This is a genomic window from Kitasatospora sp. NPDC051170, from assembly GCF_044455705.1.
In the GTDB taxonomy this organism is placed as follows: Bacteria; Actinomycetota; Actinomycetes; order Streptomycetales; family Streptomycetaceae; genus Kitasatospora.
On the sequence record NZ_JBITFA010000005.1, the window covers coordinates 170648 to 228318 of the forward strand.

Genomic DNA, 57671 nt, shown 5'->3' on the forward strand with positions numbered 1-57671 from the left:
GCCGACGGGATAGTCGGCCCCCAGACCGGCAATGTCATCGTGTACAGCATCGACGGGACCTGGGGTGGCCAGTCCGGCTACTGCTGGAAGTACATCCCCACCGGCTGGTGATGCGCTCCCTGGTCTCGGTCGTCGATGGCGACGACCGAGATCAGGGGAACTCGGAGCTGTAGCTCGACTTCTGCGAGTTGAGAGCTGTCGCAGAGCTTCCTCTCGGGTTCGCTTCTCGAAGCGATCGATCTCCCAACCGCCGATGAAGCCGAGCGCCTCTACCGGGGCCTCGGCTTCCTCCCTGACACCCGGGCGATGTTCTCCGCAGAGCACTGAGCTCGTCGGCCGTGTTCGGGCCCGCCGCGAGCCGTCGCGGCGGGCCCGGAATTCATGCTGTCAGGTGGGCGAACTCGCCTGCTGTCGCGCCATGCAGGATGAGGCGAAGCATGTCGGGCGTGGTGGTGATGACGTTGGTGTCACCACTGGTCCAGCATCGACTGGGCGTCCTCGGTACTGGTCCAGAACGGGCGGTCCGTGACATCGGCGAGTGCCCGTGCCAGCGCGGGGCTGTAGATGCCCCGGATCCGGGGATTCTCCAGGAAGTCTCTGCGCATCACGACGGCGATGTACCGGTTGAAGCGGCCGCGGTGACGCCCCACCACGTACAGCCGGTCGCTCCAGTCCCAGTGCGGGGGCACCACCCAGACCTTGGCGCCGGGGGAGAAGTGCTTCGTCCCGCGACGGACTTCGAGCCCGCCGTGGCCCTGCACGGTCGTCCGGACGATGTTGGCCGCAAGGCCGATGCCCAGAAGCGCCGGGTCGGGGTTGGCTGCGAGTTCCTCGGTCATCCGAGCATGATGGCCCGGCCACTGCGCGGGTCGCAGCCGGTTTCCAGCGGGCGACGGCTCACGGCGGAGGAGGGGGATGGAGGCTGGCTCTTTGGGCGTGCCGCGAACGTGCGCGGCACGCCGAAAGGATGCGAGGGAAGAGGCTTACATGGCCAGGTGGTCGAACTCTCCTGCCTTGGCGGCGCATAGGAGACTCTGGAGTATGCCGGGCGCGGTGGTGATGACGATGTCGGGGTCGTCGCTCTCGCGGACCTTGATGCGGCGGTCGGGAGTCGCGGCGATATAGATGCAGTTGATCGACTCGGAACTGTAGCTGGACTTTTGCCAGTTGAGAGCGGACATGGGGCTTCCTCTCAGGAGTCCTTCTCGATACGGGCAATGAGATCACGTGACTCCGCAGGACTGAGGGCGGTGGCTTCCATTCGGTCCAGGACCTTCTGGTATTTCACCAGTTGAGCGTGGGCGTCAAGGAACTCGGAGCCGTGATAGGCATCGAGCAGTACGGTGTCGAGTTGAGGTACTCCCGCGGAGCAGTACGTGATCGACTGCCCGGAGCCGGGAAGCGTGCCAGCCCCGAAGGGGATCACGAGGACTGAGATGTTCTCGCGAGTACTTGCCTCAATGAGGTGTTTGTACTGGGCTCGAGCTACGACAGGTCCGCCGAAACCCATTCGTAGTGCGGCCTCGTGAATGATCGCGGTGAGTGGGATCGGCCGTTCGCCGTAGAGCACAACCTGCCGCTTGAGCCGGTAGGACACCCGATGCTCCACCTCGTGGGGAGCCAGAGGCGGTACGGAGCCCTGGGCGAGCGCACGCACCTGATCGGCGGTCTGTAGCAGGCCGGGGATGTGGATCACGGTGCCGATGCGAATGGCCGTCGCGTGGTGCTCTGTTTCGGCGAGGTCGAGCGCGTCCGGGAGCATGATGTCGCGGTACTCCTCCCACCATCCCCGGATCCGCCGTCCCGTCATACCGGCGAGAGCATCGATCAGGTTCTGGTCCGTACACATGTACGCGCGGGCGAACGCGCGGACCCGGTCGGCGCTCACCGCGTAGCGGCCCGCTTCGATGCGGCTCATGTGGGCTTGGCCCACACCCAGCCGAGCAGCGGCGGCAGTTGAGGTGAGTCCGGCGCTCTCACGGAGCTTGCGCAGCTCGAATCCAAGGCGCTGTTGCCGCAAGGTCGGTGCGTCGCTCGATGACATCGCGATCCTCTCGTTCACTACCAGGAGTGAATTGGCAAGTCTTCAGCAGACTGCATAGAAAGTATGCCATGACGACGCTACCGTATGAGATGGGTCAGTCACTAAAGGTGCTGGTCTTGGCTCAACTATGCCTTGAGGTAGGAGACTTCCATGAGTGTCGTGCCCTCGCCGAACTTCCGTCAGGCCACGTCCCAGGCGCCGGCCAGCAGTCCCTTTGAGCAAGAGTTGTGCGGTCTCGTGATCGACGCCGCACCCCGGCTGTTCGCTGTTGTCCAGGTGTGTGGCGAGGGCCCTTTGGGCGCCGACGGGTGGGTTGTGGCCTGGGGGCTCGCGGAGGAGAGCGGGGCCGCGCATGTGACGGGCGTTGACGGGCGGACACGGATGACCCTCGCGTCGCCAGAGCGTGTCCTTCGGTTCTTCGCAGGGCCGCCGGGGGTCTCTGCGCGACTGGTCTGGCTCGCGCAGCCGGGTGCTGCCGTGCTGGATGAGGCGGAAGCCGCCTAATACAGCACTCTCTCGGGGCGCCATCGTTTCGCTATTGGTCCTTTCTCCCCCTCTCCAATAGGCCCCGGATAGGTGGCCCGGCCATCGTGTGTCCTGCGGAGGGAACCAGCACATGGCGAGAGGGAGGGCACGTCCGATGGGCTACGCGACGGTGGAGATCGACGAGCGCGACTGTCTCGTCGCTTTCGGCGACGCGGATCTGGTGGCACTCGCTTCCGAGGCGCTGCGACGCAGTGTCCTGGGAGCTGAGAGTCCGGATCTGCGGCGGGGGAGCACCCTTACGGCAGCAGCGAGCCCGGATCGGGTGATGCTGCAGGACGAGCGCGTGGGTGGGGTCTGCGTGTTGCCTCGCTCCATCCTGCGGTCATTGGCGGTGGCGGCGCTCACCGCGCTCGCGGCGCGGGAGTTGCTGGCGGCCCGGGTGGCTACGGCGACGATCATCGGGTCCGGCGCTCCGGTGGCTGGGGTGCTGACCGCACTGGTGAACCACGTGGTCAACCTCGGGGAGGTGGCCCTCTGGCCCGGGGAGGGCGAGCAGGGCTGGCCGACGCCGAAGTTGGCGGCGCACGCTGCCGAGCGGGGGCTTATGTTGTCGCGGCCGGTGGAGCTGGACCGGGCCTTGCTCGGGACCGATCTCGTGGTGCTGGCCCCGGGGGTGGATGAGGCCGTGCACCGGCAGGTCGATCTGGGGATGTTGGCGCGCGGCGCCGTCGTGGTGAACGCCAGCGGGCAGGCGCCGACGGAGGAGCTGACACGGACGGTCGGTCGGGTGATCACGGACGTTCCACGTCCCGTCGCTGTCGCCGAGCCCGTGCGGCTCGGTCGGGCCTCGCGGCCCGCACCGGAGCCGGTGCCGCTCGGTGAGCTGCTGCGGCAGCCGCGTGCCGGGTGGGAGTTCGCGGGGGAGAGCGTGTTGGTGGACCTCCAGGGTGTGCCCGGGCTGGAAGTGGCGCTCGCCAGCCGGCTGTACGAGATCGCGTTGGTCCGTGGCCTCGGTGTCGTCCGGCACGGGCTGCTCGGCTCGGAAGGGGGACAGCTGTGCGCACCGAAGTAACCACGTGTGTGGCGGTCGGTTGCGGCCGCGACCCGGAGGGCGGCGAGGCGCAGCCCCGTCCCGCTGACCCGGGTTCGCTGCTCTGCCGTCCCTGCCGGAACGGGGTGCATCACCGCCTTGGCCGGCTGCCCCAGTTGTACCGGGCCAGTGACGGTCTGCTGAACGCGCAGTCGAAGCAGGTGGAGCGGGTTTCCGGCGGGCGCAACATCGGAATTCCGCTCAATAGTAGTGCGGTCGAAGCCCGGGCCAATGTCCGGGGTTTCCTGGCGGCCTGGTCGCAATTGGTCGTCGACGAGCGGGACGTTTCCGCGCCGGACCGCACGGTGCCCGCGATGGCCGAATTCCTGCTGCGTCACCGGAACTGGATCGACCGGCATCCTGCGGTCGGTGAATTCGCCAATGAACTGTTCCGTGCATTCTCCCGGATGCAGCGCCTGGAAACCGCCGTACCGATCCGCCGCATCACCGTCTCGCGCTGTCCCGAGGACGGCTGCCCGGGTGAGCTCGAAGCCGTGCTGCGTCCGCAGGACGCCCGCGCCGGCTCGCTGATCCGCTGCACTCACACCAAGGAGCACACATGGCCCACGGAACGATGGAGCAGCTTGCGCCCGCAGAGGAGGGCTTCCGCGTCGCTGACATCGTGACGCTCTGGAAGGTCCCCAGCGGCACCGTCTACTGGCTCGCGAACAAGCACTCCTGGCGCCGCTACAAGGTCTGCGGGCGCGTCCACTACCACCCGCAGGATGTTCTCGACACTCTCGGGTGAAACAAGCGAAAAGCTCTGGCCGGTCGTTTCCGAAGGAATTCGGAGATGACTGGCTAGAGGTGTTTCCAGGAATGTCAAAAAGTCGCCACGAAATCTGGGCTTGACAAATTCTCGCTGAGCCAAGAAGCTGTTTCCAGGGTTGGTGAAGTGTGCCCAACCGGGGCTCCGGAACTTCTTTTCGAGCCGAGCGATCCGCTTCCGCGTCGATCGCACCTTTAGCTTCCTTGTCCAAGGAGTGGCATGACCGTCTTCATGTTCCCCGGCCTCGGTGACCATTACCTCGACATGGGCCGGGACCTCTACCGCGACCACCCGGTGTTCCGTGCCGAGCTGGACCGCTGTGCCGACCTGCTGGAGCCCGAGCTCGGGCTCGACCTGCGGACCGTCCTCTTCAGCGAGGAGGCCCCCGAGCAGCAAGCTCCCGAGCTCGACCTGCGCCGCATGCTCGGCCGCGACGCGCGGCCCGAGGAGAGCGAGCAGGAGCGCCGGCTGAACCGTACGGAGGTGGCGCAGCCCGCGCTGTTCGCCGTCGAGTACGCCCTGGCGAAGCTGTGGGCCTCCTGGGGTGTCGAGCCCGAGGCGATGATCGGGTACAGCCTCGGCGAGTACGTGGCGGCCTGTCTGGCCGGGGTGCTGTCCCTGGAGGACTCGCTGACGCTGGTCGCTCGCCGCGCGAAGCTGATCGAGGCCGCGCCGACGGGCCGGATGCTCGCCGTGATGCTGTCGGAGGAGGCGCTGGGCGGCCTGCTCGGCGAGAGCCTGTCGCTGTCGGCCGTCAACGGCCCGGAGTTCTGCGTGGTCGCAGGGCCCGCCGAGGACGTCCAGGAGCTGGAGGAGCGCCTGCGCGGCGAGGGTGTCGTCGTACGCGCCGTCCGCTCGACCCACGCGTTCCACTCGGCGATGATGCGCCCGCTGGTCGAGCAGGTCACCGCGCTGGCGGAGGGCGTGACGCTCAACGCGCCGCGCATCCCGTACGTCTCCAACGTGACCGGCACCTGGATCACCGACGCCCAGGCCACCGACCCCGGCTACTGGGCGCAGCACCTCGTCAGCCCGGTCCGGTTCGCGGACGGGCTGCGCGAGCTCGGCGCGGAGAAGACCCTGCTGGAGGCCGGCCCGGGCCAGACGCTCAGCAGCCTGGCCACTGGCGCCCGGGGCACCGGCGCCGGCGTGGTGGCGTCGATGCGGCACCCGCTGGAGCGCCGGGACGACACCGAGGTGCTGCGCGAGGCGCTGGCGAAGCTGAACGGGACGGAGAACAGGAACAGCGACGCCGAGCTCAGCGACACCGAGCGTGCGCTGGCCGAGCTGTGGGTGAAGCTGCTGCCCGTCGACGAGATCCCCGTCGACGTGAGCTTCTTCGAGATCGGCGGCAACTCGCTGCTCGCCACCCGTCTGATGCTGCGCGTCTCGCGCGCGTTCGGCGTGGAGCTCACGCTGCGGCAGGTGTACGAGACCCCGACCGTCGCCAAGATGGCCGCCGTCATCGACGCGCTGCGCAGCGGCAGCGAGCTGAGCACCGAGCAGGCGACCTCCGAGACCGGCAGCGCCGAGCGCCCGCGCTTCCAGCTGCCGAACGGCCTCTGGGTCACCCACCAGAACGAGGCGGAGACGAAGCACTTCTACGAGGACATCTTCGACCACCGCACCTACGCCAAGCACGGCATCACCATCGAGGACGGCGCGACCGTCGTCGACGTGGGCGGCAACATCGGCCTGTTCACGCTGTTCGCGCACTACGAGGCCAAGGACGTGAAGGTCTTCACCTTCGAGCCGGCCCCGCCGATGTTCGAGCTGCTGAGCCGCAACGTGGCCGACCACGGCGTGAACGCGACCCTGATCCACGCGGGCGCCTCCGACGCCGAGGGGACGGCGGAGTTCACGTTCTACCCGCGCTCCTCGGGGATGTCCTCCTTCCACCCGGACGAGGCGGAGGAGAAGCACAACCTGCGCACGATCATCGCCAACCAGCGCGAGGCGGGCGACGGGTCGGACGCCGAGGAGTTCGAGGAGCTGGCCGCGCACGCCGAGGAGTTGATGGACGTCCGCTTCGAGGCGATCCCGTTCACGGCGACGCTGCGCCCGCTGAGCGCGGTGATCCGGGAGCAGGGCATCGAGCGGATCGACCTGATCAAGATCGACGTGCAGAAGAGCGAGCAGCAGGTCATCGACGGCATCGCCGACGAGGACTGGCCGAAGATCCGGCAGATGGTGCTGGAGGCGCACGACGGTGACGGCCGGGTGGAGCGGCTGACCGAGTTGCTGCGCGGCCACGGCTTCACGGTGCTGGCGGAGCAGGACGAGCTGTACCGCGGCACGGACATCTTCAACATCTACGCCACGCGTGGCGAATCCAAGTAGGGGAGCAGGCATGGAATTCGCAACGATCGGCGTGGTCGGCGCCGGAGTCATGGGCGTCGGCGTCGCGCAGAACCTCGCGCAGACCGGCCACCGGGTGATCCTGGTGGACGTCTCCGAGGACGTCCTCACGCAGGCGCAGCGCGAACTGCGCACCAGCCTCAGGTCGTTCAGGCTGCTCAACCGGGGCAGCACGATCGACCCGGCGGAGGTGATGGGCCGGATCGAGTTCACGCTCGACTACGAGCGGCTGGTGGACGCGGACTTCGTGGTGGAGAACACCACCGAGGACTGGGGGATCAAGGAGGAGGTCTACCGCCGCCTGGACGCGATCTGCCGTCCGGAGGTGGTGTTCGCGGTGAACACCTCGGCGATCTCCATCACCCGGGTCGGGTCGGTCACGGGCCGCCCGCAGCAGGTCGTGGGCATGCACTTCATGAACCCGGTGCCGATGAAGCCGATGGTCGAGGTGATCCGCGGCTACCACACCACGCCGGAGACCATCGAGGCCGCGAGCCGCTTCCTGGCCGGCATGGGCAAGGAGTGCATCGTCGTCGAGGACGTGCCGGGCTTCGTCTCCAACCGCGTGCTGATGCTGACGATCAACGAGGCCGTCTTCCTCGTCCAGGACGGTGTGGCGAACGCCGAGGACATCGACCGGATCTTCCGCACCTGCTTCGACCACAAGATGGGCCCGCTGGCCACCGCGGACCTGATCGGCCTGGACACGATCCTCAAGTCCGTCGAGGTGCTCTACGAGAGCTTCAACGACGACAAGTACCGGCCTGCGCCGCTGCTCAAGAAGATGGTCGCCGCGGGCCTGCTCGGCCGTAAGAGCGGCCAGGGCTTCCACAGCTACCACTGACCCCTCCACGAGAAGACAGGATCCCGCAACCATGGCCAACGACCCCAAGGCCCGGATCGCCCACTACCTCTCCGGCTTCTTCCCGGTGACGGACCTCAAGGACGACGACGACCTCTTCAAGCTGGGCTTCGTCAGCTCGATGTTCGCGATGCAGCTGGTCACCTTCGTCGAGCACGAGTTCGGCGTGACCGTCGAGAACGAGGACCTGGAGCTGGACAACTTCCGCTCGATCGGCGCCCTGGAGGCGTTCGTCGGCCGCAAGCTGGCCGCCGCCCCCGCCGCCTCGTGAACAGCGCGGGATATCTGACGGGGCGACAGGAGAAGGCCCTGGAGGAGTTCCGGGCCTTCGCGGACGCCGAAGTCGCCCCCCACGCCGACGAGTTCCACCGCGAGCAGTACACCCCGCCCGCGGTGATCAAGGCGCTGGCCGACACCGGGTGGATGGGCCTGGCGATCCCCGTCGAGTACGGGGGCCTGGGCCGCGACGCCGTCCAACTCGGCCTGCTGGCGGGTGAACTGGGCCGCGCCTGCTCCTCCGTGCGCAGCCTGCTCACCGTCCACACCATGGTGGCCCACGCCATCGGCCGCTGGGGCAGCCGGGAGCAGCGCGAGCGCTGGCTGCCCCGGCTTGCCACCGGCGAGGTGACGGCCGCGCTGGCGGTATCCGAGCCGGGGGCGGGCAGCGACGCGGCGGCCGTCACCACCGCGCTGACCCGTACGGAGAGTGGCCGGCGCCTGGACGGGCACAAGCGGTGGATCACGTACGGCGAGACGGCCGACCTCTTCCTGGTGGTCGGCCGCACCGCCGAGGGCCCCACCGCCGTGCTCGTCGAGCGCGGCACCCCGGGGCTGCGGACGGGCCTGATCACCGGGCTGATCGGCATCCGCGCCTCGATGACCGCCGACGTGTGGTTCGACGGCTGCGAGGTGCCGGAGGAGAACCTGCTGGGCCGCCCGGGGCTGGGCGTCTCGCACGTGGCCGGCGCGGCCCTGGACCTCGGGCGCTACACCGTCGCCTGGGGCTCGGTCGGCATCCTGGACGCCGCGCTCGCCGCGAGCGTGGACTACGCGGGGACGCGGGAGACCTTCGGGGCACCGATCAGGGACCACCAGCTGGTCCGCCGCATGATCAGCGCGATGTACGCGGACCGGCAGGCGGCCAGGCTGCTCTGCCTGGAGGCCGGACGGCTGCGCGACGCCCGCGACCCGGGGGCGCTGGCGGCCGCCTCCACGGCCAAGTACTTCGCCGCCACCGCCGCCGTGCGGGCCGCCTCCGACGCGGTGCAGATCCACGGCGCCAACGGCTGCGGCCCGGACTACCCCGTCCAGCGGCTGCTCGGCGACGCCAGGGTCATGGAGGTCATCGAGGGCAGCACCCAGCTCCACCAGGTGGGCCTGGCCGAGTACGCGTTCCAGGAGTCCGCCCGGGCCCGCCGCCCGGTGCGGGCCGCCTGACACCCCCCGGCAAAGCGACGAGCGACGAGTGAGGAGAGACCGATGACGGTGAAATGCGTGGTGTGGGACCTCGACGACACCCTGTGGGACGGGGTGCTGCTGGAGGACGGCGAGGTCGGGCTGCGCCCGGCCGTGCTGGACGCGATCCGCACCCTCGACGAGCGCGGCATCCTGCACTCGGTCGCCAGCCGCAACGACCACGACACCGCGATGGCCAAGCTGGCCGAACTCGGCGTCGCCGACTACTTCCTGCACCCGCAGATCGGCTGGGGCCGCAAGTCCGAGGCGGTGGCGGAGATCGCCCGCCGCCTCAACATCGGCATCGACACCCTGGCCTTCGTCGACGACCAGCCCTTCGAGCGGGACGAGGTCGCCTTCGCCCACCCGGAGGTGCTCTGCGTGGACGCCGCCGAGGCCGCGTCGATCACCGAACTGCCCCGGATGAACCCCCGGTTCGTCACCGCCGACTCCCGCGCCCGGCGCGAGCTGTACCGGGCCGACGAGCAGCGCAAGCAGGCCGAGGAGGGCCACCAGGGCACCTCGGAGGAGTTCCTCGCCCGGCTCGCCATGCGCTTCACCATCGCGCCGGCCCGGGAGGAGGACCTCCAGCGGGCCGAGGAGCTGACGGTTCGCACCAACCAGCTCAACGCCACCGGATACACCTACTCCTACGAGGAGTTGGACGCCTTCCGCACCTCGGACGGCCACGAGCTGCTGGTCGCCGAGCTGGAGGACGTCTACGGCGGCTACGGCACCATCGGCCTCGCCCTGGTGGAGCGCGGCGAGGCGGTCTGGACGGTCAAGCTACTGCTGATGTCCTGCCGGGTGATGGCCCGCGGCGTCGGGTCCGTCCTGCTCAACCATCTGATCCGGAAGGCGAGTTCGGCCGGGGTTCGGCTGCGCGCCGAGTTCGTCCCGACCGACCGCAACCGGACGATGTACATCACCTACAAGTTCTCCGGGTTCCGCGAGCTGGAACAGCGCGACGGCGTGTCCGTGCTGGAGAACGACTTCTCGCGGGTCCAGGACGACCCGCCGTACATGACGGTCCTGGTCAAGGACTGACACCGGCCCGCAGGACGCGCCCCACGCGCACGCGCTCGGCTTGGGAGACGAGACGGATGGCTCAGAGATGAACGAGAACGCGAACGAGGACCGGCTCCGCCGCGCCATGGCGGCCGTCCTGCAACTTCAGCAGCGCAACCAGGAGTTGGAGCACAGCCGGACCGAGCCGATCGCGATCGTCTCGATGGCCTGCCGGCTCCCCGGCGGCGCCGCCACCCCCGAGCGGTACTGGGAGGTGCTGGCCGCCGGGGAGGACCTGATCGGCCCGCTGCCCGAGCGCTGGGCGCACCTGGACCTGTTCGACCCGGACCCGGAGGCGGCCGGCAAGAGCTACGCCGACCAGGGCGGATTCCTGGACGGCATCGAGGAGTTCGACGCCGAGCTGTTCGGCGTCTCCCCGCGCGAGGCCCTCGCCATGGAGCCGCAGCAGCGCCTCGCCCTGGAGACGGCCTGGGAGGCCCTGGAGCGGGCCGGGCAGCGCCCCGGCCCGCTGGGCACCAGCCGCACCGGCGTCTACCTGGGCGCGATGCGCTCGGACTACGCCACCACCCAGGCCACCCTGGAGAGCCTCGACGGCTACCAGGGCACCGGCATCTCCAGCAGCGTCATCTCCGGCCGCGTCTCGTACACCCTGGGCCTCCAGGGCCCGGCCGTCACCGTCGACACCGCCTGCTCCTCCTCGCTGGTGGCCATCCACCTGGCCTGCGCCGCGCTGCGCAGCGGCGAGTGCGACCAGGCGCTGGCCGGCGGCGTCACCGTGATGAACACCCCCGTGCTGTTCGTCGAGTCCAGCCGCCTGCGCGCGATGTCCCCGGACGGGCGCAGCAAGAGCTTCTCCGCCGACGCGGACGGCGGCGGCTGGGCCGAGGGCTGCGGCATGGTGCTGCTCAAGACCCTCTCCGCCGCCCGCCGCGACGGCGACCGCGTGCTCGCCCTCATCCGCGGCTCCGCGACCAACCAGGACGGCCGCAGCCAGGGCCTCACCGCCCCCAACGGGCCCGCCCAGCAGCGCGTCATCCGCGAGGCGCTGGCCGCCGCCCGCCTCACCCCCGCCGACATCGACGCCATCGAGGCGCACGGCACCGGCACCCGCCTGGGCGACCCGATCGAGGCCGGGGCGCTGGCCGAGGTGTTCGGCCCCGGCCGGGCCGCCGGGCAGCCGTTGCGCCTGGGCTCCGGCAAGTCCAACATCGGCCACTCCCAGGCCGCGGCCGGGGTGCTCGGCGTGATCAAGATGGTCCTCGCCCTCCAGCACGAGCGGTTGCCGCAGACCCTGCACGTCGAGCAGCCCAGCCCGCACATCGCCTGGGACGGCAGCGGCATCGAGCTGCTCGCCGAGGCCGCCGACTGGCCGCGCGGCGAGCGTCCGCGCCGGGCCGGGGTCTCCTCCTTCGGGATCAGCGGCACCAACGCCCACCTGGTGCTGGAGGAGGCGCCGGTCGTCCGGGACCAGGAGGAGGAGCAGGAGGAGGAGCAGCCGCAGGCCGTCCCCGCGGACGGCTACCCGGTGCTGCTCTCCGCCCAGACCCCGAAGGCCCTGCGCGCCCAGGCCGCCCGCTGGGCCGACTGGCTGGACGCCCACCCCGGCGCGGGCCTGCTCGACCTGGCCCGCACCGCCGCGCTGCACCGCACCCACCTGGAGCACCGCGCCGCCGTCACCGCCGCCTCCACCGCCGAGGCGGCGCTGGGCCTGCGCGCCCTCGCCGAGGGCGCCGCCCCGCGCGAGCTCGTCCAGGGCCGGTCGGCCCCGCGCGGGCAGGCCGTGTTCGTCTTCCCCGGCCAGGGCAGCCAGTGGCCCGAGATGGGCCGGGCCCTGCTCGCCGAGTCCGCCGTCTTCCGGGCCGCGATCGAGGAGTGCGACGCCGCGCTGCTCCCGCACACCGGCTGGTCGGTGCGCGCGCTGCTGGCCGGCGAGGGCGGGCACGAGGGTGGGGACCTGCCCGACTTCGAGCGGATCGACGTCCTGCAGCCCGCCCTGTTCGCCGTGATGATCGGCCTGGCCGCCGTCTGGCGCTCGCTGGGCGTGGAGCCCGCCGCCGTGGTCGGCAGCAGCCAGGGCGAGGTGCCCGCCGCCGTCGTCGCCGGGGCGCTGTCGCTGCGCGACGGCGCCAAGCTGGTCGCCCTGCGCAGCCGGGCGCTGCTGCGCGAGTGCAGCGGCAAGGGCGGCATGGCGCTGGTCGAGCTGCCCGCCGAGCAGGTGGCCGCGCTGATCGCGCCGTACGAGGGCGCGCTGTCCGTCGCCGTCATCAACACCGAGACCTCCACCGTGGTCTCCGGCGACGCCGAGGCGATCGAGGACCTGCTCGCCGCGATGGCCGACGGCGAGGTGTACTGCCGCCGCATCCCCTCCGACGCGGCCGGCCACAGCCGCCACATGGACCCGATCCTGCCGGGCCTGGCCGCTTCGCTCGCCGACCTGGCCCCGCGCGCCGCCGAGGTGCCGTTCCACTCGACCGTCACCGGCACGGTGCTGGCCGGGGAGAGCCTGGACGCCGCGTACTGGTGCCGCAACCTGCGCGAGACCGTCCGCCTGGACCTCGCCCTGCGCTCGCTGACGGCCGCAGGCTTCGGCGTGTTCGTCGAGGTCAGCCCGCACCCGGTGCTCGGCATCCCGCTGACCGGCGCCACCGCCGCCAACAACGGCGTGGTCGTCGGCACCCTCCAGCGCGGGCGCGGCGGCACGGCCCAGCTGCTCCAGCAGCTCGCCGCCCTGCACGGCCACGGCCACCCGGTGGACTGGGCCCGGGTGCTCGGCCACCGCCCGGCCGGCCAGGCCCTCGAACTGCCCACCTACGCCTTCCAGCGCCGCCGCTACTGGGTGGACGCCCAGGCCCCGGCCGCCGGACCGATCAGCTCGGCCCCGGCGGTGGAGCAGGCCGTCGTCGAGCCGGACGGGCTGCGCGCCCGGCTGGCCGCGCTGCCCGCCGAGGAGCGGGCCGGGCTGCTGGAGGAGACGGTGCGCCGCGAGGTGGCCGCCCTCCTCGGTACCGACGAGCCCGTGGACGCCGACCGCCGCTTCCGCGACCTCGGCATGGACTCGCTGATGGCGCTGCGGATGCGCAACCGCCTGACCGAGCTCACCGGCGCCACCCTGCCCGCCAACCTGACCCTGCACCACCCCACCGCCCGGGCCGTCACCGGCTACCTGCTGGAGCACGCCCTCGGCGAGCTGCCCGCCGCCCCGGTGGGCGCCCGGCTGGAGCGCGCCCCTCGCCGTGACCTCCACCCGGCCACCGAGGGCCAGCGCCGCCTCTGGTTCCTGGAGCAGCTGCACCCCGGCACCGCCCAGTACCACGTGGCGCTGAAGCTGAGCGTCGAGAGCCCGCTGGACCGGACGGCCTTCGGCCGGGCGCTCGCCCACCTGGCCGCGCGGCACGAGGCGCTGCGCACCGGGCTCGCCCTGCGCGAGGGCGAACTCGTGCAGGTGGTGGGGGAGTCGGCCACGATCCCGCTGGAGTGGGCCGAGGCCGAGGACCTGGCCGTCGCCGCCCGGGCCGAGGAGCTGACCCCCTTCGACCTCGGCGGCCCCTCGCTCGCCCGCTGCACGGTGCTGACCGCGCCCGGCGGCGAGCAGCTGATCTGCCTCACCCTGCACCACGCCGTCGTCGACGGCTGGTCGCTGACCCTGCTGCTGCACGAACTCCACGCCGCCTACCGGGCGTTCGCCACCGGTGGTGCGCCCGAGGCGGCTCCCGTCGAGCACCACCTGGGCGACCTCGCCGCCTGGGAGCGGGCCGCCGTCCTGGAGGGCCGCTTCGAGGAGGGGCTGCGCCACTTCACCGCCGAGCTGGCCGGTGCGCCCCGGCTTGAGTTCCCGGCCGGGCCCGAGCAGGCGCAGGCGCAGGAGAACGGCGGGGACGAGCAGAACGGCGGGGACGAGCAGAACGGCGGGGACACCCACTACTTCACCCTCCCGGCCGCCCTGCGCGCCGAGGTCGAGGCGCTGGCCGCCCGTACCGCCGTCACCCCGTACACCGTGCTGGTCAGCGCCTTCGCCGTGCTGCTCGCCCGCACCTGCGACCAGACCGACTTCACCCTCGGCACCGTTTGGGCCAACCGCCAACTGCCGGGCTCCGAAGGCGTGGTGGGCTTCCTGGTCAACACCCTGCCGCTGCGCTGCGACCTGACCGGCGAGCCCACCGTCAGCGGCCTGCTGGCCGCCATGGGCGAGAAGGTCAACGCCGTCGCCGAGCACCAGGGCGTGCCGCTGAGCAGGCTCGTCCAGGCCGCCGGCGTCGAGCGCAACGGCGAGGAGAACCCGCTGTTCCGCGCGGTGTTCAACTACGGCAGCGCCGAACTCCCCACCGTGGGCGAGGGATCGCACGCCTGGCGGCTTCCGGTCACCGGCAGCCCGGCGGGCAATGTGCGCGGGGCCTCCAAGTTCGAGCTGGGCCTGACCCTCGCGCCCAGCGGGGACGCGCTGCGCGCCGAACTGGAGTACCTGCCACAGGTGCTGGACGCGGAGGGCGCCGAGCGCCTCGCGGCCGGCTTCGAGCGGCTGCTCACCGAGTTCGTCCGCCGTCCCGAGGCGGCGCTGACGGATCTCGACGTGCTGGGTGCGGCGGAGCTGGCCTGGCTGGAGGAGCGGGCCGGCACCGTCGAGCCCAGCGACGTGGACCGGCCGACCGCGTACGAGCTGATCCTGGCGCAGGCCGCCCGCACCCCGGAGGCCGTCGCGGTCACGGACGGCGAGGTGGAGCTGAGCTACGCCGAACTGCTCGACCGGGCAGGCGGGCTGGCGGCGAAGCTGCGCGCCGCGGGCGTCGGCCCGGGCACCCCGGTCGGGGTGCACCTGCCGCGCGGCACCGACCTGGTCGTCGCCGTGCTGGCCGTCTGGACGGCCGGCGGGGCGTACCTGTCGCTCGACCCCAACTACCCGGCCGCGCACCTGGACCACATGGTGCAGGACAGCGGGCTGAGCGTCGTGATCTCCGGCACCGCCGTGGAGCGCTGGGGCCATCTGGCCGTCATCGCACCCGAAAGCACCGAGGACGAACAGTACTTCGACGTCCCCGCCCCCGAGGACCTCGCCTACCTGATCTACACCTCCGGCTCCACCGGCCGCCCCAAGGGCGTCCGGATCGAGCACTCCCAGTTCGCCAACTTCTGCCGCGCCATGGACGCCCGGATCGGCGGCGGCCCCGGCGACACCTGGCTGGCCGTCACCAGTCTCTCCTTCGACATCTCCACCCTCGAACTGCTGTGGACCCTCACCCGGGGCTACCGCGTGGTGGTCGCCGCCGGCACCACCGCCGACTGGGCCGCCCACCGGCGCCTGGACCCCACCCACCTGCAGTGCACCCCCTCCTACGCCCGGATGCTGCTCGCCGACGCCGAGGGCCGCGCCCTCATCGGCGGGCTGCGCCGGATGCTCGTCGGCGGTGAGGCCCTCGACCGGGGCCTGGCCCGCAAGTTGGCCGCGCTCTGCCCGGGCGAGGTCCTCAACATGTACGGCCCGACCGAGACCACCGTCTGGTCCGCGACCTGGACGCTGGAGGCGGGCGCCCTGGAGCGCGGCGAGGTCTCGCTGGGCACGCCCGTCCTCAACACCCTGTTCCACGTGCTCGACCGGCACGGCCGCCGGGTGCCGCGCGGCACCCGGGGCGAGCTGTGGATCGGGGGCCTCGGCGTCGCCCGCGGCTACCACGAGCGGCCCGAGCTGACCGCCGAGCGCTTCACCGAGGACCCGTACGCCGGCCACGAGGACGCGCGGATGTACCGCACCGGTGACCTGGTCCGCTACCGCGCCGACGGCAGCCTGGAGTTCTGCGGCCGCATCGACGCCCAGGTCAAGCTGCGCGGCCACCGGATCGAGCTCGGCGAGGTCGACACCGTCGCCGGGGAGCACCCGGCCGTGGTCGAGTGCAGCGCCGTGGTGCGCGAGGACACCGAGAACGACCCGCGGCTCACCCTCTACTGGGTGCCCGCGCCCCAGGCCGAGGAGGCGGCGCTCGCCGCGCACCTGGCCGAGCGGCTGCCCGCCCACGCGGTGCCCGGCCGGCTCGTCCGGATGCCGGAGCTGCCGCACACCCCCAACGGCAAGGTGGACCGGAACGCCCTGCTGCGCCTGCCCGCGCCCTCGGCCGCCGTCCCTGCGCGGGAAGAGGCCGCCCAGGACGTCCAGGCGCTGGTCGCCGCCGCCTGGGCCCGGGCGCTGAACGCGGCCGAGGTGGACCCCGACCGGGGCTTCTTCGAGCTCGGCGGCACCTCCATGACCGCCCTCCAGGCCCACCGCGAGCTGTGTGCGGAGCTCGGCCGGGAGTTCCCGCTGTCCACCGTCTTCCAGCACCCGACGGTGCGCCGCCTCGCCGCCCACCTGAGCGGCGAGGGGACGCGGACCACCCGGGCGGCCCGCGCCACCGTCCGCCCGGAGGAGGACGCGATCGCCGTCGTCGGCCTGTCCTGCCGGCTGCCCGGCGCCCCCGACCTGGCCGCCTTCTGGGCCAACCTGCGCGGCGGCGTCGAGTCGATCAGCCACTTCACCGAGCAGGAGCTGCGCGAGGCCGGCGTCCCCGAGGCGCTGCTCGCCCGCCCCGACTACGTCCGCGCCAAGGGCCACGTCGCCGACGCCGACCTGTTCGACGCCGGGTTCTTCGACTGCTCCCCGGCCGAGGCCGAGGCGATGGACCCGCAGCACCGGCTGTTCCTGGAGTGCGCCTGGGAGGCGCTGGAGCACGCGGGCCTGGTGCCGCGCGGCTTCGACGGCCGCATCGCCGTCTTCGGCGGCTCCGGCTACGGCGGATACCAGGGCGCCGACCCGGAGGACATGTCCGCCTTCTACCGGGCGATGATCGGCGGCAAGAACGACTACCTGGCCACCCGCGTCGCCCACAAGCTGGACCTGCGCGGCCCGGCCCTGACCGTGCAGACCGCCTGCTCCACGGGCCTGGTCGCCGCCCACCTGGCGCGCGAGAGCCTGCTGCGCGGCGAGTCCGACGCCGCCCTGGTCGGCGCCGCCTCGCTGACCTTCCCGCTGAAGTCCGGCTACCTCTACCAGCCGGGCCTGGTCGCCTCCCCGGACGGCGCCTGCCGCGCCTTCGACGCCGAGGGCGGCGGCACCGTCCCCGGCAACGGCGTCGGCGTGCTGGTGCTGCGCCGCCTCGCCGACGCCGTCGCCGACGGGGACACCGTGTACGCGGTGATCCGCGGCAGCGCCGTCAACAACGACGGCGCCGACAAGGTCGGCTTCACCGCCCCCAGCGTCGCCGGCCAGGCGTCCGTCATCGCCGAGGCCCAGGCGGCCGCCGGAGTCACCCCGGACACCATCGGCTACGTCGAGGCGCACGGCACCGCCACCGCCCTCGGCGACCCGATCGAGGTGCAGGCGCTCCAGCAGGTCTTCGCCGCCGCCGGGCGCACCGAGCCGTGCGCCCTCGGATCGGTCAAGAGCAACATCGGCCACGCCGACGCCACGGCGGGCATCGCGGGCCTGATCAAGGCCGTGCTGATGCTCCACCACGGCGAGCTGGTGCCGAGCCTGCACTACACCCGGCCCAACCCCGAACTCGGCCTGGACACCAGCCTGTTCGAGGTCGCCACCGAGCTTCGGCCGTGGCCGGGAGCGGGCCCGCGCCGCGCCGGGGTCTCCTCCTTCGGCATCGGCGGCACCAACGCCCATCTCGTGCTGGAGCAGGGCCCCGCCGGGCCCGCCGCCCCCGCCGAGGGCGTACGGCCGGTCGTCCTCTCCGCGCGGGACGAGACCGCGCTGCGCGCCCAGGCCCGCCGCTGGGCCGCCCACCTGGCCGAGCGCCCGCAGCTCACCCCCGCTGCCGTGGCCGGCCCCGCCGCCACCCGCCGGACCCACTTCGCCGCCCGCGCCGCCGTGCTGGCCGGGACGAACGCCGAACTCGTGGACGGGCTCACGGCGTTGGCCGAGGGCCGTCCGCACCGGCTGCTCAGCCAGGGCGAGGCCCGCAGGCTCGGGAAGGCCGTGTTCGTCTTCCCCGGCCAGGGCAGCCAGTGGCCCGCCATGGGCCGCGCCCTGCTCGACGAGAGCCCGGCCTTCCGGGCCGCCGTCGCCGACTGCGACCGGGCGTTCGCGCCGTACCTGGACTGGACGGTCTCCGAGCTGCTCGCCGGCTCCGGTTCCACGGCCGAGCTGCCGCTGGACCGGCTCGACGTGGTGCAGCCCGCGATGTTCGCGATGTACCTGGGCCTGGCCGCCGCCTGGCGGGAGCGGGGCCTGGAGCCCGCCGCCGTCGTCGGCCACAGCCAGGGCGAGGTCGCCGCGGCCGTGGTCGCCGGGGCGCTCACCGTCGAGGAGGGCGCCAGGATCGTCGCGCTGCGCAGCCGGGCCCTGCTGGGCTGCGCCGGGCGCGGGGAGATGGCCGTCGTCGAACTGCCCGTGGGCGAGGTGCTCGGCCACCTCGCCCGCTACGGGGGCCGGGTCTCGCTGGCCGCCGTCAACACGGCCGGGTCGACGGCCGTCTCCGGAGACGTCGACGCCATCAACGACCTGCTCTTCGACCTCGACGACCAGGACGTGATCTGCGGCAAGCTCAACGCCGCCGTCGCCTCGCACAGCGCCCAGATGGACGCCATCCTGCCGGGCCTCGCCGCCGAGCTGGCCGACCTGGCGCCGCGGCCCGCCGCCGTGCCGTTCTACTCCACCGTCACCGGCGCGCTGCTGGACGGCCGGGAGCTGGACGCCGCGTACTGGTGCCGCAACCTGCGCGAGCCCGTCCGGCTCGACCTCGCCCAGCGCGAACTGCTGCGCACCGGGCACCAGGTGTTCGTCGAGGTCAGCCCGCACCCGGTGCTGGCCGGGCCGCTCACCGACAACGGGATCGCCGAGGGCGCCGTCGTCGTCGACACCCTGCGCCGCCGCCACGGGGGCCTCGACCAGCTGCACCGCACCCTGGGCGTGCTGCACGTCCAGGGCCACGTCGTGGACTGGGCGGCCGCGCTCGGCGGCGCCGGCCCGCAGGTCGAGCTGCCCGGGTACGCCTTCCAGCGCTCCCGGCACTGGGCCGAGCCCAAGGCACCCCAGCCCGCATCGAGCGCGGTGGACGGCGAGTTCTGGCAGGCCGTCGCCGACGGTGAGAGCGGGAAGATGGCCGAACTCCTCGACGCCCCCGAGCAGTTGAGGGATGGCCTGGAGGAGCTGCTGCCCCTGCTCGCCGCCTGGCACGAGGGCCGGCAGGCCGACGCGAACACGGCCGACTGGCTGTACACCGAGCGCCGCGAGCCGGTCGGGACGACCGGTCCGGCGGCCCTGAGCGGCCACTGGGCGCTGGCCGGGCCGGAGGAGGGCCTCACCGAGGCGCTCACCGCCGCCGGGGCCACCGTCCACCCGCTGCCGGCGAGCGAGGACCGCGTCGCCCTCGCGGCCGCCCTCGGCGCCCTGCCGCCGCTCACGGGCCTGCTCGCCGCCCCCGGCGAGGGGGCCGCCGAGCGTGGCTTCCACCGGCTGCTCGCCCTCGTCCAGGCGGTCGGCGACACCGGCCGCCCGGCCCCCGTCTGGGCCGTCACCCGGGGCGCCACCGCCCTCGAGGGTGAGGGTGTCCCGAACCACGCCCAGGCGCTGGTCACCGGCCTCGGCCGGGTCCTCACCCTGGAGGCCCCCGACCGCTGGGGCGGCACGATCGACCTGCCCGCCGAGCCGTACGAGGGCTGGCAGAACGCCGTCGTCGGGGCGCTGGCCGCCGGGGACGGCGAGGACGAGGTGACGCTGCGGCCCCAGGGCCGGTACGCGCGCCGCCTCCACCGCGCCCGCCCCACCGCCCGCCCCACCGCGGGCGCCGCCTGGCGGACCACCGGCACCGCGCTGATCACCGGCGGCACCGGAGCCCTGGGCCGCCACCTCGCCCGCTGGCTGGCCGAACGCGGCACCCGCCGCGTCGTCCTCGCCACCCGCACCGCCCGCCCCGCCCCCGAGCTGGACGCCCTGCGCGAGGACCTCGCCGCCCTCGGCGCGAGCCTCGACCTCGCGGTCTGCGACCTCGCCGACCGCGCGGCCGCCGGACGGCTGCTCGCCGCGCTCGACACCCACGCCGAGCCGCTGCGCGTCGTCGCCCACCTCGCCGGCGTCTCCCGGATGACCGCCGTCGACGACCTCACCCCCGAGGCCGCCGACGAGGAACTCGCCGGAAAGGCCCACGGCGCCCGCCACCTGCACGACCTGCTCGCCGACCGCCCCCTGGACGCCTTCCTGCTGTACGGCAGCGGGGCGAGCCTGTGGGGCGGAGCGGGCCAGGCCGCGTACGGCGCCGCCAACACCGCCCTGGACGCCCTCGCCCGCCACCGGCACGCCCGGGGCCTGGCCGCCACGGTGGTGCACTGGGGCGGCTGGGCCGGCGGCGGCATGATGAGCGCCGAGGCCGAGCGGACGTACCGCTCGCGCGGCCACCGGCCGATCGCCGCCGACCGCGCCCTGCACGCCCTCGGCCAGGTGCTGGCCGCGGGCCTGCCCTCGGCGGGCGTCGCGGACATCGACTGGACGGTCTTCGCCCCGCTCTACGCCGCCGCCCGCCCGCGCCCGCTGGTCGACACCGTCCCCGAGGCCCGCGCGGCCCTCGCGCCCGCCGAGCCCGCCGCCGACGACACCGCCGGACGCGACCTGCGCCGACGGCTCGCCGACGGCGGCCGGGAGCGGGCCCTGGCCCTGCTCACCGAGCTGGTCACCGCCGAGACGGCCCCCGTCCTCGGCCTCGCCCCGCAGGCCGTCCCCGCCGAACAGCCGCTCCAGCAGCTCGGCCTGGACTCGCTGATGGCCGTCACCCTGCGCGGCCAGCTCGCCCGCCGCACCGGCGTCGCGTTCACCACCGACACCGTCGTGCGGGCCGGCAGCTGCGCGGGCCTGGCCCGGTTCCTGCTGGAGAAGCTGCTGCCCTCCGAGGGCGAAGCGGGCCCGCAGGCCCCGCAGACCCCACAGACCCCGCAGACGCGGGACAACGGCTGGCTGCGGGTGCTCAAGCCCGCCGCCAACCCGCGCGCCCGGGTCTTCGCCATGGCGGGCATGGGCGGCACCACCGCCGGGCACGTCCCGCTGGCCCGGCACCTGCCCGAGGACGTCGAACTCGTCGCCGTCCAGCTGCCCGGCCGCGACGGCCGCGCCGACGAGCAGCCCGTCACCGACATGATGCTGCTCGCCGACCACGTCGCCGCCGCCGTCAGCGCCCGCCTGGACGCCCCCGCCGTGCTCTACGGGCACAGCCAGGGCTCCTGGCTCGCCTGGGAGCTGGCCCACCGGCTCGCCGGGCAGCCCGCCACCCCGCCGCTCGCCCTCGTCGCCGCCTGCGGCATCCCGCCGCAGGCCGAACCCACCGAGGGCCTGCGCCGGCTCACCGACTCGGCCGCCGTCCTCGACACGCTGCCGACCGGGGAGGCGGCCGCCCTGTTCGCCGGGCTGCTGCCCGAACAGGTCTTGGACAGCGAGGAGTTGCTCGCCGAGTACCTGGTGAGGCTGCGTACCGACGTCACCCTGGCGGAGAACCACCGGGCCGCGCTGCGCCACCTCGACCGCGCCCCGCTGCGCATCCCGGTCCGCGCCGTGGCCGGCACCGACGACCCGGTGCTGCCCGAACAGGCCCTGGACGCCTGGGAGGCGCTCACCGAAGGCCCGTACACCCGCAGCGGCGTGCTCGGCACCCACGCCGCCCCGATCGAGAACCCCGCGGCCCTGGCCGCCGAACTCACCGAGACGATCGCGGCCCTGATCGCGCCGGCGCCGTCCCACACGCACACCCGGCCCGCCGTCGCCGCCGTCGCCCACTGATTTCTAGGAGACACCGATGCCCGAGATCCTGCGCCCGGACGGGGCGCGCATCCACTACCAGGTCCACGGCGAGGGATTCCCCGTGCTGCTGCTCGCCCCCGGCGGGGTCAGCAGCGAGGCCTCCTCCTGGGACACCCACCCGTACCACCCGGTCCGCGAACTCGCCCCGCACTTCCAGGTGATCGTGATGGACCAGCGCCACGCGGGCGCCAGCCACGCCCCCGCGCTGCCCTTCGACTACGCCCAGACCTCGGCCGACCAGCTCGCCGTCCTGGACGAGCTCGGCATCGAGCAGGCCCACCTGGTCGCCGCCGGCAGCGGCTGCGTCCACGCCTGGCGCCTCGCCCACGACGCGCCGGAGCGGGTCCGCTCGGTGGTCGCCGAGCGCCCCGTCGGCCGGGACGCCTCCAACACCCTGGGCACCTACTTCCGCCCCTTCGACGAGGCCATGCGCCACCCGCGCGCCGAGGGCGTCGCCGGTGTCCTCGCCGCTGCCGAGGAGAACGGCCGCTTCGCCGACAACCCGGCCGCCGGGCCGTTCGCCCAACGCCTGCACGACGACGAGGAGTTCCGCGCCGAGATCGGGGCCGTCCGCCGCGAGAACTACATCACCCTGCTCGTCCGCTTCCGCGACGGCCTCTGGCCGGACGGCTCCGCGTACTTCTCCGTCCCCGAGGCGTGGATGGCCGAGTTCCCCGCCCCGCTGCTGGTCCTGCCCGGCGACGACGCCGAGCACCCCGAGGGCCTCGCCAAGCGGATCGTCCACGAGGCCCCGCAGGCCGTCCTGCCGGAGGCCTCCGATTCCGGGACCGCAGAGCCCGAGACCGCCTCGATCCTGGCCTTCCTGCGCCAGCACACCCCCCGATAGAGCGGAGGAAGCCATCGTGCTCACCCTGGACACCCCCACCCCGGACACCCTCTCTCTGGACACCCTCGACATCACCAGTGAGAAGGCGTACGCCGAACGTGGCTACCCCTACGAGGAGTTCGACCTGCTGCGCCGCGAGGCGCCGGTCTTCTGGTACCAGCGCCCCGGCTTCGAGCCGTTCTGGGTCCTGACCCGCCACGAGGACATCGCCTGGGTCTCGCGCAACCCGCAGATCTTCTCCAGCGCCCAGCGCGTCACCGTCGACACCCCCGACGCCGTCGACATGTTCGAGCGCCAACTCGAGGAGCGGGCCGCGATGTTCGGCCACAGCCCGGACGACCCGCCGGCGCTCAGCTGGATGGACCCGCCGCGCCACCGCCAGTTCCGCCAGATCATGACGCCCTGCTTCACCCCCAAGGCCATGGCCGCCCTGGAGGCCCGCTTCGACGAGCTGGCCACCGGCTACGTCAAGCAGTTCATGGACCGCCTCGACGGCTTCGGCGAGGCCGACGTTGCCAAGCACCTGTCCGCCCGGCTGCCCGTCGCCGCGATCTGCGAGATGGTCGGCGCCCCGCACGACGACTGGGACGACGTCTTCAACTGGACGGAGGGAACGGTCGGTTCGGCCGACCCCGACTACCAGCTGGAGGGCGAGGACGCCGAGGCCGCGTTCGTCCGCAACATCTCCGCGCTCAACCAGTACGTCGCCACCCTCGTCCAGGAGCGCATGGCCGCCTCCGACGGCACCGGCACCGACGTGCTCAGCCGCCTGGTCGCCGCCCGCATCAACGGCGAGGCGCTGAAGTTCCACGAGATCCTCTACACCGTCTTCAACCTGCTCGTCGCCGGCAACGGCACCACCCGCAACGCCACCGCCGGCGGCATCCAGGCCCTCCTGGAGCACCCGGAGGAGCTCGCCAAGCTGCGGGCCAACCCGGCGCTGGTGGACAGCGCGGTGGAGGAGATCCTGCGCTGGACCTCCATCGCCATCCACTTCGCCCGCACCTGTACCCAGGACACCGAGATCCGCGGCCAGGTCATCCGCAAGGGCGAGACCGTGGTCATGTGGTACCCGGCGGCCAACCGCGACGGCGACGCCTTCCCCGACCCGTACCGCTTCGACATCACCCGCACCGCCAACCCGCACTTCTCCTTCGGCGGCTACGGCGAGCACATCTGCCTGGGCGCCAACCTCGCCCGCCTCCAGCTGCGGGCCATCCTGCGCGCGGTGCTGCCCGTCCTCGGCGACCTCGAACTGATCGGCACCCCCGAGATGGCCGCCCAGCACCTCCAGGTCGCCGAGATCAAGAAGCTGATCGTCCGCCGCAAGGGCTGAACTCCACTATTCAGAAAGGACGGTGAGCCCGCGATGACCGAGCGGCGCCCCCTCCCCACCTCGCTGCACGGCTTCGCCGCCGGCGACGAGTCCGACCTGAACGTGGTCGCCCCCTGGGCGGGCCCGGCCGTCGACGAGGCCACCGGACTCCTCCGGGAGCCCATCCGGGGCAAGCACCTGATCGCGACCTCCGTCGGCTGGCCCAAGCCCGGCCACGAACCGGCCGCGATCGAGCTGAACCAGGCGATCCTCGCCGAACTCTACGTCCGGCCCGGCCTGTTGGCCGTGACCCTGGCGATCTCCGAGGAGTCCTGGAACAGCACCCGCTCCCTCTCCATCTGGCAGGACGAGCAGGCCCTGCTGGGCTTCCTCACCTCCACCCCGCACCTCGCCGCGGCCCGCCGGGTGAAGGAGCTGATGTACGACTGGGAGGGCACCAACTGGGAGGTCGAGGAGACCTCGGTGCTCCCCACCTTCGACGAGGCCAGGGCCCGCCTGGACGCCGTCCGCGGCCCGGTCAGCCCGTACGAATCCCTCGACTGAGCAGTAGTCGACGGACAGAGCAAAGGAGCACAGATGACCCTCGCCACCGCGACCAGATCCACCTCGCTGACCGAGTACTTCCTCCACCACTACGACCTGGCGCACGAGATGGTGCTCCAGCTCGCCGAGGACTTCGACGACGAGACCGCCCGGCTCGCCCCGGCCCCGCACAAGCCGCTGGTCTGGTTCCTCGGCCACCTCACCTGCGCCACCGACTACTTCTCCACCCTCCACCAGGGCACCGAGTCCCTGGTGACGGAGGAGTTCTCGCTGTTCTTCGCCGGCAACGACAACCAGGACTGGTCGCTGAGCCCGTCCCTGGACGAGATGGTCGCCACGTACAAGGCCGTGCACGCCCGCATGCGCGACTTCGTCGAGACCCTCACCGACGCCGACCTCGACCGCGAGTCCCCGTTGGAGCCGGTCGGCGACGACCGCCTCAAGAACCTCGGCAAGGCGCTCTCGATCATCCAGATGCACGACGCGTACCACTGCGGCCAGATCGGCTGCCTGCGCGTGGCCCTCGGCAAGCACGTGCCGTTCTAGGCACGTCCCACGTTCCAAGGAAGGACAGTCACTTGTCTTCGCACATCGCCGTCTTCAACATCCCCGCCGTCGGACACATCAACCCGACCCTGTCCGTGGTCGAGGAGCTCGTCCGCCGCGGCAACCGCGTCACGTACACCGTCACCGAGCACTTCCGCGCCTCGGTCGAGGCGTCCGGTGCCGAACCGGTCGTCTACACCTCGGTGTTCGGCGACTACTACACCCACCCGTACACCCCGGAGGCGCTGCCCGCCGAGGGCCTGCGCTTCTTCAACGAGGCCGTCGAGACCCTCAAGCACTTCGAGGCCGTCTACGAGAATGACCGCCCCGACGTCATCCTGTACGACCAGATGGCCTGGGCCGCCCGCTTCCTCGGCGCCAAGTGGAACATCCCCACCGTGCGCCTGCACCCCTCGTACGGCTCCAACGAGGTCTTCTCGATCCAGTCCCGCTTCCCGCTGGCCTCCGAGGTCGCCCCCGAGGTCATCGAGATGATGGGCCAGCTGGCGGCGTTCCTGCCCGGCGTCGGCCTGGAGGGCGTCGGCCCGGTCGAGTTCTTCACCAAGATCGAGGACCTGGCGCTGATCTTCCTGCCGCGCGAGTTCCACTACGACGGCGACACCTTCGACGAGCGCTTCGTCTTCACCGGCCCCTGCCTCGGCGACCGCTCCGCCTTCCAGGGCAGCTGGACCAACCCGGGCGGCAAGCCCGTGCTGTTCATCTCGCTCGGCACCGCCTTCACCGGCTCCGCCGAGTTCTTCCCGGCCGCCATCGAGGCCTTCGCCGACAGCGAGTACCGCGTCGTCCTCGCCATCGGCAACCACGCCGACCCGGCGGCCCTGGGCGAGCTGCCCGCGAACATCGAGGTGCACCAGCACGTCAACCAGCTCGACGTGCTCTCCCAGGCGGCCCTGTTCGTCACCCACGGCGGCATGAACAGCGCCATGGAGGCCCTCGCCCACGGCGTGCCGATGGTCGTCGTCCCGCAGATGAGCGAGCAGCAGGCCACCGCCGAGCGCGTCGAGGAGCTCGGCCTCGGCGCCTACCTGCCGAGCGAGAAGGTCACCGCGGCGAGCCTGCGCGAGGCCGTCGCGACCGTCCTCGGCAACCCGGCCACCGCGGAGAAGGTCGGCGCCCTGCGCGACGTCATCCGCGGCACCGACGGCCCGGCCGTCGCCGCCGACGCGATCGAGGGCTACCTCAAGCGCCTCGGCTGACCTGTTCTTCGCCGCGAGGCCCGTACCCGGTTCTCGGGTGCGGGCCTCGCGTCCGTCCGTCCTCCGCAACTCCCATGGAAGAGACCGTGATCCGCCCCAAGAGACTCACGATCGCCGCCCTCACCGCCGCCCTGCTCGCCCCCGCCATGGTGGCGGAGGCCGACAGCGCCGAGGCCCGGTCGCCCCACTCGATCAGGTTCGCGCACTTCGGACCCGCCTCCGGCCCCGAGGGCCGGCACTCCTTCCGCTTCGGCGTCTCCAGCTCGGCCACCCAGATCGAGGACGGGAACACCAACACCGACTGGTACCACTGGACCCGGCCGAAGGCCGACGGCGGCCTCGGCCACGGCCAGTTCGTCGGCGACGGCGTCGGCGGCTACACCAAGGCCCTCGACGACGTCGACCTCGTCAAGGACATGAACCTCGACTCGTACCGGCTCAACATCGAATGGGCCCGGGTCGAGCCCAAGCGGGGCCAGTTCGACGAGGCCGCCCTCCAGCACTACGGCGACCTCCTCGACAAGCTGCGCGCCCAGGGCATCCACCCGATGGTGACCCTGCACCACTTCGCCAACCCCGTCTGGGTCGACAACCCCGACGACCCCGGCTGCGCCAACGGCCCGAGCGACACCAACCTGTGCGGCCTCGACAGCCCGACCGGCGGCCCGCTCGTCGTCCAGGCCATGGCCGAGTACGCCAAGGTGCTCGCCCAGCGCTTCGGCGACCGCGTCGACGACTGGGCCACGGTCAACGAGCCCATGGTCTACATGCTGTTCTCCCACGCCTTCGGCGCCGGCCCGCCCGGCAAGGCCGAGCTCGTCGGCCACTACCAGGACAAGTTCCAGGTCTCGCTGCGCACCTACATCAGCGCGCACGCGGCGATGTACAAGGCCATCAAGAAGTACGACACCGTCTCCGCCGACGGCACCGGCCCGGCCGCCAACGTCGGCCTGACCATCAGCGCCAAGCAGTACGTCCCGGTTCGTAACGGCAAGGTCAGCACCGACCCCGCCGACATCGCCGCCGCCGACCGCTTCCGCCGGTTCTTCGAGCTCAACTTCGTCGACGCCATCCGCCAGGGCGGCTTCTCCACCAAGGACGACGGCGTCTACGACGAGCCGCACCCCGAGTGGAAGAACACCATGGACTGGCTCGGCGTCCAGCTCTACGACCGCACCGGCGTCTCCGACCCCGGCGCCACCCCCGGCCCGACCACGCTCCCGGTCGTCAACGTCGACGTCTGCGGCCTCGCCCCGTGCCTGCCGCCGCTCGACCCGTCGTACGTCATCCCCACCATGGGCTACGCGACCGACCCGACGGGCCTCTACCCGGTGCTCAAGGACTTCTCCGGCCGCTACCCGGGCCTGCCGCTGATCGTCACCGAGAACGGCCTCGCCACCGACTCCGGTGAGCGCCGCTCCCAGATCATCGTCCGCGCCCTCGAATCCATCGACAAGGCCAGGGCCGAGGGCGTCGACGTCCGCGGCTACTACCACTGGAGCCTGATGGACAACTTCGAGTGGCTCCAGGGCTACGGCCCCCACTTCGGCCTCTACTCCGTGGACCGCACCACCATGGCGCGCACCCCCACCAGCGCCGCCGCCGTCTACGGCGACATCGCCGCCCACCGCGGCCTCACCCCCGCCCTGCGCCGCACCTACGGCGGCAACGGCCCGCTCAGCCCCGAACCCACCCCGGGCCAGACGCCGGCCGGTACCCCCCGGCTCGCCGCCGGCGTCCCGGCCGCCTCGGGGCGCCGGGACTGAGTCGAACCGCCCCGCCCGGGTCTTGAGGGGCGCCCCCGCTCGCCGCGGGGGCGCCCCTCGCCTTCCGCGCCCGCCGAGCCTTCCGGGTCTTCCGCGCCTTCCGCCCGACAACCGCCAAGGACGAACGATGAGCATCGCCAAGGGACAGCACGACGCACAGGGCGTCGGGCCCCTCACCGACCTGCTGCGCACCACCCTGGCCGAGGAACTGTCCGTCCCGGCGTCGGCGGTGGCCGACGGGCTCACCTTCCACGACCTCGGGCTGCGGTCCGTCCAGGCGCTGGCGCTGGTCACCCGGCTCGGGAAGCTGCTCGGGCGGACGGTTCCGGTGTACGCGCTGTGGCAGCACCCGACGGTGCCGGCGTTCGCGCGGTACCTGGCGGGGGAGGTTGCTACTCCCGCTGCTTCTGTTCCTGCTTATGTTCCTGCTTCTGCTGCTGCTTCCGCCGAGCCGATCGCCATCGTCGGGCTCGGCTGCCGGCTGCCCGGCGGGGTCGGGGACGGCGACGCGCTCTGGCAGGGCCTCCTCGACGGCCTCGACGCCGTCCGCGAGGTGCCCGCCGACCGGTGGGACGCCGACGCGTGGTTCGACGCCGACCCCGGTGCGTCCGGCACCATGAGCACCCGCTGGGGCGGCTTCCTCGACGACGTCCACGGCTTCGACGCCGACCTCTTCCGAATCTCGCCCGCCGAAGCCGCCCACCTCGACCCGCAGCAGCGGCTCGCCCTCGAAGTCGCCTGGTCGGCCCTCGAGGACGCCCGGATCGTGCCCGGCGCGCTCGCCGGCACCCGTACCGGCGTCTTCCTCGGCACCATGGCGCAGGAGTACCACCTCGCCACCGGCGCCGACCCCGACACCATCAGCGCCCACTCCGCGACCGGCTGGGACACCTCCGTGACCGCCGCGCGCATCGCCTACGCCCTCGGCCTCCAGGGCCCCGCCATGGCCGTCGCCACCGCGTGCAGCTCCTCCCTCACCGCCACCCACCTCGCCGTCCAGAGCCTGCGCAGCGGCGAATCCGACCTCGCCCTCGCCGGCGGCGTCAACGTGATGCTGCACCCGCACACCACCGTCGCCATGACCAAGCTCGGCGCGATGAGCCCCGACGGCCACTGCCGCGCCTTCTCCGCCGACGCCAACGGCTACGTGCGCGGCGAGGGCTGCGGCGTCGTCGTCCTGCGCCGCCTCTCCGACGCCCTGCGCGACGGCGACCGCGTCTACGCCGTCATCCGCGGCACCGCCGTCAACAACGACGGCGCCTCCAACGGCCTCACCGCCCCCAACCCGCAGGCCCAGGTCGACGTCGTCCGCGAAGCCTGGCACAACGCGGGCGTGCGGACGCAGGACGTCGACTACGTCGAGGCCCACGGGACGGGCACCCCGCTCGGGGACCCGATCGAGGCCGAGTCGCTCGGTGCCGTGTTCGCCGAGGGGAGGGAGGAGCCGCTGCGGATCGGCTCCGCCAAGACCAACTTCGGCCACCTGGAGCCTGCTGCGGGCGTGCTGGGGCTGCTGAAGGCGGCCCTCGCCCTGCACCACGGCGAGCTGCCGGGCAACCTGCACTACGCGGCGCCGAACCCGCACATCGACTTCGACCGCAACCGGCTGTCGGTCGTCACCGAGCGCAGCCCGTGGCCCGCTTCTGCTGCCTCCCGCCGCCGTCACGCGGGCGTGAGCGCCTTCGGCTTCGGCGGGACGAACGCCCACGTGGCGCTGGAGGAGGCGCCGGGCGGGCGGGGCCGGCTCTCGGTGGCGCTGGCGGCGGAGGGGGAGGATGAACTCGCCCAGGCCGCAGCGAGTTTGGCCGAGCGGCTCGTGGCGGGTGAGCCCGCGCCGGTCGTGATCGAGGGTGAGGGCGAGCACCGCCTGTTCGTCGCCGCTGAGCACCAGGACGAACTCGTCGCCGCCCTGCGCGAGGCGGCTGCCCGGCAGCCCGCCTCCGCCTCGACGTCTTCCGATGGGCGACCGCGTGTCGTCTTCGCGTTCTCCGGGCACGGGGCGCAGTGGCTCGGGATGGGCCGTGACCTCCTCGCCGAGTCGGAGTTCCGGGCCGGGGTCGAGGCGGCCGACCGGGCGCTGCGTCCGGTCACCGGGTGGTCGCTGCTGGAGGAGCTGACCGCCGATCCGGCCGTCAGCCGACTCGGCCGCACCGAGGTGCTCCAACCGGTGCTGTTCGGGCTGCAGACCGCGCTGGTGCGGCTGCTGGGCGCCCGGGGTGTGCGCCCGGAGGCCGTGGTCGGGCAGAGCATCGGGGAGGTGGCCGCCGCCGTCACCGCCGGGGTGCTGAGCCTGGAGGAGGGCGCCCGGGTCATCGGCACCTGGTCCGGGCTGGTCGCCGCGCAGGCCTCCGGCCGGGGCGCCATGGTGGTGTGCGAGCTGGACCTCGCCGCCGCCGGGCAGCTGCTCGCCGGGCGGGAGGGCCTGAGCCTGGCCGGGCACCTGGCGCCCGGGCAGGTGTCGGTGTCCGGGACGGTCGATGCCGTGGCCGCGCTGGAGCGGGAGCTGTCGGAGGCCGGGGTGCGGGTGCACCGGGTGGCCATCGACTACGCCGCGCACAGTGCCGGACTCGAGCCGCTCGTGGCGGAGTTGCTGCGCAGCCTGGACGGCCTGCGGGGCCGCGCCGGGCAGCTGCCGCTGTGGTCCACCGTGACCGCCGGCCTGCTGGACGGCACCGAGCTGGACGCCGCCTACTGGGCCCGCAACATGTGCGAGCCGATGCGGCTGGCCGAGACCGTGGCCGCGCTGGCGGCCGACGGGCAGCCGCTGTGCGTGGTCGAGGTCGGCCCGCACCCGGTGCTCGGGCACTCGCTGCGCCGCGCGCTCCCGGAGGGAGCCGTGGTCACCGCGACCTGCCGCCGCGACCGGCCCGCCCTGGACACCCTCACCGAGCTCACGGGCCTTCTCTGGACGGCCGGTTGCTCCCTCGTCCAGCGGCCGGGCGAGGTGCGGCCGATGCCGGTCGCGCTGCCCGTCTCCGGCCGCACGGAGGCGGCTCTCGCCGGGAACGCCGCCCGCCTCGCCGACCACCTGGAGGCCCGGCCCGCCGCCCTCGCGGGCGCGGCGCTGACGGCCGCCCGGTACCGGACGCGGTTCGAGCACCGCGCCGTGGTCGTCGCCGGGTCGGCGGCGGAGGCGGTCGAGGGCCTGCGGGCCGTCGCCGAGGGGCGTGCGGGTGCGGGTGTGGTGTCGGGCCGCCCGGTCGAGGGCGGGCTCGCGGTGTTGTTCACCGGGCAGGGGAGCCAGCGCCTGGGGATGGGGCGTGGGCTGTACGAGTCCAGCGCCGCGTTCCGTGTGGCCTTCGACGAGGTCGTGGAGGCGGTTGACCGTTACGCGGCGCGGCCGTTGAAGGAGGTCGTGTTCGGCGAGGACGCGGCGGTGCTGGACCGGACGGAGTTCACGCAGCCTGCTCTGTTCGCCGTCGAGGTGGCGTTGTTCCGTCTCTGGGAGTCCTGGGGTCTGGCCCCGGCCGCTGTGGCCGGTCACTCGGTGGGTGAGCTCGCCGCCGCCCACGTCGCGGGGGTGCTGTCCCTGGACGACGCGGCGCGTCTGGTCGTGGCGCGTGGTCGGTTGATGCAGTCCTGTGAGAGCGGTGGTGCGATGGCCTCGGTCGAGGCGGGCGAGGAGGAGGTCCTCGCCGTTCTCCAGGGCCGGATCTCGGTGGCGGGCGTCAACTCGCCGACGCAGACGGTCGTCAGTGGCGATGCCGAAGCCGTCGAGCGGCTCATCGCCTCGATGCCCGGGCGTCGCAGCCGCCGTTTGCAGGTCTCGCACGCCTTCCACAGTCCGCACATGGACGCGATGCTCGAGGAGTTCACCGCCCTCGTCGCGTCCTGCGAGCTCAACGCCCCCCGTATCCCGCTGGTCAGCACCCTCGACGGCACCCGCATGAGCGCCGACCTGCCCGCCGGCGAGGGCGTGCGCGAGCCCGCCTACTGGGCGCGTCAGGCCCGTCAGGCCGTCCGCTTCCTCGACGCCGTCCGGGAGCTCAACGCCTCCGGCATCCACCGCTTCCTGGAGTGCGGCCCCTCCGGAGTCCTCTCCGCCATGGGCGCCGCCTGCCTCGACGACGCCCTCTTCGTCCCCACTCTGCGCGCCACCGAGGACGAACCCACCGCGCTCCTCACCGCCGCCGCCACCCTCCACAACGCGGGGGAGTCGATCGACTGGACCGCCGTCCTGCCGTCGGCCGCTCCCGCCGACCTCCCGCCGTACGCCTTCCAGCGCGAGCCCCACCGCCTGACCGCCACCCCCGCCGCCGCCCGTCCGAAGTCGGCACAGGGTGTCGGCGAGGAGCGGCTGTGGCAGGCCGTGGAGCGCGGCGAGGCCGACCAGGTGGCCGAACTGATCGGCGTGTCCGAGCAGTTGCGGCCGACCGTGGCCCCGCTGCTGCCGTACCTCCAGACCTGGCGGGCCCGCAGCGAGGAGAGCGCGACCCTCGCCGACTGGCTGTACCGGGAGGACTGGCAGGCGCTGGACACCCCGAAGGCCGGGCACGAGCCCGCCAAGGGCCACTGGCTGCTGGTCGACGCCCCGGACGCCTTCGCCGCCGTCCTGGAGGCGGCCGGCGGCACCGTCCACCTGGTCCCGTCCGATGCCGAACTCGCCGACAGCATCGCCGAGTTCGCCGAGAAGGCGGCGGGCGGCACCGTGCGCGGCATCCTCGCGCTCACCGCCGAGGACGTCACCGCCGACCCCGAGCACCCGTCCGTCACCCGGGGCGCCGTCCGCACCCTGGCGCTGGTCCAGGCCCTGGTCGCCGCGTACGGCGAGGGCACGCTCCGCGCCCCGCTGTGGATCGTTACCTCCGGCGCCGTCCGCGCCGACGCGCGCGATGCCGCGCCCGAGCCGCGCCGGGCTGCCGTCTGGGGTCTCGGCCGGGTCGTCGCGCTCGAACACCCGCTGCTGTGGGGCGGGTTGATCGACCTGCCCGCCGAGGGCCCGACCGCCGTCGCCGCCCAGCTGGCCGCCACCCTCACCGCCACCGACGGCGAGCAGGAGGTCGCCCTGCGACCGGCCGGTCGCCGCGCCCGCCGCCTGGTGCGCCACACCCCCGAGCCGGGCCTGCCCGCCCGGCGGGTGCGGGGTGCCGCCCTGGTCACCGGTGGCAGCGGCGCCCTGGCCGCGCACGTCGCCCGCCGACTGGCCGAGCGGGGGGTGGAGCGCCTGGTGCTCGCCTCCCGTCGCGGGGAAGAGGCCGAGGGTGCGGCGCAGCTGCGAGCCGAACTGGAGGCCCTGGGCGTCCGGGTCGACCAGCCTGCCTGCGACGTCACCGACCGTGCCCAACTCGCCGCACTGATCGGCAGGTTCGGGGCGGAGCTGCGCGTCGTCGTGCACACCGCCGGAGTCCTCGACGACCGCCTGATCGACCACCTCGACCCGGCCTCCCTGGCCGCCGTCGCCGCCCCCAAGGCGCAGGCCGCGCTCCACCTGGACGAGCTGACCCGCGAGCTGGACCTCGACGCGTTCGTGCTGTTCTCCTCCGTCGTCGGCACCCTCGGCAACGTCGGCCAGGCCAACTACGCCATGGCCAACGCCACGCTGGACGCCCTCGCCGAGCGCCGCCGCGCCGCCGGACTGCCCGCCACCGCCGTCGCCTGGGGCCCCTGGGCCACCGCGGGCATGGCGGACGGCCGGATCGGCGCCCACCTGGAGGGCCTGGGCCTGGTCCCGATGCCCGCCGAGCGCGCCCTCGCCTGCCTGGACACCGCCCTGGCCGGCGGCCGTTCGCTGGTCGCCGCCCGGATCGACTGGGAGCGCGCCGCCACCACGTACGACGGCCCGGCGCTGCGCGGCGTCCCGGAGGCGTCGGCCGTACGGGCCCCGGTCGCTACGGCCGGGGCCGGGTCGTACGAGCTGCCCGGGCAGGACCCGCTGGGCCACCTGCGCGAGCTGCTGGCCGAGGAGGCTTCGGCCGTCCTGGGCATCAAGAACGCCCGCTCGCTGGACGCCGACCGGGGCTTCAAGGACCTCGGCTTCGACTCGATGATGGCGATCGACCTCAGCCGCCGGATCGAGCGGCGCACGGGCGTCAGCACGCCGAAGACCCTGGTCTACGACCAGCCGAACCTCAACGCGGCGGCGGCCTGGCTGCTCGGGCGGCTCGCCCCGGTCTCGCAGGCCACCGCCGCCCAGCTCCCCGTGAGGAACGGCCGCTCGGAGGAGCCGATCGCCATCGTCGGCGTCGGCCTGCGGATGCCCGGCGACGCCCACGACCTCGACAGCCTGTGGACCGTCCTCGCCGAGGGCCGCGACACCCTGCGGACCGTCCCCGCCGACCGCTTCGACATCGACGCCGCCTACGACCCCGACCCCGAGGCCGAGGGCCGCACCTACGTGCGCCAGGCGTCCCTCCTCGGCGACGTCGCCTCCTTCGACGCCGCGTTCTTCGGCATCAGCCCGCGCGAGGCCGAACCGATGGACCCGCAGCACCGGCTGCTGCTGGAGACCGCCTGGAACGCGCTGGAGAACGCCGGCATCCGCCCCAGGGACCTGCGCGACTCGGCGACCGGTGTCTTCATCGGCGCCGGAGCCAGCGAGTACGGCGACCACCGGCCGGGCGCCGACCGCGACACCTACACCCTCACCGGCCGGCTCCAGAGCTTCCACGCCGGCCGGATCGCCTACCACCTCGGCCTCCAGGGCCCCGCCCTCGCCGTCGACACCGCCTGCTCCTCCTCGCTGGTCGCCCTGCACCTCGCCTGCGAGGCCCTGCGCGCGGGCAGCTGCGAACTCGCCCTCGCCGGCGGCGTCCAGGTGCTCGCCGACCCCGGCGCCTTCGTCGCCCTCAGCCGCTCCCGCGCCCTCGCGCCGGACGGCCGCAGCAAGACCTTCTCGGAGGCGGCGGACGGCTACGGGCGCGGCGAGGGCGTCGGCGTGGTCGCCGTGATGCGGCTCTCCGACGCCCTCGCCCAGGGCCGCGAGGTCCTCGGCCTCGTCCGCGCCACCGCCGTCAACCACGACGGCGCCAGCAGCGGCATCACCGCCCCCAACGGCTCCTCCCAGCAGAAGGTGCTGCGCGCCGCCCTCACCGCCGCCGGGCTCGCCCCGGCCGACGTCGACTACGTCGAGTGCCACGGCACCGGCACCTCCCTCGGCGACCCGATCGAGGTCCAGGCCCTCGCCGCCGTCTACGGCGAAGGCCGCGACGGCGACCGGCCGCTCGGCCTCGGCTCGGCCAAGGCCGTCATCGGCCACCTGGAGTCGGCCGCCGGCATCGCGGGCGTCTGCAAGGTCCTCGCCTCCCTCCGGCACAGGACCCTGCCCGCCGCCGTCCACAGCACGCCGCGCAACCCGAACATCGCGTGGGACGAGCTGCCGGTGCGGGTCGTCGACGAGGCGACGCCGTGGGAGCGGGGCGACCGCGTCCGCCGGGCGGGCGTGTCGGCCTTCGGGCTGAGCGGGACGAACGCGCACGTGATCCTGGAGGAGGCGCCGGCGGTTGCCGTTGTCCCGCAGGCCGCTCCGGTGGAAGCCGCTCCGGTGCTGGTCTCCGGGCGGGATGAGGCCGCTGTACGTGAGCAGGCCGCTCGGTGGGCGGACTGGCTGGAAGCCAACCCGGTCACCCCGCTCAGCGCCGTGGCCGCCACTGCCGCTCACCACCGGACCCTCTTCGATCACCGTGCCGCTGTCGTCGCCACCTCGGTGGCCGAGGCGGTCGTGGGGCTGCGTGGGGTGGCTGGCGGTGGGCCGGTGGGTGTCGCCGGGTCTCCCGGCGAGGTCGTGTTCGTGTACCCGGGGCAGGGGAGTCAGTGGCTCGGTATGGGGGCTGCGCTGCTGGAGGAGTCGCCGGTGTTCCGTGAGGCCGTGGTCGCCTGTGATGAGGCGTTGCGGCCGCTGACGGGCTGGTCGGTTCTCGATGTCTTGGCCGGTGGTGGCGGGGATCACCCGCCCGTCGACCGGGTGGACGTGGTCCAGCCGGCGCTGTTCGCGATGGGTGTCGCGCTCTCGGCGCTGTGGCGTTCGTGGGGTGTGGAGCCCACGGCGGTGGTCGGGCACAGTCAGGGTGAGGTCGTCGCGGCCGTCGTGTCGGGCGCGCTCTCGCTGGAGCAGGGTGCCCGTGTGGTGGCTCTGCGGTCCGCAGCCGTCCGGGCCGTGACGGGCTTCGGTGGCATGGCGCTGGTCGAGCGCCCGGTGGCCGTCGTCGAGGAGTTGATCGCCGCCTACGGTGGCCGGCTCTCCATCGCCGCCGTCAACACGCCCGGTTCGACCGTGGTCAGCGGAGAGAGCGAGGCCATCGAAGCGCTGGTGGCCGAGCTCCAGCAGCAGAACGTGTTCTCCCGCCGGGTGAACGTGGACTACGCGTCGCACAGTGCGCAGATGGACCAGCTCCTCCCCGAACTGGCCCAGTTGTTCGCGGACTTGAAGCCGTCGAAGGCTCTCGTCCCGTTCTACTCGACGGTCCTCGGTCGCGTCCTGGACGGCCCCGAGCTGGACGGCGCGTACTGGTGCCGCAACCTGCGTGAGCCCGTCCGCTTCGACCGGGCGCTGGAGCAGCTCCTCGGCGACGGCCGGAACGTGTTCGTCGAGGTCAGCGCCCACCCCGTGCTCGCCATGCCGCTCACCGACGGCAGCGCCGAACACAATGGCGTCGTCGTCGGCTCCCTCACCCGAGGCGAAGGAGGAACCGCCCAACTCCTCCGTTCCCTCGGCCAGTTGAACGTCCAGGGCGTCCCCGTGGACTGGTCGAAGCTCATCGACGGCGCTTTCGTCGCCGACCTGCCCACCTACGCCTTCCAGCGCGAGCACTACTGGGCCGAGACCGCCGCCACCACCGTCGATGCCGGGGCCATGGGCCTGGAGACGTCCACCCACCCGTGGCTCGGCGCCGCCACCGCTCTCGCCGAGGGCGAAGGCCACCTGTTCACCGGCCGCCTGACCCCCGACTCCCAGCCCTGGCTGCGCGACCACGCCGCCTTCGGCACGGTTCTCGTCCCTGGCACAGGCCTGCTCGAACTCGCCTGGGCCGCCGCCGACTCCGTCGGCGCCGCCCGCGTCGCCGAGCTGACCCTGTCGGAGCCGCTGGTCCTCGAAGGCCCGGTCCGGCTGCAGATCACGGTCGGCGCCCCGGCTGCCGACGGCCGCCGCCCGATCGCGATCCACGGCCGCCCCGAGGACGGCACCGACACCTGGACCCTCCACGCCAGCGGCCAACTGGCCGACGAGCAGGGCGAGTCCGACGGCTTCGACGCCCTCCGCCGCTGGCCGGTGGCGAACGCCGAACAGGTCGACCTGGACGGCTTCTACGACCGCTTCGCCGCCCGTGGCCTCGACTACGGCCCGGCCTTCCGGGGCCTGACCGGGCTCTGGCGCGACGGCGACACCGCGTACGGCACCGTCCGCCTCCCCGAGGGGCTGGAGGCCGGCGGTTACGGCGTGCACCCGGCCCTCCTGGACACCGCGCTGCACGTGTTGCAGGCGGTGGTCGCCGACCGGACCCCGGCCGGGACGGCGCTGCTCCCCTTCGAGTGGAGCGGCGCCGACCTGCACCTGACCGGTTGCACCGAACTCCGCGTCCGTATCGACGTGGTGGAGGTGACGGGCGGTCTCCAGATCGAGTTCTGGGCTGCCGACCCCACCGGCCGACCGGTCGCCCACATCGGCGGCCTCAACCTGCGGGAGGCGACGGCCGAACAGCTGGCGCGGGGTGACCGGGATCTGTACCGGGTGGAGTTCCAGCCGGTCCCGCTGCCCGGCACGCCTTCGTCCGTCGGTGGCGCCGTCGTCCTCGGCGGCGACGGCACGCTCGCCGCCCGTCTGGGCGCCGAGCACCTCGCCGGCCTCGCCGCGCTGGCCGACCGCCTCGGCGGCGCGAAGCCCGTCCCGGCCACCGTGGTCGTCGACGCGACCGGGGCCGCCGGTCCCGATCGGGCCGACGCGCTGACGGCGGCCGCGCTGCGGACCCTCCAACAGCTGCTCGCCGAGCCCGGGTTGGGCGCGGCCGAGCTGGTGTGGGTGACCTCCGGCAGCACGGCGGCCGTCGAGGCCGATGCTCTGCCGGGCCTGGCCCACGCCCCGCTGTGGGGCCTGCTGCGCACCGCCCGCACGGAACACCCGGAGCGGACGATCCGCTTGCTGGACCTCGACGGGCCGAGTGAGACGGCGACTGCCGCCGCCCTGACCGCCGCGCTGACCGCCGCGCTGACCACCGCGCTGGCCGTCGTCGACGAGCCGGAGCTGGCCCTGCGCGGCGGCCGCGCGCTGGCGCCGCGCCTGGCACGCGTCCCGGCCGCGACCGCCGAGCCGAGGATCCGTCCGGACGGAACCGTCCTGATCACCGGCGGCACCGGCGAGTTGGGCCGCCAGGTCGCCGCCGAGCTGGTCCGCCGGCACGGCGTGCGGCGACTGGTACTGACCTCCCGGCAGGGCCTCGACGCCCCCGGGGCGACCGAGACGGCGCAGGCCCTGCTGACGGCCGGCGCGGAGAGTGTGCAGGTGGTGGCGTGTGATGTCGCTCGGCGGGATGACGTGGAGAAGGTTCTCGCACTGGCGGGTCCGGATGCTCCGTGGACTGCGGTCCTCCACCTGGCAGGTGTCCTGGATGACGGCCTGCTGGTGGGCCAGGACGAGGAGCGACTGGCTCGGGTGATGGCCCCCAAGGCCACCGGCGCGCTCCACCTGGACGAGCTGACAAGGGAGTTGGACCTCGACGCCTTTGTTCTCTTCTCCTCGGCCGCCGGCGTCCTGGGCACCGCGGGCCAGGGCGTCTACGCCGCCGCCAACTCCTTCCTCGACGCACTCGCCGCCCGCCGCCGGGCCGAGGGACTCCCCGGCAGCAGCCTGGCCTGGGGCCTGTGGGAACAGGCGGGCGTCGGCATGACCTCCCACCTGGGCGGCGCCGAACTCGCCCGCATGCGACGCCAGGGCATCGTGCCCCTGCCCGTCGACCAGGGCCTGCGCCTGCTCGGCGCCGCGCTCGGCCGCCCGGCGGAGAACCTGGTGCCCGTCCGCCTCGACCTGGCCTCCGCCCGCCGGGCGGCCACCGAGGGCGGCCGCCTCGCCGGGGTGCTCAAGGCCCTCGCCCCCGCACCCCGGCGCCGCGCCGCCGCCGGAGCCCGTACGGCCGCCGAGCCGGCCGGGCTGCGGGAGCGGCTGACGGCCCTGCCCGAGGCGGAACGGCGCGAGGCGCTGCTCGGGACGGTCCTGCGCGAGATCGCGGCCGTCCTCGGCGGCAAGGGCGGCGGGACCCTCTCGCCCCGGCAGGTGCTCAAGGAACTCGGCCTCGACTCGCTCATGGCCGTCGAACTGCGCCGCCGCCTCGCCGCCGAGACCGGGCTCACCCTGCCCGCCACCCTCGCCTTCGACTATCCGACGCCGGAGGCCATCGCCTCCCTGCTGCTCGACCGGCTCGGCCTCACGGGCCCGGCGGTCGTCGCCGCCACCGAGAACGAGCAGCCCCCGGCGGAGGCCCTCGCCTGGGCACTGGAGCGGCTCTCCGCCGACCGGATCCAGCGGGCCGGGCTCCTCGAACGGCTCCTCGACCTGGCGCGACAGGAGGAGGCGGCCGGCCCGTCCGTCGCCCCTGCCCCGACCCCGGCCGAAGAACGGTCCGTCGACGACCTCAACGCCGAACTGGACGCCCTCCTCGGCGGCGTCGGGCTCGACCTGCTCTGACCCCGTACCGCTTCCCACCCTCCCGCTCTCCCGCTCACCCGCTCACGCGGAAAGGACATGTGATGACGACCTCAGCCCAGGACCGCATGGAACAGGCGCTGCCCGCCATCCGGGCCCTCCAGAAGCGCGCGGCCGAGCTGGAGGCCCAGCGCTCCGAGCCGATCGCCGTGGTCTCGATGGCCTGCCGCCTGCCCGGCGGGATCGACACCCCCGAGGGCTTCTGGGAGCTCCTGGCCGCCGGCGGCGACGCCGTCGGTGGCTTCCCGGAGCGCTGGCAGGGCCTGGACCTGTTCGACCCGGACCCGGAGGCCGTCGGCAAGAGCTACGCCCGGGAGGGCGGGTTCCTCGACGGTGTCGAGCACTTCGACGCCGCGTTCTTCGGGATCTCGCCGCGCGAGGCACAGTCCATGGACCCGCAGCAGCGGCTCGTCCTGGAGACGGCCTGGGAGGCCCTGGAGCGCGCGGGCGTCCGCCCGGGCAGCCTGGAGGGCACCCGCACCGGCGTCTACCTCGGCACCATGAGCACCGACTACGGCAGCCTCGGCCAGGACCTCGACGCGCTCGACGGGTACGTGAGCACCGGCAAGGCGAGCAGTGTGGTGTCCGGCCGCGTCTCGTACGCGCTGGGGCTCCAGGGCCCGGCGGTGACGGTCGACACCGCCTGCTCCTCCTCGCTGGTCGCGACCCACCTCGCGGTGTCGGCGCTGCGGCAGGGCGAGTGCGAGACGGCGCTCGTGGGCGGGGTGACGGTGATGAGCAATCCGTCGCTGTTCGTCGAGTTCAGCCGCCTGCGGGGGATGGCCGCGGACGGGCGCTGCAAGAGCTTCGGCGCCGATGCGGACGGTGCCGGCTGGGCCGAGGGCTGTGGCGTGCTCGTGCTGAAGCGGCTCTCGGCGGCGCAGCGCGACGGGGACCGGGTGCTGGCGGTCATCCGTGGCAGCGCGATCAACCAGGACGGGCGCAGCCAGGGCCTCACGGCGCCGAACGGGCCCTCGCAGCAGCGCGTCATCCAGGACGCCCTGGCCGCCGCGCGGCTCGTGCCGGGCGACATCGACGCGATCGAGGCGCACGGCACCGGCACCTCCCTCGGTGACCCGATCGAGGCGGGCGCGCTGGCCGAGGTGTTCGGGCCGAACCGTCCGGCCGATCGGCCGCTGCTGCTGGGTTCGTCGAAGTCGAACATCGGGCACGCCCAGGCGGCCGCCGGTGTCATCGGCCTGATGAAGATGGTGCTGGCGCTGGAGCACGGAGTCCTGCCGCGCACCCTGCACGCGGAGGCGCCCAGCCCGCACGTCGAGTGGGACGGCAGCGGGCTCGCGCTGGCGCAGGAGGCCACGCCGTGGGAGCGCGGCGAGCGTGCCCGGCGGGCGGGGGTGTCCTCGTTCGGGCTGAGCGGGACGAACGCGCACGTGATCGTTGAGGAGGCCCCGGAGAGCACGCCGGTTCCGGTTCAGCCCCGGCCGACCGCCGTCCCGGTGGTCGTGTCGGGCCGGGACGACGCGTCGGTGCGGGAGCAGGCCGGGCGGTGGGCCGACTGGCTGGACGACCACGGGGACGTTCCGCTGGTGGACGTCGCGGTGACGGCTGCCCGGTACCGGACGCAGTTCGAGCACCGGGCCGTCGTGGTGGCGGGCTCGGCGGCGGAGGCGGCCGAGCGGCTGCGTGGGGTGGCTGCCGGTGAGCCGGTGGGTGTTGCCGGGACCCCCGGTGGCGTGGTGTTCGTGTACCCGGGGCAGGGGAGCCAGTGGCTCGGTATGGGGGCTGCGCTGTTGGAGCAGTCGCCGGTGTTCCGGGACGCGGTGGTGGCCTGTGACGAGGCGCTGCGGCCGCTGACGGGCTGGTCGGTTCTCGATGTCTTGGCCGGTGGCGGTGGGGATCACCCGCCGGTCGACCGGGTGGACGTGGTCCAGCCGGCGCTGTTCGCGATGGGTGTCGCGCTCTCGGCGCTGTGGCGTTCGTGGGGTGTGGAGCCCACGGCGGTGGTCGGGCACAGTCAGGGTGAGGTCGTCGCGGCCGTCGTCTCGGGCGCGCTCTCGCTGGAGCAGGGCGCCCGCGTGGTGGCTCTGCGGTCCGCAGCCGTCCGGGCCGTGACGGGCTTCGGTGGCATGGCGCTGGTCGAGCGTCCGGTGGCCGTCGTCGAGGAGCTGATCGCCTCGTACGACGGCAAGTTGTCGGTCGCCGCGGTGAACACCCCGGGATCGACGGTCGTCAGTGGCGAGAGCACCGCGATCGATGCGCTGGTGGCCGAGCTTCAGCGACAGGACGTGTTCTGCCGCCGGGTGAACGTGGACTACGCCTCGCACAGTGCGCAGATGGATTCGCTGCTGCCCGAACTGGCCGAGTTGTTCGCTGACTTGAAGCCGTCGAAGGCCGTGGTCCCGTTCTACTCGACGGTCCTCGGTCGCGTGCTGGACGGCCCGGAGCTGGACGGCGCCTACTGGTGCCGCAACCTGCGCGAGCCGGTTCGTTTCGACCGGGCGCTGGAGCAGCTTCTCGCGGATGGCCGGAACGTGTTCGTCGAGGTCAGTGCCCACCCCGTGCTCTCCATGCCGCTCACCGACGGCAGCGCCGCGCACGACGGCGTCGTGGTCGGCTCGCTCGCCCGTGGCGAGGGCGGCCTGAACCAGCTCCTGCGCTCGCTCGGGCAGTTGCACGTCCAGGGCGTTCCCGTGGACTGGTCGAAGCTCATCGACGGCGAGTTCGTCGCCGACCTGCCGACCTACGCGTTCCAGCGGGAGTACTTCTGGACGGAGGTCGGCTCGGGTTCGGCTGATGCGGGCTCGATGGGCCTGGAGGCGTCCACCCACCCGTGGCTCGGCGCCGGAACGGCGCTCGCGGACGGCGAAGGCCACCTGTTCACCGGCCGCCTGGCTCCCAACTCCCAGCCGTGGCTGCGTGATCACGCCGCCTTCGGCACGGTCCTCGTCCCCGGGACGGGCATCCTCGACCTGGTCCTGGCGGCCGGCCGCGAGGTCGGCGCGGGCCGGGTGGAGGAACTCGCGCTGGTCGAGCCGCTGATCCTCGACGGCCCCGTCCGTCTCCAGGTCGTCATCGGTGGCCCGGAGAACGGCCACCGCCAGGTCTCCCTCTACAGCCGCCCCGAGGACGCCGAGGACTCCTGGACCCTCAACGCCAGCGGCGAACTCACCGAGGAGACCGGCGAGTCCGACGGCTTCGACGCCCTCCGCACCTGGCCGGCGGCGAACGCCGAGCCCGTCGACCTGGACGGCTTCTACGACCGCTTCGCTGCCCGTGGCCTGGCCTACGGCCCGGCCTTCCAGGGCCTGACCGGCCTGTGGCGCGACGGCAGCACCGCCTACGGCACCGTCCGCCTCCCCGAGGGCGTGAAGGCCGACGAGTACGGCATTCACCCGGCGCTTCTGGACGCCGCCCTCCACACCCTCGTCGCCGCTCAGCCGCAGAACCAGGACGCCGAGAGGGTCCTCCTGCCGTTCGAGTGGACGGGCGTCGAGCTGTTCGCCGCCGGCAGCACCGAGCTGCGCGTCCGCGTCGAGCTGAGCGACGACCGGCTCGCCCTCTGGGGGGCCGACGCCTCCGGTCGGCCCGTTCTGCACGCCCAGGGCCTTCAGCTGCGCGAGGCTTCGGCGGAGCAGGTCCGCGCGGGTGCGACGGTGGACCACCTCTACCGCGTGGACTTCTCGGAGCTGCGCCGCATCGAGGAGCGGGCCCGCGTGCGCTCGCTCGTCCTCGGCGGGGCCGGTGGCCTCGCGGGCCTGCTCGGCATCGAGAGCGTGTCGCCGGAGCAGCTGGAGACCGGAGCCGTCGAGGTTCCGCAGCTGCTCGCCGTGGATCTGACCGAGGTCGCAGGCCCGGTGCAGGAGGCGCTGGCCGAGGCCCTCCCGCTGGTGCAGCGACTGCTGGCCGAACCGTCGCTCGAGCCGGTCGAGTTGGTGTTCGTGACGCGCGGTGCGACTGCGGCCGATCCGGTGCAGGCCGCGCTGTGGGGCCTGCTGCGGACGGTTCGCGCGGAGTATGCCGACCGTCCCGTTCGCCTGCTGGACCTCGACGGTGGCGCATCCGCCGACACGATCACCCGGGCCGTGTTCAGCACGGGTGAGCCGGAGTTGGCGATCACCGAGGGCCGGATCCGCGCCCCGCGCCTGGTGCGTGTCACCGCCGCCGACACCACCACGACCGTCGCCCTCAACCCCGAGCGGACCGCTCTGATCACCGGCGGAACGGGCGAGTTGGGCCGCGAGCTGGCCGAGCACCTGGTCCGTCGGCACGGCGTGCGGCATCTGGTCCTCACCTCCCGGCGGGGTGCTGAAGCCCCCGGCGCGGCCGAGGTCCGCCAGGCACTCCAGGAGGCGGGCGCCGAGAGCGTTCTCATCGCCGCCTGCGACGTCGCCGACCGCGATCAGCTCGCCGCCGTCGTCAACGACCTTGGCGAGACGCTCGGTTCGGTGTTCCACCTGGCCGCCGTCCTCGACGACGGCCTCTTCTCCGGCCAGACCCCGGAGCGCTTCGCCCACGTCCTCGCCCCCAAGGTGAACGGCGCCCTGCATCTGGACGAGCTGACCCGCGAGCTGAACTTGGACGCCTTCGTCCTGTTCTCCTCCGCAGCGGGCGTCCTCGGCAGTGCAGGTCAGAGTGGCTACGCGGCGGCGAACGCCTTCGTCGACGCCCTGGCCGCTCAGCGTCGCGCCGCCGACCTCCCTGCCCTGAGCCTCTCCTGGGGCCTGTGGCAGCAGGCGGGCACCGGCCTGACCGCAGGGCTCGGCCAGGCGGAGATCACCCGGCTGCGCCGCCAGGGCGTGGGCGCGCTCACCGCTGTCCAGGGCCTGCGCGCCCTCGATGCGGCGCTGGCCTCGGAGTTCGCCCACGTCGTGCCCGTCCGCCTCGAACTCGGCTCGATCCGGCGCGAGTTGGAGCGCGGCGGCGAGGTCCCGTCCCTGCTCCGCTCCCTGGTGCGCGCCCGCCTGCGTCGCGCCGGTGCGACGGCGGCGGCGCCCTCCGCCCTGCACGAGCGACTCGCCGCCCTGTCCGCCACCGAGCGGCAGGCGGTCCTGCTGGACCTGGTCCGCCGCGAGGCCGCCGCCGTCCTCGGCGTCGGCGGCCCCGAAGGCGTCGGTGCGCAGCAGGTGTTCAAGGAGCTGGGCCTCGACTCCCTCATGGCCGTCGAGGTCCGCCGCCGCCTCGCCGCCGAGACGGGCCTCACGCTGCCCTCGACCCTGGCGTTCGACTACCCGACCCCCACCGCCATCGCCGGCCTGATCCTCGACCGCCTGGACCTGGGCGCCAAGCCCGACCGGGCCCCCGTCCGCGTCACCTCGGGCGCGGGCGCGCAGGCCGACGACCCCATCGCGGTCGTCTCGATGGCCTGCCGCCTGCCGGGCGGGATCGACACCCCGGAGGGTTTCTGGGAGCTGCTGGTCAGCGGTGGCGACGCCGTCGGCGGGTTCCCGAAGCGCTGGCAGGGGCTGGACCTGTTCGACCCGGACCCGGAGGCGGCCGGCAAGAGCTATGCCCGCGAGGGCGGATTCCTGGAGGACATCGACCGGTTCGACGCCGCGTTCTTCGGCATCTCGCCGCGCGAGGCGCAGTCCATGGACCCGCAGCAGCGGCTCGTCCTGGAGACGGCCTGGGAGGCACTGGAGCGCGCGGGCGTCCGCCCGGGCAGCCTGGAGGGCACCCGCACCGGCGTCTACCTCGGCACGATGACCTCCGACTACGGGCACCAGGGCCGCGACCTCGGCGCGCTCGACGGCTACACCAGCACGGGCTACGCGAGCAGTGTGGTGTCGGGCCGTGTCTCGTACGCGCTGGGATTGCAGGGCCCGGCGGTGTCGGTGGACACCGCGTGCTCGTCCTCGCTGGTCGCGACGCACCTGGCGGTGTCGGCGCTGCGGCAGGGTGAGTGCGAGATGGCGCTGGTCGGTGGCGTCACCGTGATGAACACCCCGGCGCTGTTCGTCGAGTTCAGCCGTCTGCGGGGGATGGCGGCCGATGGCCGCTGCAAGAGCTTCGGTGCCGACGCGGACGGTGCCGGCTGGGCCGAGGGCTGTGGCGTGCTCGTCCTGAAGCGGCTGTCGGCCGCCGAGCGGGACGGGGACCGTGTCCTCGCCGTCATCCGGGGGACCGCGATCAACCAGGACGGGCGCAGTCAGGGCCTCACGGCGCCGAACGGGCCGTCGCAGCAGCGCGTCATTCAGGACGCGCTGGCTGCCGCGCGTCTCGTGCCGGGCGACATCGACGCGATCGAGGCGCACGGCACCGGCACCTCCCTCGGTGACCCGATCGAGGCGGGCGCGCTGGCCGAGGTGTTCGGCCCGGACCGTTCGTCCGACCGTCCGCTCCTTCTGGGCTCCTCCAAGTCGAACATCGGGCACGCCCAGGCGGCGGCCGGTGTCATCGGCGTGATCAAGATGGTGCTGTCACTGCAGAACGGGGTGCTGCCCCGCACCCTCCACGCCGACGAGCCGAGCCCGCACATCGAGTGGGACGGCAGCGGGCTGTCCCTGCTCCAGGAGTCCACGCCGTGGGAGCGCGGCGAGCGCGCCCGCCGGGCGGGCGTCTCCTCCTTCGGGCTGAGCGGGACGAACGCTCACCTGATCCTCGAAGAGGCCCCGACCGTCGCCCCTGCCGCGCAGCAGCCGCAGCCGAGTGCTGTCCCGCTGCTGGTCTCCGGGCGGGATGAGGCCGCCGTACGTGAGCAGGCCGCTCGGTGGGCGGACTGGCTGGAAGCCAACCCGGTCACCCCGCTCGCCGCCGTGGCCGCCACTGCCGCTCACCACCGGACCCTCTTCGATCACCGTGCCGCTGTCGTCGCTACCTCGGTGGCCGAGGCGGTCGTGGGGTTGCGTGGGGTTGCTGGCGGTGAGCCGGTGGGTGTCGCCGGGTCGCCCGGCGAGGTCGTGTTCGTCTATCCGGGGCAGGGGAGTCAGTGGCTCGGTATGGGGGCAGCTCTGCTGGAGGAGTCGCCGGTGTTCCGTGAGGCCGTCGTCGCCTGTGATGAGGCGTTGCGGCCGCTGACGGGCTGGTCGGTTCTCGATGTCTTGGCCGGTGGCGGCGGGGATCACCCGCCCGTCGACCGGGTGGACGTGGTCCAGCCCGCGCTGTTCGCGATGGGTGTCGCGCTCTCGGCGCTGTGGCGTTCGTGGGGCATCGAGCCCAGCGCGGTCGTGGGGCACAGTCAGGGTGAGGTCGTTGCGGCCGTCGTCTCGGGTGCGCTGTCGTTGGAGCAGGGCGCGAAGGTCGTCGCGGTGCGGTCGGCCGCCGTCCGGGCGGTGACCGGTGTCGGTGGGATGGCGCTGGTCGAGCGTCCGGTGGCCGTCGTCGAGGAGCTGATCGCGGCCTACGACGGCCGGCTCTCCGTCGCCGCCGTCAACACGTTGGGGTCCACGGTCGTGTCGGGCGAGGTGGAGGCGCTGGACCGCCTGGTCGCGGACCTCCAGCAGCAGAACGTCTTCTCCCGCCGGGTGAATGTCGACTATGCCTCGCACAGTGCGCAGATGGACCAGCTCCTCCCCGAACTGGCCGAGGCATTCGCGGACTTGAAGCCGTCGAAGGCGCTCGTCCCGTTCTACTCGACGGTCCTCGGCCGCGTCCTGGACGGCTCCGAGCTGGACGGCGCCTACTGGTGCCGCAACCTGCGTGAGCCCGTCCGTTTCGACCGTGCGCTGGAGCAGCTCCTCGCCGACGGCCGGAACGTGTTCGTCGAGGTCAGCGCCCACCCGGTGCTCTCCATGCCCCTCACCGACGGCAGTGCCGAGCACAACGGCGTCGTCGTCGGATCCCTCACCCGAGGCGAGGGCGGCACCGCCCAACTCCTGCGCTCCCTCGGTCAGCTGCACGTCCAGGGTGTCGAGATCGACTGGCAGAGGGTCCTGGAGGGCGGCGAGTTCGTCGCCGACCTGCCGACCTACGCGTTCCAGCGCGAGCACTACTGGGCCGAGACCGCCGCCACCACCGGCGACGCGGGCTCGATGGGCCTGGAGGCGTCCACCCACCCGTGGCTCGGCGCCGCCACCGCTCTCGCCGAGGGCGAAGGCCACCTGTTCACCGGCCGCCTGGCCCCCAACTCCCAGTCGTGGCTGCGCGATCACGCCGCCTTCGGTACGGTTCTCGTCCCCGGGGCGGGCCTGCTCGACCTGGTCCTCGCTGCCGGTCGTGAGGTCGGCGCGGGCCGGGTGGAGGAACTCGCCCTGGTCGAGCCCCTGATTCTCGAAGGCCCGGTCCGGCTCCAGATCACGGTCAGCGCCCCGGGCGCCAACGGTCGCCGTCAGGTCGCTCTGCACGGTCGTCCGGAGGAGTCCGAGGACGGCTGGACTCTGCACGCCAGCGGCGAACTTGCCGAGGAGCAGGGCGAGTCGGACGGCTTCTCCGCTCTCCGCAACTGGCCGGTGGCGAGCGCCGAACAGGTCGACCTGGACGGCTTCTACGACCGCTTCGCCGCCCGTGGCCTGGCGTACGGCCCGGCCTTCCAGGGCCTGGCCGAGCTGTGGCGCGACGGCAGCAGCGCATTCGGGCTGGTTCGCCTGCCCGAGGGCGTGAAGGCCGACGAGTACGGCATCCACCCGGCCCTGCTCGACGCTGCTCTCCACACGCTTGTGGCGGTTCGCGACGGCGGTGACCAGCGGGTGTTCCTGCCGTTCGAGTGGACGGGTGTGGAGCTGTTCGCCGCCGGGAGCAGCGAGCTGCGCGTCCGCGTGGACCTCGACGAGAGCGGTACCAGTGCCCGTATCTGGGTGTCGGACCCGGCCGGTGGGCCGGTGGCGTTCGTCGAGGGCCTGCAGATCCGCGAGGCGTCGGCCGAGCAGGTCCGCGCCGGTGCGTCCGTCGACCACCTCTACCGCCTCGACTACCAGGAGCCGCGCACCCTGGAGGAGCGTTCCCTCACCGACCTCTGGGTGATCGGCACCGGGCCAGTCGCCGAACTCCCGATCGCCAGCCAGGTGGAGGGACCGGAGGCGCTCATCGGGCGTCTGGCGGCGGAGCCCCACCCGCAGGCCGTCGTCGTGGACCTGTCCGGGGCCACCGGCTCGGTGCAGGACGTCCTTGCGGACGCGCTCACCCTGATCCAGCGCCTCACTGCCGAACCTTCCCTCGAGTCCGTCGAGTTGGTGTTCGTGACGCGCGGCGCAACCGGCACGGATCCGGTGCAGGCCGCACTGCTGGGCCTGCTGCGAACGGTCCGCGCGGAGTACGCGGACCGTGCGATCCGCCTGCTCGACCTCGACACGAACGCCCCGGCCGAGGTGATCGAGCGCGCCCTTTCGACGGTCGGTGAACCGGAGTTGGCGATCGTCGAGGGCCGGATCACGGCACCACGTCTGGTGCGCGTCACCGCCGCCGACACCACCACGACCGTCGCCCTCAACCCCGACCGGACCGCTCTGATCACTGGCGGCACGGGCGAGTTGGGCCGTGAGCTGGCCGAACATCTGGTCCGCCACCACAATGTGCGCCACCTGGTCCTCACCTCCCGCCAGGGCGCCGAAGCCCCCGGCGCAGCGCAGATCCGCCGGTCCCTCCAGGAAGCGGGCGCCGAGACCGTCCGCATCGCCGCCTGCGACGCGGCCGAGCGCGATCAGCTCGCCACCGTCGTCAACGACCTCGGCGACAAGCTCGGTTCGGTGTTCCACCTGGCCGCCGTCCTCGACGACGGCCTCCTGTCCGGCCAGACCCCGGACCGCTTCGCCCGCGTCCTCGCCCCCAAGGTGAACGGCGCCCTGCACCTGGACGAGCTGACGCGGGAGTCGAACCTGGACGCCTTCGTCCTGTTCTCCTCCGCAGCCGGTGTCTTCGGCAGCGCGGGCCAGGGCGCCTACGCGGCGGCGAACGCCTTCCTCGACGCCCTCGCCGCTCGGCGCCGCGCGGCCAACCTCCCCGCCCTGAGCCTCTCCTGGGGCCTGTGGCAGCAGGCCGGCACCGGCCTGACCGCCCACCTCGGCGACGCCGAGCTGGGCCGCATGCGCCGCCAGGGCATCGCCGCCCTCACCCCCGCCCAGGGCCTGCGCGCCCTCGACGCCGCCCTCACCACCGACCTCGCCCACCTCGTCCCCATCCGCCTCGAACTGTCCGCCGTACGCCGTGAGTTGGAAAGGAGTGGTGACGTGCCACCGCTGTTGCGATCGCTCGTCCGGGCCCGCCTGCGTCGCGCCGGTGCGACGGCGGCGGCCCCCTCCGCCCTGCGCGAGCGCCTCGCGGCTCTCGCGCCGACCGAGCGGCAGCCCGCCGTCCTCGACCTGGTCCGCCGAGAGGCCGCCGCCGTGCTCGGCGTCGGCGGAGGCCCCGAAGCCCTCGGCGCCCAGCAGGTGTTCAAGGAACTCGGCCTCGACTCCCTCATGGCCGTGGAGCTCCGCCGCCGTCTCGCCGCCGAGACCGGCCTGACCCTCCCCTCCACCCTCGCCTTCGACTACCCCACCCCCACCGCCATCGCGGAACTCGTCCTGAACCGCCTGGACGTGGCCGGAAGCGGTGCGGCGCCGATCCCGTCGGGCGTCCGGCTGTCCAGGGAGCTACTGGACAACCTCGTGGAGCTGCTGCGCTCCGCGACCCCCCTGCAACTCGAATCGGAGGGACTGGCCGGCCAGTTCCTCGCCCTCAAGAACGGCCTCGCGAAGGCCGTCGTCCCGGAAGCGCCAGCGGTCGAGCTGGAGACCGGAAGCAGCACCGAAGACCTTCTGCAGTTCTTGGACCGCAAGCTGGGAGTGACCGCATGAGCAGCACATCCGAAGTCGAGAAGCTCGAGGCGTACCTGCGGCGCACCGCGACCGCGCTGGTCGAGGCGGAGAAGCAGCTCGACTCCGAGCGGGCCGCCCGTACCGAGCCGATCGCGGTCGTGTCGATGGCGTGCCGCCTGCCCGGCGGGATCGACACCCCGGAGGGCTTCTGGGAGCTGCTGGCCGCCGGTGGCGATGCGATCAGTGGCTTCCCGGAGCGCTGGCAGGGCCTTGACCTGTTCGATCCGGACCCGGAGGCCGTGGGCAAGAGCTACGCCACCGAAGGCGGCTTCATGACGAACGTGGAGCGCTTCGACGCCGCGTTCTTCGGCATCTCGCCGCGCGAGGCGCAGTCGATGGACCCGCAGCAGCGGCTCGTCCTGGAGACGGCCTGGGAGGCGCTGGAGCGCGCCGGTGTGCGCCCGGAGGCGCTGGAGGGCAGCCGGACGGGCGTGTACCTCGGCACGATGAGCTCGGACTACGGCAACCAGCAGGGCCACGACCTGGACGCGCTCGACGGGTACGTCAGCACGGGCAACGCGAGCAGCGTGGTGTCCGGCCGCGTCTCGTACGCCCTCGGGCTCCAGGGCCCGGCGGTCACCGTGGATACGGCCTGCTCCTCCTCCCTCGTTGCGACCCACCTCGCGGTGTCCGCGCTGCGGCAGGGTGAGTGCGAGATGGCACTCGTCGGCGGCGTGACCGTGATGAACACCCCGGCGCTGTTCGTCGAGTTCAGCCGTCTGCGGGGGATGGCGGCGGACGGGCGGTGCAAGAGCTTCGGTGCTGATGCGGACGGTGCCGGCTGGGCCGAGGGCTGTGGTGTGCTCGTCCTGAAGCGGCTGTCGGCCGCCGAGCGGGACGGGGATCGCGTCCTCGCCGTCATCCGGGGGACCGCGATCAACCAGGACGGGCGCAGTCAGGGTCTCACCGCGCCGAACGGCCCGTCGCAGCAGCGCGTCATCCAGGACGCCCTGGCCACCGCCGACCTCACCCCGGCCGACATCGACGCCATCGAGGCCCACGGAACGGGCACCTCCCTCGGTGACCCGATCGAGGCGGGCGCGCTGGCCGAGGTGTTCGGGCCGGGCCGCGCGGCCGACCGGCCGCTCCTCCTCGGCTCCTCGAAGTCGAACATCGGGCACGCTCAGGCCGCCGCCGGCGTCATCGGCGTGATCAAGATGGTCCTCGCCCTCCAGCACGCGACCCTCCCGCGCACCCTCCACGCGTCGGAGCCCAGCCCGCACATCGAGTGGGACGGCAGCGGCCTCGCCCTCCTCCAGGACTCCACCCCCTGGCAGCGCGGTGAGCGCGCCCGCCGGGCGGGTGTGTCGTCCTTCGGCCTCAGCGGCACCAACGCGCACGTCATCCTCGAAGAGGCCCCGGAGAGCAGGCCGGCTCTGGTTCAGCCCCAGCCGACCGCCGTCCCGGTGGTCGTGTCGGGCCGGGACGAGGCGTCGGTGCGGGAGCAGTCCGCCCGTTGGGCCGACTGGCTGGACGCCCACGACACCGTCCCGCTGGCCGACGTCGCCGTGACCGCCGCCCGGCACCGCACCCGGTTCGAGCATCGCGCCGTCGTCGTCGCCGGTTCCACGGCGGACGCGGCCGCGAAGCTCCGGGCCATCGCTGCCGGTGAGCCGGTGGGTGTCGCCGGGTCTCCCGGCGAGGTCGTGTTCGTGTACCCGGGCCAGGGGAGCCAGTGGCTGGGTATGGGTGCGGCTCTGCTGGAGGAGTCGCCCGTCTTCCGTGAGGCCGTGGTCGCCTGTGACGAGGCGCTGCGCCCGCTGACCGACTGGTCCGTCCTCGACGTCCTCGCGGGTGCGGGTGGAAACCACCCGCCGGTGGACCGCGTGGATGTGATCCAGCCCGCGCTGTTCGCGATGGGCGTCGCCCTCTCCGCCCTCTGGCGGTCGTGGGGCATCGAGCCCAGCGCGGTCGTGGGGCACAGCCAGGGTGAGGTCGTCGCGGCCGTCGTCTCGGGTGCGCTCTCGCTGGAGCAGGGCGCGAAGGTCGTCGCCCTGCGGTCCGCCGCCGTTCGGGCCGTGACGGGCTTCGGTGGGATGGCGCTGGTCGAGCGTCCGGTCGCCGAGGTCGAGGAGATCCTCGCGGCCTACGAAGGCAGGCTCTCGGTCGCGGCGGTGAACACCCCGGGTTCGACCGTGGTCAGCGGCGAGAGCGAGGCCATCGACGCGCTGGTCGCGGACCTCCAGCAGCAGGACGTGTTCTGCCGCCGGGTGAACGTCGACTACGCCTCCCACAGCGCCCAGATGGACCCGCTGTTGCCCGGACTGATGGACGCCTTCGCCGACCTCACCCCCGGGCGCGCCTCGGTGCCGTTCTATTCGACGGTCCTCGGGCGTGTGCTGGACGGGCCGGAGCTGGACGGCGCGTACTGGTGCAGGAACCTGCGTGAGCCGGTTCGTTTCGACCGGGCGCTGGAGCAGCTTCTCGCGGATGGCCGGAACGTGTTCGTCGAGGTCAGTGCCCACCCCGTGCTCTCCATGCCGCTCACCGACGGCAGCGCCGAGCACGACGGCGTCGTGGTCGGCTCGCTCGCCCGTGGCGAGGGCGGCCTGAACCAGCTCCTGCGCTCGCTCGGGCAGTTGCACGTCCAGGGCGTCGAGATCGACTGGCAGAAGGTTCTGGAGGGCGGCGAGTTCGTCGCCGACCTGCCGACCTACGCCTTCCAGCGCGAGTACTTCTGGACGGAGGTCGGTTCGGGTTCGGCTGATGCGGGTTCGATGGGCTTGGAGGCGTCCACTCACCCGTGGCTCGGCGCCGGAACGGCGCTCGCGGACGGCGAAGGGCACCTGTTCACCGGCCGTCTCGCCCCCAACTCCCAGCCGTGGCTGCGTGATCACGCCGCCTTCGGCACGGTCATCGTCCCCGGGACGGGCATCCTCGACCTGGTCCTGGCGGCCGGCCGCGAGGTCGGTGCGGGCCGGGTGGAGGAACTCGCCCTGGTCGAGCCGCTGATCCTCGACGGCCCCGTCCGTCTCCAGGTCGTCATCGGCGGCCCGGAGAACGGCCACCGCCAGGTCTCGCTCTACAGCCGCCCCGAGGACGCCGAGGACTCCTGGACCCTCAACGCCAGCGGCGAACTCGCCGAGGAGCAGGGCGCACAGGACGGCTTCGACGCGTTGCGCCACTGGCCTGTCCCCACCACGGAATCGGTGAGCCTGGACGGCTTCTACGACGCCTTCGCCGCCCGTGGCCTGGCGTACGGCCCGGCCTTCCAGGGCCTGACCGGACTGTGGCGCGACGGCAGCACCGCCTACGGCACCGTCCGCCTCCCCGAGGGGGTGAAGGCCGACGAATTCGGTATTCACCCGGCACTCCTGGACGCTGCTCTCCACACGCTCGTGGCGGTTCGCGACGGCGGTGACCAGCGGGTGTTCCTGCCGTTCGAGTGGACGGGCGTCGAGCTGTTCGCCGCTGGGAGCACCGAGCTGCGCGTCCGCGTGGACCTCGACGAGAGCGGTACCAGTGCCCGTATCTGGGTGTCGGACCCGGCCGGTGGCCCGGTGGCGTTCGTCGACGGCCTGCAGATTCGCGAGGCGTCGGCCGAGCAGGTCCGGGCCGGTGCGTCCGTCGACCACCTCTACCGCCTGGACTACCAGGAGGTGCAGGCGCCGAAGCCGACCACCGCGCCCAGCAGCATCGTCCTCGGTGGGACCGGCGAGCTGGCCCGTCTACTGAACGTCGACCACGCCCACACCATCGACGCTCTCGGCGAGGCGCGTCCGGAGCGGGCCATCGTGGACCTGTCCGGCGCTGCCGACTCGGTGCAGCCTGCCCTGACGGACGCGCTCACCCTGGTCCAGCACCTCACCGCCGAACCTGCCCTCGATTCCGTCGAGTTGGTGTTCGTGACGCGCGGCGCAACCGGCACGGATCCGGTGCAGGCCGCGCTGCTGGGTCTGCTGCGGACGGTCCGCGCGGAGTACGCGGACCGTGCGATCCGCCTGCTCGACCTCGACACCAACGCCCCCGCCGAGGTGATCGAGCGCGCCCTTTGCGCCACCGGTGAGCCGGAGTTGGCGATCGTCGAGGGCCGGATCACGGCACCCCGTCTGGTGCGCGTCACCGCCGCCGACACCACCGCGACCGTCGCCCTCAACCCCGACCGGACCGCTCTGATCACTGGCGGCACGGGCGAGTTGGGCCGCGAGCTGGCTGAGCATCTGGTCCGCCAGCACGGCGTGCGCCACCTGGTCCTCACCTCCCGCCAGGGCGCCGAAGCCCCCGGCGCAGCGCAGATCCGCCAGGCACTCCAGGAAGCGGGCGCCGAAACCGTCCGTATCGCCGCCTGCGACGCCGCCGAGCGCGATCAGCTCGCCGCCGTCGTCAACGACCTCGGCGAGACGCTCGGTTCGGTGTTCCACCTGGCCGCCGTCCTCGACGACGGCCTCCTGACCGGCCAGACCCCGGACCGCTTCGCCCGCGTCCTCGCCCCCAAGGTGAATGGCGCCCTCCACCTCCACGACCTCACCCGCAACCTCACCCTCGACGCTTTCGTTCTCTTCTCCTCCGCAGCCGGCGTCTTCGGCAGCGCGGGCCAGAGCGCCTACGCGGCGGCGAACGCTTTCGTCGATGCCCTCGCCACCCAACGCCGCGCCGCCGACCTCCCCGCCCTGAGTCTCTCCTGGGGCCTGTGGCAGCAGGCCGGCACCGGCCTGACCGCCCACCTCGGCGACGCCGAGCTGAGCCGCATGCGCCGCCAGGGCATCGCCGCCCTCACCCCCGCCCAGGGCCTGCGCGCCCTCGACGCCGCCCTCACCACCGATCTCTCCCCCCTCATCCCCGTCCGCCTCGAACTCGGCTCGGTCCGGCGCGAGTTGGAGCGCGGCGGCGAAGTCCCGTCCCTGCTCCGCTCCCTGGTGCGGGCCCGCCTGCGTCGCGCCGGTGCGACGGCGGCGGCGCCCTCCGCCCTGCACGAGCGACTCGCCGCCCTCTCCGCCACCGACCGCCGGTCCACCCTCCTCGACCTGGTCCGCCGCGAGGCCGCAGCCGTCCTCGGCGTCGGCGGAGGGCCCGAAGCCCTCGGCGCGCAGCAGGTGTTCAAGGAACTCGGCCTCGACTCCCTCATGGCCGTCGAACTGCGCCGCCGCCTCGCCGCCGAGACCGGACTGACCCTCCCCTCCACCCTCGCCTTCGACTACCCCACCCCCACCGCCATCGCCGGCCTGATCCTCGACCGCCTCGACCTCGGCGCCAAGCCCGACCGCGCGCCCGTCCGCGTCACCCCGGGCGCGGGCGCGCAGACCGATGACCCCATCGCCGTCGTCTCCATGGCCTGCCGCCTGCCGGGCGGGATCGACACCCCGGAAGGCTTCTGGGACCTCCTCCTCGCCGGCGGCGACGCCATCGGCGGCTTCCCCCAGCGCTGGCAGGGCCTGGACCTCTTCGACCCCGACCCGGACGCGGTCGGCAAGAGCTACGCCCGCGAGGGCGGATTCCTGGAGAACGTCGACCGGTTCGACGCCGCGTTCTTCGGGATCTCGCCGCGTGAGGCGCAGTCCATGGACCCGCAGCAGCGGCTCGTCCTGGAGACCGTCTGGGAGGCGCTGGAGCGCGCGGGCGTCCGCCCGGGCAGCCTGGAGGGCACCCGCACCGGCGTCTACCTCGGCGCCATGAGCTCGGACTACGGCAGCCACGAAGGGCGTCAACTCGAGGTCCTGGACGGCTACATGAGCACGGGCAACGCGAGCAGCGTGGTGTCCGGCCGCGTCTCGTACGCCCTCGGGCTCCAAGGCCCGGCGGTCACCGTCGACACCGCCTGCTCCTCCTCCCTGGTCGCGACCCACCTCGCCGTGTCCGCGCTCCGCCAGGGTGAGTGCGAAATGGCACTCGTCGGCGGCGTGACCGTCATGAACACCCCCGCGCTGTTCGTCGAGTTCAGCCGCCTCAAGGGCATGGCCTCCGACGGGCGTTGCAAGAGCTTCGGCGCCGACGCGGACGGTGCCGGCTGGGCCGAGGGCTGTGGAGTGCTCGTCCTGAAGCGCCTCTCCGCCGCCGAACGCGACGGTGACGAGGTGCTCGCCGTCATCCGTGGCAGCGCGATCAACCAGGACGGCCGCAGCCAGGGTCTCACCGCCCCCAACGGGCCCTCGCAGCAGCGCGTCATCCAGGACGCCCTGGCCACCGCCGACCTCACCCCGGCCGACATCGACGCCATCGAGGCCCACGGCACCGGCACCTCCCTCGGTGACCCGATCGAGGCGGGCGCGCTGGCCGAGGTGTTCGGGCCGGGCCGCGCGGCCGACCGGCCGCTCCTCCTCGGCTCCTCGAAGTCGAACATCGGGCACGCTCAGGCCGCCGCCGGCGTCATCGGCGTGATCAAGATGGTCCTCGCCCTCCAGCACGCGACCCTCCCGCGCACCCTCCACGCGTCGGAGCCCAGCCCGCACATCGAGTGGGACGGCAGCGGCCTCGCCCTCCTCCAGGACTCCACCCCCTGGCAGCGCGGCGACCGCACCCGCCGCGCGGGCGTCTCCTCCTTCGGCCTCAGCGGCACCAACGCCCACCTGATCCTCGAGGAGGCCCCCACCGCCACCCACCCGGCGGAGCCGAGCGAGCCGGCCGGGCCGACCGAAGCGACGACCCCTCTCCCCGTCCTCCTCTCCGGCCGCGACGAGACCGCCCTGCGCGAGCAGGCCGCCCGCTGGGCCGACTGGCTGGACGCCAACCCGGAGACCCCGCTCGCCGCCGTGGCGGCCACCGCCGCCCACCACCGCACCCACTTCGACCACCGCGCCGCCGTCCTCGCCGCCACCACGGTCGACACGGCGACCGCTCTGCGCAGCCTGGCCGAAGGCCGTCCGGCCGCCGGTACGGTCGCGAACGCCCCGAGCGGGCAGGGCCTCGCGGTGCTGTTCACCGGGCAGGGGAGCCAGCGTCTCGGGATGGGGCGTGGTCTGTACGAGTCCGATGCCGCGTTCCGCAGCGCTTTCGACACGGTCCTGACCGCCCTGGACCGCTACAGCGCCCGCCCCCTCCTGGAGGTGATCTTCGGCGAGGACGCGGACACGCTGAACCGGACGGAGTTCACCCAGCCTGCTCTGTTCGCCGTCGAGGTGGCGCTGTTCCGTCTCTGGGAGTCCTGGGGTCTGGCACCGGCCGCTGTGGCCGGTCACTCGGTGGGTGAGCTCGCCGCCGCCCACGTCGCGGGGGTGCTGTCCCTGGACGACGCGGCGCGTCTGGTCGTGGCGCGTGGTCGGTTGATGCAGTCCTGTGAGAGCGGTGGCGCGATGGCCTCGGTCGAGGCGGGCGAGG

The 57671-nt window shown here is 73.3% G+C and carries 23 protein-coding genes (2 of these 23 running past the window's edge); 20 read left to right on the plus strand and 3 right to left on the minus strand.

All coding sequences use genetic code 11. The features are described from left to right. Nucleotides 1-111, plus strand: partial view of a peptidoglycan-binding protein gene (locus ACIBCA_RS13840; RefSeq protein ID WP_396283082.1) — the end only. Its footprint begins 276 nt before the window's first position; the window shows 111 of its 387 coding nt (coding positions 277-387); its start codon lies beyond the left edge, outside the window; the stop codon is at nucleotides 109-111. Between the two features lie 356 nt (nucleotides 112-467). On the opposite strand, the gene ACIBCA_RS13845 is transcribed toward ACIBCA_RS13840, so the two are convergent. The 3 genes from ACIBCA_RS13845 to ACIBCA_RS13855 all read right to left on the minus strand — a co-directional run bounded on the left by ACIBCA_RS13845 (nucleotide 468) and on the right by ACIBCA_RS13855 (nucleotide 2044). Beyond that, nucleotides 468-839, minus strand: a complete 372-nt coding sequence (locus ACIBCA_RS13845) for a hypothetical protein (RefSeq protein WP_396283083.1) — start codon at nucleotides 837-839, stop codon at nucleotides 468-470. A 144-nt stretch (nucleotides 840-983) separates the two neighbouring features. Then, nucleotides 984-1181: a DUF397 domain-containing protein gene (locus ACIBCA_RS13850; protein WP_396283084.1), complete on the minus strand. Its 198-nt coding sequence runs from the start codon at nucleotides 1179-1181 to the stop codon at nucleotides 984-986. Nucleotides 1182-1192: 11 nt separating this feature from the next. Next, nucleotides 1193-2044, minus strand: coding sequence for a helix-turn-helix domain-containing protein (locus ACIBCA_RS13855; protein WP_396283273.1), 852 nt, complete (start codon nucleotides 2042-2044; stop codon nucleotides 1193-1195). A 150-nt stretch (nucleotides 2045-2194) separates the two neighbouring features. Between ACIBCA_RS13855 and ACIBCA_RS13860 the strand changes: the two genes are divergently transcribed. The 19 genes from ACIBCA_RS13860 to ACIBCA_RS13950 all read left to right on the plus strand — a co-directional run. Further along, entirely contained in the window at nucleotides 2195-2548 is a 354-nt protein-coding gene (locus ACIBCA_RS13860) for a hypothetical protein (RefSeq protein ID WP_396283085.1), read from the plus strand. Between the two features lie 136 nt (nucleotides 2549-2684). After that, entirely contained in the window at nucleotides 2685-3602 is a 918-nt protein-coding gene (locus tag ACIBCA_RS13865; RefSeq protein WP_396283086.1) for a hypothetical protein, read from the plus strand. Next, on the plus strand, nucleotides 3587-4246 hold the full coding sequence (locus ACIBCA_RS13870; protein ID WP_396283087.1) for a hypothetical protein: 660 nt from the start codon (nucleotides 3587-3589) through the stop codon (nucleotides 4244-4246). Before ACIBCA_RS13865 ends, ACIBCA_RS13870 begins: the two co-directional genes overlap by 16 nt. After that, a complete protein-coding gene (locus ACIBCA_RS13875) occupies nucleotides 4243-4368 on the plus strand; it encodes a hypothetical protein (protein WP_267884074.1) in 126 nt (41 codons plus the stop codon). The genes ACIBCA_RS13870 and ACIBCA_RS13875 overlap by 4 nt, the downstream gene beginning before the upstream one ends. Before the next feature lie 240 nt (nucleotides 4369-4608). Beyond that, complete coding sequence (locus tag ACIBCA_RS13880) at nucleotides 4609-6729, plus strand: FkbM family methyltransferase (RefSeq protein ID WP_396283088.1); 2121 nt, start codon at nucleotides 4609-4611, stop codon at nucleotides 6727-6729. A gap of 10 nt (nucleotides 6730-6739) precedes the next feature. Beyond that, nucleotides 6740-7591 (plus strand): 3-hydroxyacyl-CoA dehydrogenase family protein, encoded by an 852-nt coding sequence (locus ACIBCA_RS13885; protein WP_396283089.1) that lies wholly within the window; start codon nucleotides 6740-6742, stop codon nucleotides 7589-7591. Between the two features lie 31 nt (nucleotides 7592-7622). After that, nucleotides 7623-7880 (plus strand): acyl carrier protein, encoded by a 258-nt coding sequence (locus ACIBCA_RS13890; protein WP_031075209.1) that lies wholly within the window; start codon nucleotides 7623-7625, stop codon nucleotides 7878-7880. After that, entirely contained in the window at nucleotides 7877-9046 is a 1170-nt protein-coding gene (locus ACIBCA_RS13895) for an acyl-CoA dehydrogenase family protein (RefSeq protein WP_396283090.1), read from the plus strand. The genes ACIBCA_RS13890 and ACIBCA_RS13895 overlap by 4 nt, the downstream gene beginning before the upstream one ends. Before the next feature lie 42 nt (nucleotides 9047-9088). Next, entirely contained in the window at nucleotides 9089-10111 is a 1023-nt protein-coding gene (locus tag ACIBCA_RS13900) for an HAD-IIIC family phosphatase (RefSeq protein ID WP_396283091.1), read from the plus strand. A 67-nt stretch (nucleotides 10112-10178) separates the two neighbouring features. Beyond that, nucleotides 10179-21827, plus strand: coding sequence for an amino acid adenylation domain-containing protein (locus ACIBCA_RS13905; protein WP_396283092.1), 11649 nt, complete (start codon nucleotides 10179-10181; stop codon nucleotides 21825-21827). A gap of 16 nt (nucleotides 21828-21843) precedes the next feature. Next, the gene (locus ACIBCA_RS13910) at nucleotides 21844-22695 is read left to right on the plus strand and encodes an alpha/beta fold hydrolase (RefSeq protein WP_396283093.1); all 852 of its coding nucleotides are present in this window, start codon (nucleotides 21844-21846) and stop codon (nucleotides 22693-22695) included. A 16-nt stretch (nucleotides 22696-22711) separates the two neighbouring features. Then, complete coding sequence (locus tag ACIBCA_RS13915; protein WP_396283095.1) at nucleotides 22712-24031, plus strand: cytochrome P450; 1320 nt, start codon at nucleotides 22712-22714, stop codon at nucleotides 24029-24031. Between the two features lie 33 nt (nucleotides 24032-24064). Beyond that, complete coding sequence (locus ACIBCA_RS13920; protein WP_396283096.1) at nucleotides 24065-24574, plus strand: antibiotic biosynthesis monooxygenase family protein; 510 nt, start codon at nucleotides 24065-24067, stop codon at nucleotides 24572-24574. A gap of 33 nt (nucleotides 24575-24607) precedes the next feature. Then, nucleotides 24608-25120 carry a DinB family protein gene (locus tag ACIBCA_RS13925; protein WP_396283097.1) on the plus strand — a complete coding sequence of 171 codons (513 nt, stop codon included), beginning with the start codon at nucleotides 24608-24610 and terminating at the stop codon, nucleotides 25118-25120. A 32-nt stretch (nucleotides 25121-25152) separates the two neighbouring features. Beyond that, on the plus strand, nucleotides 25153-26337 hold the full coding sequence (locus tag ACIBCA_RS13930) for a macrolide family glycosyltransferase (protein ID WP_396283098.1): 1185 nt from the start codon (nucleotides 25153-25155) through the stop codon (nucleotides 26335-26337). Between the two features lie 74 nt (nucleotides 26338-26411). Beyond that, on the plus strand, nucleotides 26412-28103 hold the full coding sequence (locus ACIBCA_RS13935) for a glycoside hydrolase family 1 protein (protein WP_396283099.1): 1692 nt from the start codon (nucleotides 26412-26414) through the stop codon (nucleotides 28101-28103). Between the two features lie 127 nt (nucleotides 28104-28230). Next, on the plus strand, nucleotides 28231-39714 hold the full coding sequence (locus tag ACIBCA_RS13940; RefSeq protein ID WP_396283100.1) for an SDR family NAD(P)-dependent oxidoreductase: 11484 nt from the start codon (nucleotides 28231-28233) through the stop codon (nucleotides 39712-39714). 59 nt (nucleotides 39715-39773) lie between these two features. Then, entirely contained in the window at nucleotides 39774-50399 is a 10626-nt protein-coding gene (locus ACIBCA_RS13945) for a type I polyketide synthase (protein ID WP_396283101.1), read from the plus strand. After that, nucleotides 50396-57671: the 5' portion of an SDR family NAD(P)-dependent oxidoreductase gene (locus ACIBCA_RS13950; RefSeq protein WP_396283102.1), read on the plus strand. 4496 nt of this gene lie beyond the right edge of the window; only the first 7276 of its 11772 coding nucleotides appear in the window; its start codon is at nucleotides 50396-50398; its stop codon lies off the right edge, out of view. The genes ACIBCA_RS13945 and ACIBCA_RS13950 overlap by 4 nt, the downstream gene beginning before the upstream one ends.

What these genes read in the sequence shown, in the direction of transcription:
- ACIBCA_RS13845 (WP_396283083.1), bottom strand. Translation starts at nt 839, where the DNA reads ATGACCGAGGAACTCGCAGCCAACCCCGACCCGGCGCTTCTGGGCATC.
- ACIBCA_RS13850 (WP_396283084.1), bottom strand. Translation starts at nt 1,181, where the DNA reads ATGTCCGCTCTCAACTGGCAAAAGTCCAGCTACAGTTCCGAGTCGATC.
- ACIBCA_RS13855 (WP_396283273.1), bottom strand. Translation starts at nt 2,044, where the DNA reads ATGTCATCGAGCGACGCACCGACCTTGCGGCAACAGCGCCTTGGATTC.
- ACIBCA_RS13860 (WP_396283085.1), top strand. Translation starts at nt 2,195, where the DNA reads ATGAGTGTCGTGCCCTCGCCGAACTTCCGTCAGGCCACGTCCCAGGCG.
- ACIBCA_RS13865 (WP_396283086.1), top strand. Translation starts at nt 2,685, where the DNA reads ATGGGCTACGCGACGGTGGAGATCGACGAGCGCGACTGTCTCGTCGCT.
- ACIBCA_RS13880 (WP_396283088.1), top strand. Translation starts at nt 4,609, where the DNA reads ATGACCGTCTTCATGTTCCCCGGCCTCGGTGACCATTACCTCGACATG.
- ACIBCA_RS13885 (WP_396283089.1), top strand. Translation starts at nt 6,740, where the DNA reads ATGGAATTCGCAACGATCGGCGTGGTCGGCGCCGGAGTCATGGGCGTC.
- ACIBCA_RS13890 (WP_031075209.1), top strand. Translation starts at nt 7,623, where the DNA reads ATGGCCAACGACCCCAAGGCCCGGATCGCCCACTACCTCTCCGGCTTC.
- ACIBCA_RS13900 (WP_396283091.1), top strand. Translation starts at nt 9,089, where the DNA reads ATGACGGTGAAATGCGTGGTGTGGGACCTCGACGACACCCTGTGGGAC.
- ACIBCA_RS13905 (WP_396283092.1), top strand. Translation starts at nt 10,179, where the DNA reads ATGAACGAGAACGCGAACGAGGACCGGCTCCGCCGCGCCATGGCGGCC.
- ACIBCA_RS13910 (WP_396283093.1), top strand. Translation starts at nt 21,844, where the DNA reads ATGCCCGAGATCCTGCGCCCGGACGGGGCGCGCATCCACTACCAGGTC.
- ACIBCA_RS13920 (WP_396283096.1), top strand. Translation starts at nt 24,065, where the DNA reads ATGACCGAGCGGCGCCCCCTCCCCACCTCGCTGCACGGCTTCGCCGCC.
- ACIBCA_RS13925 (WP_396283097.1), top strand. Translation starts at nt 24,608, where the DNA reads ATGACCCTCGCCACCGCGACCAGATCCACCTCGCTGACCGAGTACTTC.
- ACIBCA_RS13935 (WP_396283099.1), top strand. Translation starts at nt 26,412, where the DNA reads ATGGAAGAGACCGTGATCCGCCCCAAGAGACTCACGATCGCCGCCCTC.
- ACIBCA_RS13940 (WP_396283100.1), top strand. Translation starts at nt 28,231, where the DNA reads ATGAGCATCGCCAAGGGACAGCACGACGCACAGGGCGTCGGGCCCCTC.